48 protein-coding genes and 1 tRNA gene (1 of these 49 cut by a window edge) are annotated in these 43062 nt (G+C 61.4%); 13 read left to right on the top strand and 36 right to left on the bottom strand.

Going from position 1 to position 43062, the window contains the following annotated elements; all coding sequences use genetic code 11:
* Window positions 1–108: 108 nt before the first annotated feature.
* The 5 genes from QYH69_RS15835 to QYH69_RS15815 form a co-directional block, all read right to left on the bottom strand.
* Window positions 109–627: a phage protein NinX family protein gene (locus QYH69_RS15835; RefSeq protein ID WP_308832806.1), complete on the bottom strand. Its 519-nt coding sequence runs from the start codon at window positions 625–627 to the stop codon at window positions 109–111.
* A gap of 81 nt (window positions 628–708) precedes the next feature.
* On the bottom strand, window positions 709–3096 hold the full coding sequence (locus QYH69_RS15830) for a bifunctional (p)ppGpp synthetase/guanosine-3',5'-bis(diphosphate) 3'-pyrophosphohydrolase (RefSeq protein WP_308832805.1): 2388 nt from the start codon (window positions 3094–3096) through the stop codon (window positions 709–711).
* Window positions 3097–3214: 118 nt separating this feature from the next.
* Window positions 3215–3418 (bottom strand): DNA-directed RNA polymerase subunit omega, encoded by a 204-nt coding sequence (rpoZ, locus tag QYH69_RS15825; protein ID WP_006025620.1) that lies wholly within the window; start codon window positions 3416–3418, stop codon window positions 3215–3217.
* A gap of 61 nt (window positions 3419–3479) precedes the next feature.
* Window positions 3480–4163: a guanylate kinase gene (gene gmk / locus QYH69_RS15820; protein ID WP_308832804.1), complete on the bottom strand. Its 684-nt coding sequence runs from the start codon at window positions 4161–4163 to the stop codon at window positions 3480–3482.
* Window positions 4164–4254: 91 nt separating this feature from the next.
* Window positions 4255–5178 carry a YicC/YloC family endoribonuclease gene (locus QYH69_RS15815; RefSeq protein ID WP_308832803.1) on the bottom strand — a complete coding sequence of 308 codons (924 nt, stop codon included), beginning with the start codon at window positions 5176–5178 and terminating at the stop codon, window positions 4255–4257.
* A gap of 261 nt (window positions 5179–5439) precedes the next feature.
* On the opposite strand from QYH69_RS15815, the gene rph reads away from it, so the two are divergent.
* The 5 genes from rph (at window position 5440) to QYH69_RS15790 (ending at window position 8640) form a co-directional block, all read left to right on the top strand.
* Window positions 5440–6180 (top strand): ribonuclease PH, encoded by a 741-nt coding sequence (gene rph / locus QYH69_RS15810; protein WP_075157866.1) that lies wholly within the window; start codon window positions 5440–5442, stop codon window positions 6178–6180.
* Window positions 6173–6823 (top strand): RdgB/HAM1 family non-canonical purine NTP pyrophosphatase, encoded by a 651-nt coding sequence (gene rdgB / locus QYH69_RS15805; RefSeq protein WP_308832802.1) that lies wholly within the window; start codon window positions 6173–6175, stop codon window positions 6821–6823. Before rph ends, rdgB begins: the two co-directional genes overlap by 8 nt.
* Entirely contained in the window at window positions 6820–8040 is a 1221-nt protein-coding gene (gene hemW / locus QYH69_RS15800) for a radical SAM family heme chaperone HemW (protein WP_308832801.1), read from the top strand. The genes rdgB and hemW overlap by 4 nt, the downstream gene beginning before the upstream one ends.
* A 52-nt stretch (window positions 8041–8092) precedes the next feature.
* Window positions 8093–8182 (top strand) — tRNA-Ser (locus tag QYH69_RS15795).
* A 101-nt stretch (window positions 8183–8283) separates the two neighbouring features.
* Window positions 8284–8640, top strand: coding sequence for a hypothetical protein (locus QYH69_RS15790; RefSeq protein ID WP_308832800.1), 357 nt, complete (start codon window positions 8284–8286; stop codon window positions 8638–8640).
* A gap of 1676 nt (window positions 8641–10316) precedes the next feature.
* On the opposite strand, the gene QYH69_RS15785 is transcribed toward QYH69_RS15790, so the two are convergent.
* From QYH69_RS15785 to QYH69_RS15765, 5 genes are all read right to left on the bottom strand, one after another.
* Window positions 10317–10784: a hypothetical protein gene (locus QYH69_RS15785; protein WP_308832799.1), complete on the bottom strand. Its 468-nt coding sequence runs from the start codon at window positions 10782–10784 to the stop codon at window positions 10317–10319.
* Window positions 10785–10863: 79 nt separating this feature from the next.
* Window positions 10864–11316 (bottom strand): hypothetical protein, encoded by a 453-nt coding sequence (locus QYH69_RS15780; protein WP_308832798.1) that lies wholly within the window; start codon window positions 11314–11316, stop codon window positions 10864–10866.
* Entirely contained in the window at window positions 11309–11569 is a 261-nt protein-coding gene (locus QYH69_RS15775; RefSeq protein ID WP_308832797.1) for a hypothetical protein, read from the bottom strand. Before QYH69_RS15775 ends, QYH69_RS15780 begins: the two co-directional genes overlap by 8 nt.
* 2 nt (window positions 11570–11571) lie before the next feature.
* Window positions 11572–11970, bottom strand: a complete 399-nt coding sequence (locus QYH69_RS15770; protein ID WP_308832796.1) for a hypothetical protein — start codon at window positions 11968–11970, stop codon at window positions 11572–11574.
* Window positions 11971–12022: 52 nt separating this feature from the next.
* Window positions 12023–12424, bottom strand: coding sequence for a hypothetical protein (locus QYH69_RS15765; protein ID WP_308832795.1), 402 nt, complete (start codon window positions 12422–12424; stop codon window positions 12023–12025).
* Between QYH69_RS15765 and QYH69_RS15760 the strand changes: the two genes are divergently transcribed.
* Together QYH69_RS15760 and QYH69_RS15755 are read left to right on the top strand one after the other, a co-directional pair.
* Entirely contained in the window at window positions 12417–12725 is a 309-nt protein-coding gene (locus QYH69_RS15760; RefSeq protein ID WP_308832794.1) for an Arc family DNA-binding protein, read from the top strand. The genes QYH69_RS15765 and QYH69_RS15760 overlap by 8 nt on opposite strands.
* 28 nt (window positions 12726–12753) lie before the next feature.
* Entirely contained in the window at window positions 12754–13185 is a 432-nt protein-coding gene (locus tag QYH69_RS15755) for a hypothetical protein (RefSeq protein WP_308832793.1), read from the top strand.
* 80 nt (window positions 13186–13265) lie between these two features.
* Here QYH69_RS15755 and QYH69_RS15750 read toward each other — a convergent pair whose 3' ends face one another.
* Window positions 13266–14054: a hypothetical protein gene (locus tag QYH69_RS15750; RefSeq protein ID WP_308832792.1), complete on the bottom strand. Its 789-nt coding sequence runs from the start codon at window positions 14052–14054 to the stop codon at window positions 13266–13268.
* A gap of 155 nt (window positions 14055–14209) precedes the next feature.
* Here QYH69_RS15750 and QYH69_RS15745 point away from each other — a divergent pair, with 155 nt between their 5' ends.
* Window positions 14210–14512 (top strand): DUF3892 domain-containing protein, encoded by a 303-nt coding sequence (locus QYH69_RS15745; protein ID WP_308832791.1) that lies wholly within the window; start codon window positions 14210–14212, stop codon window positions 14510–14512.
* A gap of 543 nt (window positions 14513–15055) precedes the next feature.
* Here QYH69_RS15745 and QYH69_RS15740 read toward each other — a convergent pair.
* Genes QYH69_RS15740 through QYH69_RS15730 form a run of 3 tightly spaced genes read right to left on the bottom strand, consistent with a single transcriptional unit; the run spans window position 15056 to window position 17131 of the window.
* Entirely contained in the window at window positions 15056–16264 is a 1209-nt protein-coding gene (locus QYH69_RS15740) for a hypothetical protein (RefSeq protein WP_308832790.1), read from the bottom strand.
* The gene (locus QYH69_RS15735) at window positions 16174–16845 is read right to left on the bottom strand and encodes a hypothetical protein (RefSeq protein WP_308832789.1); all 672 of its coding nucleotides are present in this window, start codon (window positions 16843–16845) and stop codon (window positions 16174–16176) included. Before QYH69_RS15735 ends, QYH69_RS15740 begins: the two co-directional genes overlap by 91 nt.
* Window positions 16838–17131 carry a transcriptional regulator gene (locus QYH69_RS15730; protein ID WP_308832788.1) on the bottom strand — a complete coding sequence of 98 codons (294 nt, stop codon included), beginning with the start codon at window positions 17129–17131 and terminating at the stop codon, window positions 16838–16840. Before QYH69_RS15730 ends, QYH69_RS15735 begins: the two co-directional genes overlap by 8 nt.
* 447 nt (window positions 17132–17578) lie before the next feature.
* Between QYH69_RS15730 and QYH69_RS15725 the strand changes: the two genes are divergently transcribed.
* Window positions 17579–18376 (top strand): hypothetical protein, encoded by a 798-nt coding sequence (locus tag QYH69_RS15725; RefSeq protein ID WP_308832787.1) that lies wholly within the window; start codon window positions 17579–17581, stop codon window positions 18374–18376.
* Window positions 18377–18670: 294 nt separating this feature from the next.
* On the opposite strand, the gene QYH69_RS15720 is transcribed toward QYH69_RS15725, so the two are convergent.
* The 10 genes from QYH69_RS15720 to QYH69_RS15675 form a co-directional block, all read right to left on the bottom strand.
* A complete protein-coding gene (locus tag QYH69_RS15720) occupies window positions 18671–19372 on the bottom strand; it encodes a hypothetical protein (protein ID WP_308832786.1) in 702 nt (233 codons plus the stop codon).
* A 9-nt stretch (window positions 19373–19381) separates the two neighbouring features.
* Window positions 19382–20392, bottom strand: a complete 1011-nt coding sequence (locus QYH69_RS15715) for a hypothetical protein (protein ID WP_308832785.1) — start codon at window positions 20390–20392, stop codon at window positions 19382–19384.
* 289 nt (window positions 20393–20681) lie between these two features.
* A complete protein-coding gene (locus tag QYH69_RS15710) occupies window positions 20682–21512 on the bottom strand; it encodes a hypothetical protein (protein ID WP_308832784.1) in 831 nt (276 codons plus the stop codon).
* Between the two features lie 136 nt (window positions 21513–21648).
* Complete coding sequence (locus QYH69_RS15705) at window positions 21649–22023, bottom strand: hypothetical protein (RefSeq protein WP_308832783.1); 375 nt, start codon at window positions 22021–22023, stop codon at window positions 21649–21651.
* 232 nt (window positions 22024–22255) lie between these two features.
* Window positions 22256–22720, bottom strand: coding sequence for a hypothetical protein (locus QYH69_RS15700; RefSeq protein ID WP_308832782.1), 465 nt, complete (start codon window positions 22718–22720; stop codon window positions 22256–22258).
* A gap of 3 nt (window positions 22721–22723) precedes the next feature.
* Entirely contained in the window at window positions 22724–23053 is a 330-nt protein-coding gene (locus QYH69_RS15695) for a helix-turn-helix domain-containing protein (RefSeq protein WP_308832781.1), read from the bottom strand.
* A 12-nt stretch (window positions 23054–23065) separates the two neighbouring features.
* Window positions 23066–23272, bottom strand: a complete 207-nt coding sequence (locus QYH69_RS15690) for an AlpA family phage regulatory protein (RefSeq protein ID WP_308832780.1) — start codon at window positions 23270–23272, stop codon at window positions 23066–23068.
* Window positions 23273–23368: 96 nt separating this feature from the next.
* The gene (locus QYH69_RS15685) at window positions 23369–23836 is read right to left on the bottom strand and encodes a hypothetical protein (RefSeq protein WP_308832779.1); all 468 of its coding nucleotides are present in this window, start codon (window positions 23834–23836) and stop codon (window positions 23369–23371) included.
* Between the two features lie 92 nt (window positions 23837–23928).
* Window positions 23929–24099 carry a hypothetical protein gene (locus QYH69_RS15680; protein ID WP_308832778.1) on the bottom strand — a complete coding sequence of 57 codons (171 nt, stop codon included), beginning with the start codon at window positions 24097–24099 and terminating at the stop codon, window positions 23929–23931.
* Window positions 24100–24104: 5 nt separating this feature from the next.
* On the bottom strand, window positions 24105–25349 hold the full coding sequence (locus tag QYH69_RS15675) for an integrase arm-type DNA-binding domain-containing protein (RefSeq protein WP_308832777.1): 1245 nt from the start codon (window positions 25347–25349) through the stop codon (window positions 24105–24107).
* Between the two features lie 525 nt (window positions 25350–25874).
* Between QYH69_RS15675 and QYH69_RS15670 the strand changes: the two genes are divergently transcribed.
* The 3 genes from QYH69_RS15670 to QYH69_RS15660 all read left to right on the top strand — a co-directional run bounded on the left by QYH69_RS15670 (window position 25875) and on the right by QYH69_RS15660 (window position 28674).
* The gene (locus QYH69_RS15670) at window positions 25875–26264 is read left to right on the top strand and encodes a hypothetical protein (RefSeq protein WP_308832776.1); all 390 of its coding nucleotides are present in this window, start codon (window positions 25875–25877) and stop codon (window positions 26262–26264) included.
* A 149-nt stretch (window positions 26265–26413) separates the two neighbouring features.
* Window positions 26414–26944 carry an energy transducer TonB gene (locus tag QYH69_RS15665; protein ID WP_308832775.1) on the top strand — a complete coding sequence of 177 codons (531 nt, stop codon included), beginning with the start codon at window positions 26414–26416 and terminating at the stop codon, window positions 26942–26944.
* A 422-nt stretch (window positions 26945–27366) separates the two neighbouring features.
* Window positions 27367–28674 carry an MFS transporter gene (locus QYH69_RS15660; protein ID WP_308832774.1) on the top strand — a complete coding sequence of 436 codons (1308 nt, stop codon included), beginning with the start codon at window positions 27367–27369 and terminating at the stop codon, window positions 28672–28674.
* Window positions 28675–29494: 820 nt separating this feature from the next.
* Here QYH69_RS15660 and waaC read toward each other — a convergent pair.
* Window positions 29495–30514, bottom strand: a complete 1020-nt coding sequence (waaC, locus tag QYH69_RS15655) for a lipopolysaccharide heptosyltransferase I (protein WP_308832773.1) — start codon at window positions 30512–30514, stop codon at window positions 29495–29497.
* Window positions 30515–30867: 353 nt separating this feature from the next.
* Here waaC and QYH69_RS15650 point away from each other — a divergent pair, with 353 nt between their 5' ends.
* Window positions 30868–32364 (top strand): chloride channel protein, encoded by a 1497-nt coding sequence (locus QYH69_RS15650; RefSeq protein WP_308832772.1) that lies wholly within the window; start codon window positions 30868–30870, stop codon window positions 32362–32364.
* Window positions 32365–32467: 103 nt separating this feature from the next.
* Here the strand turns inward: QYH69_RS15650 and QYH69_RS15645 are convergent, their stop codons facing one another.
* From QYH69_RS15645 to QYH69_RS15595, 11 genes are all read right to left on the bottom strand, one after another.
* On the bottom strand, window positions 32468–32764 hold the full coding sequence (locus QYH69_RS15645; RefSeq protein ID WP_308832881.1) for a YXWGXW repeat-containing protein: 297 nt from the start codon (window positions 32762–32764) through the stop codon (window positions 32468–32470).
* A 304-nt stretch (window positions 32765–33068) separates the two neighbouring features.
* Complete coding sequence (gene minE, locus QYH69_RS15640; RefSeq protein ID WP_075157892.1) at window positions 33069–33323, bottom strand: cell division topological specificity factor MinE; 255 nt, start codon at window positions 33321–33323, stop codon at window positions 33069–33071.
* A 13-nt stretch (window positions 33324–33336) separates the two neighbouring features.
* Window positions 33337–34152 (bottom strand): septum site-determining protein MinD, encoded by an 816-nt coding sequence (gene minD / locus QYH69_RS15635; protein WP_075157893.1) that lies wholly within the window; start codon window positions 34150–34152, stop codon window positions 33337–33339.
* Between the two features lie 91 nt (window positions 34153–34243).
* The gene (gene minC, locus QYH69_RS15630; RefSeq protein ID WP_308832771.1) at window positions 34244–35065 is read right to left on the bottom strand and encodes a septum site-determining protein MinC; all 822 of its coding nucleotides are present in this window, start codon (window positions 35063–35065) and stop codon (window positions 34244–34246) included.
* 287 nt (window positions 35066–35352) lie between these two features.
* Window positions 35353–35886 carry a GNAT family N-acetyltransferase gene (locus tag QYH69_RS15625; protein WP_308832770.1) on the bottom strand — a complete coding sequence of 178 codons (534 nt, stop codon included), beginning with the start codon at window positions 35884–35886 and terminating at the stop codon, window positions 35353–35355.
* Window positions 35887–36175: 289 nt separating this feature from the next.
* Complete coding sequence (gene map, locus QYH69_RS15620) at window positions 36176–36961, bottom strand: type I methionyl aminopeptidase (RefSeq protein ID WP_308832769.1); 786 nt, start codon at window positions 36959–36961, stop codon at window positions 36176–36178.
* 196 nt (window positions 36962–37157) lie between these two features.
* Entirely contained in the window at window positions 37158–38378 is a 1221-nt protein-coding gene (locus QYH69_RS15615; protein WP_308832768.1) for a monovalent cation:proton antiporter-2 (CPA2) family protein, read from the bottom strand.
* A 164-nt stretch (window positions 38379–38542) separates the two neighbouring features.
* A complete protein-coding gene (locus QYH69_RS15610) occupies window positions 38543–39184 on the bottom strand; it encodes a membrane integrity-associated transporter subunit PqiC (RefSeq protein WP_374992427.1) in 642 nt (213 codons plus the stop codon).
* Window positions 39184–40803, bottom strand: coding sequence for an MlaD family protein (locus tag QYH69_RS15605; RefSeq protein ID WP_308832766.1), 1620 nt, complete (start codon window positions 40801–40803; stop codon window positions 39184–39186). The genes QYH69_RS15610 and QYH69_RS15605 overlap by 1 nt, the downstream gene beginning before the upstream one ends.
* On the bottom strand, window positions 40787–42211 hold the full coding sequence (locus QYH69_RS15600; RefSeq protein WP_308832765.1) for a PqiA/YebS family transporter subunit: 1425 nt from the start codon (window positions 42209–42211) through the stop codon (window positions 40787–40789). The genes QYH69_RS15605 and QYH69_RS15600 overlap by 17 nt, the downstream gene beginning before the upstream one ends.
* Window positions 42208–43062 carry the 3' portion of an efflux transporter outer membrane subunit gene (locus tag QYH69_RS15595; protein ID WP_308832764.1) on the bottom strand. 627 nt of this gene lie beyond the right edge of the window, so 855 of the gene's 1482 nt are visible here — the last part of the coding sequence; its start codon lies off the right edge, out of view — the gene reads right to left on this strand; the stop codon is at window positions 42208–42210. Before QYH69_RS15595 ends, QYH69_RS15600 begins: the two co-directional genes overlap by 4 nt.

The following is a 43062-nucleotide window of genomic DNA, read 5'->3' as shown; positions in this document are numbered from 1 at the left end:
GCGCCATCTTTGAAGGGCCTTCCGTTTGTTCTGTCCGGAAGGCCCTTTGTTTTGGGGGCATCGTATCGCCACACGTGACACATGTGTCATCGTCACATGTCACATGTATCACATGCGCGGCACCGATTTGATATCGCCGATCCGTCCATCAGGCACCGGCGGATCCTCGACTGCGCTCATCGCCGTCTGCTCGCCGACCGGCTCCGCTCGCCCGCCGACCAGCGCCTGCGACTGCCGCAGCACATCGTCGACGGTGTCGCCGAAGCGATTCGCGACAAACGTCCGCAGCAACGCAATGCGCAGTGACTCGCCGCTTCCCTCGGCAGCGCGCTCGCCGCTGCCGCCGCCGACGCCATCGCGCGCTTCATCGAATTCGGCCACACAATGCACGGCGCCGTTGCGCAGGCGTTCCCTCACATCTATGCGCCGTGCGCGCTCGAGCACCACTGACGCAGCATCCCACGACGTCGATGGCGTGAAGCGGCCGTCCCACGGCCGCCCGCGATCGTTACCTCGAATCGAAACGGTGCGGCCACTGTCGGTGAAATGAATTTCGCGCACGAAGTCATGCAGACTGCGCGCGACCCAGTAGTCGAGCGCCACGCCGGTCAGGTCCGCTACCTTCATTGGGTTCCCTCCCGATAACACACATGCCCATCGAGACGCAGCAAGGCGCGCGCCCGGGCGCCGCATGCCTTTGTGTCCGGCTCAGTAATCGCCGCGCTCGCGATCGATCCGCATGCCGCCATCGTGGCGATGGTGGCCGCCGTCTTCGCTCGGCCGCTCGCGTGCGATGCGCATCACGTCGAGGTTGGTCCGCACGCGCCGCATCACATTCGCGAGATGCACGCGGTCGCTGACCTGAATGACGAAGCGCAGCACCGTCGATTCCTGCGACTGATCTTCGTCCATCGCGATATGGACGATGTTCGCATCGGCCGACGTAATGTCCGCCGCGACACGCGCGAACACGCCCTTGGTGTTCTTCACGAGCACTTTGACGGCGACGTCGAACAGGCGCCCCGGCTGCGGCGCCCACGCGACATCGATCCAGCGGCCCGGATCGCGCCGGTGGATGCGCTGGGCGACGCGGCAATCGGTAGTGTGAATCGCCATGCCGAGGCCGATGCCGATATAGCCCATGATGTTGTCGCCCGGAATCGGCCGGCAGCATGCGGAGAGCTGCACCGACATTCCTTCGGTACCCGTAATGACGACGGGCGGCGCATTCGGCGCCGTACCGTGCTCGCCACGCGAATGACCGTCTTCGTCGCCGTCGTGACCGCTCATCAGCACTTCGATGCGCTTGGCCATGACCGCGGCCACGCGCCGGCCCAACCCGATATCGGCGAAGATTTCCTGACGATTCTTGTTGCCGGTCCACTGCACGAGCTTTTCCCACGCATCGGGCGTAACGTCGGCAAGCGACAGCCCGTAGCCCTTCAGCGACTGATCGACGAGCCGCTCGCCCAGTTGCACGGACTCGTTCAACCGCATCGTCTTCAGATAGTGACGAATCGCGGTGCGCGCCTTGCCGGTACGCACGAAACCGAGCCATGCGGGATTCGGCTTCGAATACGGCGCCGTAATCACCTCGACGATGTCGCCGCTCTTCAATTCCGTGCGCAGCGGCAGCAGTTCGTTGTTGATCTTCACGGCGACGCACTGATTGCCGAGGTCGCTATGGATCGAATACGCAAAGTCGAGCGCGGTCGCACCACGCGGAAGCGCCATGATCTTCGACTTCGGCGTGAACACATAGACCGCATCCGGGAACAGATCGATCTTCACGTGCTCGAGGAATTCGCTCGAATCGCCGACTTCGCTCTGAATATCGAGCAGCGACTTCAACCACTGATGCGCGCGCTTCTGCACATCGTTGAGGTCCGCGCCGCCGTTCTTGTACAGCCAGTGCGCGGCGACGCCCGCCTCGGCGATCTCGTGCATCTTGCGCGTGCGCACCTGGAATTCGATCGGCGCACCGAACGGCCCGACGAGCGTGGTATGCAGCGACTGGTAGCCGTTGACCTTCGGAATCGCGATGTAGTCCTTGAACTTGCCCGGCACCGGCTTGTACAGGGCATGCAGCGCGCCGATGCACGTATAGCATTCGAGCGGGCTCTCGACGACCACGCGAAAACCGTATACGTCGAGCACCTGCGAGAACGACAGCTGCTTGTCGCGCATCTTCTTGTAGATGCTGAAGATGGTTTTCTCGCGGCCCGTCACTTCCGCGTCGAGCTTCGCATCGCAGAGCGCGCGCTGCACCGACTCGAGAATCTTGCCGACCACTTCGCGCCGGTTGCCGCGCGCGGCCTTCACCGCTTTTTCGAGCGTCGCGTAACGATGCGGATTGAAGTTCGCAAAGCTCAGGTCCTGCAGCTCGCGATACGTATTGTTCAAACCGAGCCGGTGCGCAATCGGCGCGTAGATATCGAGCGTTTCGCGTGCGACGCGCCGGCGTTTCTCGGGCGGCACCGCGCCGAGCGTGCGCATGTTGTGCAGCCGGTCCGCGAGCTTGACGAGGATCACGCGCACGTCGCGCGCCATCGCGAGCAGCATTTTGCGGAAGTTCTCCGCCTGCGCTTCCTCGCGATTGCGAAACTCCATCTTGTCCAGCTTCGACAACCCGTCGACGAGTTCCGCGACCTTCGCGCCGAAGCGTTCGGCGAGCTCGGCCTTGGTCACGCCCTGGTCTTCCATCACGTCATGCAGCAGCGCGGCCATGATGGACTGCGCGTCGAGCTTCCAGCCGGCGCAGATTTCCGCGACCGCAACCGGATGTGTGATGTAGGGTTCGCCGCTCTGACGGTATTGCCCGAGGTGAGCCTCGTCGCTGAAGTGGAACGCGGCCTTGACCGCCTTGATGTCTTCCGGCGACAGATACGCCGAAAGCGCGGCGGTCAGCTTGGCGATCGAGACGACGTCGTGCCGGCGCGGCTGCTCCGGCGTTGCGGTCGGCCCGAACAGATGGCGAAACGATTGTTCGAGGACCGCATCGATGTACTTGCGTGCGGACGAAGGCGTTTCGGTTTCTTGTCCATCATCCGCGTGGGATGCGACGTCCGACATGGAGGACGTGGGGTTCGTGCTCATGTCCGCCTCCTGACCGGGTTAATGGACGCCAACTGGACGCCAATCGAAATGGCGACGCGCCAATCCGCACGCGTGGGTTCAAGTTACATGACGTTCGACAGTGAATGAAGGTGCGCGCTTAAACCGGCACCTTCTTCAGCATTTCGACGCCGACCTGGCCAGCCGCGATTTCACGCAGCGCGACGACGGTGGGCTTGTCGCGGCTTTCGATCTTCGGCGTGTGGCCTTGCGCGAGCTGACGCGCGCGGTAGGTTGCGGCAAGCGCCAGCTCGAAACGATTCGGGATCTGTTTCAGACAGTCTTCGACGGTAATGCGGGCCATGGTGAAAATTCCTTCTCTGGTTGTTGCTTATTCTACCTTATGTGTTCGAACCGACGTCCGGTCAGCCCGAGTGCGGCAAGTGGATGCCGAGCTGCACGAAAAGGTCCGTATGCCGTGCGTACTGCGATGCGAACCGCAGCCGCGTTGCGGCGACGAGGCACTGCAGTTCGGCCAGCGCGCGATCGAAATTCTCGTTGATCACGACATATTCCGCTTCGGCCGCATGCGCCATCTCGCCGCCCGCCGCGAGCAGCCGCCGCGTGATGACGTTCGGCTCGTCCTGGCCGCGTTTCCTGAGACGCTCTTCGAGCGCTTCGAGCGACGGCGGCAGAATGAAAATCTCGACGGCGTTGTGAAACTGACGTTTCACCTGCTGCGCACCTTGCCAGTCGATTTCGAGCAGCACGTCGTGGCCGATCGTCATCTGCTCTTCGATCCAGAGCCGCGAGGTCGCGTAGTAGTTGCCGTGCACTTCGGCGCTCTCGAGAAACTCGCCCGCGGCATGGCGCGCGAGGAAATCCTCGACGCTCGTGAAATGGTAGTGCTCGCCGTCCTGCTCTTTCGGACGCGGCGCGCGCGTCGTGTACGAAATCGACAGACGGATCGCCGGATCGCGCGCGAGCAGCGCATTGACGAGCGTCGATTTGCCCGCGCCGGACGGTGCGACAACCATGAACAGGTTGCCCGGATACGCTCGCGCATAGGGACTGCGCGGTGCGCTGCTTTCGCGTGTGTGGTCGGTCATGCCCGTAGCTCCTGCTGCGTTAAGCCCACTTCTTTACCCGCTCTTCAAGCGCTTGTTCGATGTGTTTTCCGATCGGTGCGAGACCGACTGCCTATTCGAGATTCTGCACCTGCTCGCGCATCTGCTCGATCAGGAGCTTCAACGTCATCGACGAATCGGCGAGTTCCTTCGCCGCCGCCTTGGAACCGAGCGTATTCGCTTCGCGGTTCAGCTCCTGCATCATGAAGTCGAGCCGCTTGCCGACCTTGCCGCCTTTCTGGATCACATGCCGCGTCTCGTTCAGATGCGCAGTCAGGCGCGACAGCTCCTCGGCGATATCGATACGAATGCCGTACATCGTCACTTCCTGGCGAATCCGCTCGGCGATCTCCTCGCGTGACACGATCGTCGCCGCGGTATCGGGCGCCGCGACGCCGAGCGCTTCCTGCAGGCGCTCGACAATCTTCTGCTGATGCCTCGCGATCAGTTCCGGCACGAGCGGCGTGATCTTCGCCACGATCGCCTCCATTTCGGTGACGTTCGCGAGCAGCATCGTCGCAAGCTGCGCGCCTTCGCGTCCACGCACGTCGATGAGCTCGGTAATCGCCTGCCTGCCGCATTCGAGCACCGCGTCGCGCAGCACCTCGGGCGACACGCCGCTTTCGGCAAGCACGCCGGGCCAGCGCAGAATTTCACCGGTGCGCAGGCGGCCGGCTTGAGGAAATGCTTCGAGCACCGCGCGCTCCAGACTGGCCAGTTGATCGAGCGCATCGCGATTGAGTGCGCCCGCGTTTGCCGTCTGCTCGCTGCGCTGCAGATTGACGCGAATATCGACCTTGCCGCGCGAGAGCTTCGTCATCAGCATTTCGCGTAACGTCGGTTCGCAGACACGCACGTCTTCGGGCATCCGGAAGTTCAGATCGAGAAAGCGCGAATTCACCGTGCGCAACTCGACGGACACGCTGAGGCCGCCGTTTCCTGAAACCGCGGCGAGTTCGCGCGTGGCGCTCGCATAGCCAGTCATGCTGTAGATCATTGTTCGTCTCGCGAAGGGGGCGTGCCGCCGTGTGCACTGCCCGGGATGCCGGTCGCCCGGCGTGTACGAGACGCGGGGCGGGGAACGCGCATTATCCCATTTTTGGCGAAAGAGCCCGCTGGACGTGCCTCTGCGGCGAACCAGACGATCGGCGCTAGAATCGAAGCTTGCCGGGCGCCCTCCTTTCCCGGACACGCCCAGGCGCGCCCGAACAGGCCCGATCGCCCCCAACCCTTCCCGACCACGACCAACGCCACCACGATGAACGACACCACGACCCGCCCGAGCGGCCGCCGCGCCGATGAGCTACGCAAGGTGCGCATCACGCGCCACTACACGAAGCATGCCGAAGGCTCCGTCCTGATCGAATTCGGCGACACCAAGGTGATCTGCACCGCGAGCATCGCCGAGCAGGTGCCGGCGTTTCTGCGCGACCGCGGTCAGGGATGGCTGACCGCGGAATACGGCATGCTGCCTCGCGCGACGCATACGCGCAGCGACCGCGAAGCGGCGCGCGGCAAGCAAACGGGCCGCACGCAGGAAATCCAGCGCCTGATCGGCCGCGCGCTGCGCTCGGTATTCGATCTCGAACGGCTTGGCCCGCGCACGCTGCATATCGACTGCGACGTGATCCAGGCCGATGGCGGCACGCGCACGGCGAGCATCACGGGTGCGTTCGTCGCGGCCCACGATGCGGTGGCGAAGCTGCTCGCGACTGGCCGCATCGAGCAGTCGCCGATTACCGACTACGTCGCGGCGATCTCGGTCGGCGTGTTCGATGGCCTGCCCGTGCTCGATCTCGACTACGACGAAGACTCGCAGTGCGATACCGACATGAACGTCGTGATGACGGGCGACGGCGGCTTCGTCGAAATCCAGGGTACGGCGGAAGGCGAGCCGTTTTCGCGCGACGAGATGAACGCGCTGCTCGATCTCGCGCAAAGCGGTATCGAAGCGCTGATCGCGAAGCAGAAGGAAGTATTGGAGATTACCGGTGAATGATCGTCGGAAAGCCGAGGGCAGCGGCCATGTGGTAAAGCCGTCGCTCGGCAGGGTCGTGCTCGCATCGAACAATGCGGGCAAGCTGCGTGAATTCGCGGCGCTGCTCGATGCGGCCGGCATCGAACTGATCGCGCAGGGCACGCTCGGTGTGCCCGAAGCGGAAGAACCGCATCAGACGTTCGTCGAAAATGCACTCGCGAAGGCGCGCCATGCGGCGAAGTTGACCGGCCTGCCAGCGCTCGCCGACGACTCGGGCTTGTGCGTGCGTGCATTGCGTGGCGCGCCCGGCGTTTATTCGGCGCGCTATGCACAGCTCGCCGGCGGCGAAAAGAGCGACGCGGCGAACAATGCGCGCCTCGTCGCGCAGCTCGCCAATGTGGCGGACCGCCGCGCGTATTACTTCTGCGTGCTCGTGCTCGTGCGCGATGCCGACGATCCCGAGCCGCTGATCGCCGAAGGCCGCTGGCAAGGGCAAATCATCGACGCACCGCGCGGCGCGCACGGCTTCGGCTACGATCCGCACTTCTTCATTCCGGCGCTGAATGCGACGGCTGCCGAACTTCAACCGTCGGTGAAAAACGCGACGAGCCATCGCGCGGTTGCGTTGCAGCAGTTGCTTGCGCGGCTCGAGGAGGACGCGTGAGCGCGAGTGCAATATCGGCCGGCGGCCGCGTGATCCAGGCCTTCAACGCGCCGGGCAGCATCCGCCTGACGTCGCTGCCGCCGCTCGCGCTTTATGTGCACTTCCCGTGGTGCGTGCGCAAGTGTCCGTATTGCGACTTCAACTCGCACGAATGGAAAGGCGAGCGCTTTCCCGAGAGCGATTATCTCGACGCGCTGCGCGCCGACCTCGAACACGCGCTGCCGCTCGTCTGGGGCCGCCAGGTGCATACGGTGTTTATCGGCGGCGGCACGCCGAGCCTGCTGTCTGCGCCGGGGCTCGACCGGCTGCTGTCCGACGTGCGCGCGCTGCTGCCGCTCGACGCCGATGCGGAAATCACGCTCGAAGCAAACCCCGGCACGTTCGAAGCGGCGAAGTTCGCGCAGTTTCGCGCGAGCGGCGTGAATCGCCTGTCGGTCGGCATCCAGAGCTTCAACGAAACGCATCTGAAGGCGCTCGGCCGCATTCACGATGCGGCGCAGGCACGTCATGCCGTCGAGGTCGCCGCGCACACGTTCGACAATTTCAATCTCGACCTGATGTTCGCGCTGCCGCAGCAAACGCTCGCCGAATGCGAGACCGACATCGAAACGGCCTTGTCGTATGCGCCGCCGCATCTGTCGCTGTATCACCTGACGCTCGAACCGAACACGCTATTCGCGAAGTTTCCGCCACCGTTGCCCGACGACGATGCGTCCGCGGACATGCAGGACTGGATCCACGAACGCACGGCCGCCGCGGGCTACGAGCGCTACGAAGTATCGGCATATGCGAAGCCGCACCGGCAGAGCAAGCACAACCTGAACTACTGGCGTTTCGGCGACTATCTCGGCATCGGCGCGGGCGCGCATACGAAGCTGTCGTTCCCGAACCGGATCCTGCGGCAGATGCGCTACAAGCACCCGGCGACGTTCATCGAAGAAGCGAAAGCCGGCCACGCGGTACAAGAAGAACACGAAGTCGGGGCGCGCGACCTGCCGTTCGAATTCATGCTCAACGCGCTGCGGCTCGTCGAAGGCTTTCCGGTGCATCGCTTTATCGAGCGCACCGGCTTGCCGATGACGTCGATCGAACCCGCGCTGCAGGAAGCGGAGCGTCGCAAACTGATCACGCGCGACTATGAAAAGATCGCACCGACTCCGCTCGGTCAGGCGTTTCTGAATGATTTGCAAGCGTTGTTTCTCAAGGAATCGCAGTAGGCGAGCAATGTTCTGAGGCGGGCACGCCGTTTCAGGTTACAATTTCGGGCTCGGAGGGCTGGCAGAGCGGTTGAATGCACCGGTCTTGAAAACCGGCAAGGCTTTACGGCCTTCGTGGGTTCGAATCCCACGCCCTCCGCCAGGAAGACTTATCTTACAAGGCTTTCCGGCGATCTACGTAGACCTACCCTCCAAACGCCCCACCGAAAACCAAAGTCGTATTTCTGCCACGGGAGGCAGGCAATGCCGACATACACGACGACCGTCCGAGTCGTGCTGCACAAAGACGAAAATCGCAAACAACCTCATTCCCCCGATTCGGAAGAGTACGAGACGTTGCACGCTGAAATGTGGAAGCGCGGCTTTCGTCGCTACTACGAGACAGTAAAGGATGAGTTGCTGAAATTGCCGCCCGGCGAGTATGTGATTGACCAGAAGGGTGAAGATCGTGATGACGCCCGTGCCACGGCATATCGCAATTCCAAGCAGGCTGCCACCATCGCGACCTCTGCGAGCAGATTCAGTCTTTTGGTCAATTGCAGCGGCTCGCTGACCAGCCATCAACTCGAGAAGATCAGTGAAGATCCTGACGCAGATTGATGTCCATACAACTTTCGAAGTCATGCCCATCGCCGCGCTGCTCAGTAGGGCATCATTGCGCCAATACCGGAAAATCCTGTAATTAAAATCCCTGTCCCGCGGGACAAATACGGGACATCCGCAGGACAGTCACGACCTGTCACGCGGACAAGTTCGACTTGTCCGCATCGTGCGGACAGGTTCGGGACAGTCACCGCAAACCCATGGGCTTTCCACCGCTAACCCATGGGTAACCCGATGGGTTTCGAAGCCTCGCGAGGCTTCGCGAACGCTCGCGTCACGGTGCGTCACAACGCGCGTTGCATTGCGTTGCAAGCCGTTGCACACATCGGCTAGCGCGAACGATCCCAAATTCGGAACAGTTCCGCTTTCGGTACTGTTGCTAGTCCCAATTCCGGACAGGTGCCCCGATTTAGGACTGCTTCCGGTAACGCCCGCACTGCTATTTAACTGTGAGTTCACCGTTACTGAAGCGTTACCAAACCGTTCCTTAACCGTTACCGTACTGATATCAGCGTGATTTGCGAGCCTCTCAAAGAGGTTCGCACTGGTATCAGCGTGATATCGAGCCGGTATCAAAGGGTTGCGAAAAGGTTCAGCAAAGGGGGTATCGGTGCAGCACCCTACCGCGCACCATGCCGATGGGTTGGTGCAGCACCCAAGGGTGATCAGAGGGGGGTTTGACGCGGTCCGCGCCGGTGACCGCGTTGCCGAATCAGCAATTGCTGAAAGAGCAACCGTTGCTGATTCGGCAACCGTCATGCATCGGCACTTTTCCAAAGCCCGCATACGCGCAGCATGACCTTTGCATGGACTTGGGCGATCGGTTTTTGCGCGATTTTTGGGCCAAATTTTGCGAAATTTTTGGCGTTTTTGCGCCCGCGCCCTCTAAACCGCTTAAATCGAGAGGATTTTCAGGCTTCGCCAGTGGGTATTTTCAGCCGATGTTGCCCCCTACCCCTAGCAGCAGCTTAGAGGTTTGGAGCGGAGATTTCAGCACCCGATGGGTCGCGGATTTTTACATGGGGCCGTCCAACGACGCCGCAGCGCCTTTCTGTCCCTCCCACATGCCCTGTAGGCCAATCCGACTGCCAGCCTACCTAGACGCGGATTTGCACCGGCGCAGACATCGGCAACGCCTAGGGTTGAGCGGTATTCTCGACAGCAGCCCCACCTGAGGCTCATTGCTAACGCGGCCGGCACGGTCCGGTTAGCCAGAAAGCAGAAACCCCGAAAGTGCTTGGCAGGGGCTAGGGCTTGGCGGGCCAGGCAACTTGATTGGGTGATGGGAACAGAAGCCCAACAATCAAACTGCCAAACAAGCCCCTGCGAAACGCTCTCGGGGATATCTGGTGCGCCTGTTTTTTCACCTTGTCTAGTTGCCACACCAGACCGGCGCAGTATATCGGAGCAGGGAGAAAACAACAATATGGAGCAATAGAAAATCGACTGTGACACAACATGTTGTGGCGCATCATTGACGATAAATCTACCCACCTACGCTAGCAGCGCACCCAATGCGAACGCGAGAATTAGGAATCCGGTGGCCATCCAATGCGCAGTTGCTCCAGCGCGAATCCCGATGCCCCTCGAGGAAATAGCTGTGAGCCGCGCCGAACGATATTCCGATCGCCCCACCGGCAACAATGTGCAAAATGTTCACGGGTTCCTGCAGCTCAATAGGCATCATCGTTCGCTGCAACCTGTGACGCGAACTTTCGAAGTTGCCAGTCACGTATCTGCACCAGCGCGCTCGCCCATTCATTCGGCGAGAGATTGCGCCACGCTGCCTCCGGCTTCGGCCACACGCGCTTCACCCGAAACTGGTCGATGTCATGCCAAGCAGGGCTCGCCGGATTTGGCTGCACTGCTGGCGTGTAGAGCGCGACAAAAGCCGGCAGGTTTGCCATCTTTGCGAGCTGCCGGATGACGCCGGTCGGCTTCTCCTGGCCGATGTCCTGCGCAACTTCGACAAGCGCGAGAGGAAGCTTATTGTCGTAGCCATACTCGACAAACATCACGCTATCCAGATCGGCCATCGTCAGCGACTTCGCCCGACGATGGCCCAGGAAGCGTTCAATCGATCGCGGCCGGTGCCAGACACCATAGGCCCGGTCACGGATGAGGAATTGTTCTTCTTGCATAGGTGGATCGCCTTGCGGCTAGAACTCCCATGGCCTAATGAGAGGATTAATCGGCTGGCGTTGGCGTCGGAAGAAGTCGTCAGCCACACGCACCTCCAACGACCGACCGCATAAATTCCTTGAACCTTGTGTCGCGCTTTGCGGCCTGCTCCTTAAGATACGCGCGCGTTACCATGTCCAGGCCTCCAGGCGTTCCAAGGAAATCGAAGTTATCACGCCAACGCTTTTTCTCGATGGCGGCTCGTTGTTCATACGACAGGTACTTGTAGTGCCACCGCAAGCACCATCTGTCGCATTCCTCGAAGTCGCGACGTGGCCCCTTGACGCCCTTTGGGCGCCGACGAATCAGATAGAAGGAGAAGCGGCCAAACGTCCAGGTAGCTTTACGAAATCCGATAGGCCATTTCACGTCACTCTGAATGATTCCTTCGGATTCGATCTCCGCTCGAGTGCCGACGTATTCGCAGTAGCCGACCTGAAAATTCATGGTGATGCTAAGCTCGCCTGCGACTTTGGTTTCGACATTAGACATGCTTTATCTCCCCCGCTGCAGCGCGTTCCATCCGGCGCTGAATTTTCTGCAGTTCCTGTGCCGCTCGCACGGTTTGCAGAAGATGAAGCGCAAGTTGGTCGTTTGCTTGCTTGACTTCCTCGGGCGTCGGCCCGATTGCCTTACGAAAGTCAACGCCATCGATGATAAGTGCCATCGGGGCACCCTTGATCGGGCGCTCCCGACGCCGACCCTTCTGGCGCGGCTGCAGCGGCATGTCGAGGATTTCGGCCATGGTTAAGCACCTTTCCCCTGTTTCAGCTGCAACGTCGAATACGCTTCTCCGGAGATTTCAAGGGTTTCAGCGCAGATCGAAATGCTGTTGCTGATGGTGAACAGCAGACGGCCGATATCACCTTGAGTCTGGAAGTGGCCGCTATCGTCGTCGTTCATGACGAGGCACCCGATGCCCTCTACCATGTCCGCAAGTTGAGACATATCTTGCGACACGGGTCCCGACAACTCGCTGAGCCACTCGAGTTCGTGCGTCTCGAGCGCACGCAAGTCGACCTTATCGCTCAAGAAGCGCACAAGGCTGCTAACCCCGGCCTTGTAGCCGACCGTCTTAACTTCCTTGACAGGATGCGATTTCAGCCTATTGGTGGCGGCCTTATTAGCAGCTTTATCAATGGACATGTACATATAAGCCTCACACGAAATGTTGACGCGCCGACGTCCGGCGCAACGCCTACAGTACGCTTCGAGCAATTACCATTGTCACCGAACGGCGCGACGCTACGGGCTTCCGCAGCGCGCGGCGGCGAATGTGCCGCGGCGGCGCCTGCAAGCTGCGTCGGGCCTTGTCGTGCACATCCGACGAGCGTCCCGCGATCTCCTTCGCAATTCGAGACGCAAAACCATCGCAGAACTCGCGTGAGCGCTCTGCCGCGAGTTCGGGCTGGTCACATGCCTTGAGCAATCTGGCGAGTGCCTGATCGCGGTATTCGGCCATGCTCGCGTTCGGGCAGAGCAACCATCGGCGTGCGGCTTCGGCACCAGCGGCCACGCAGAATGAAACGACGTTTGTGGATGATTGCTCCATGGCAATACCTCTCGCGTTGAGTTGAACGGAAAACGGTTGGATGAACACATCATGGACCACCGTGGTCCCATTGTCAACACCACCGTGGTCCATCATAATTGCGCATATGACACGAGAAGATCCACAGATCAAGCTACGCTTGCCGGCAGAGCTGAAAGACGTCCTGACCGATGCGGCTCAGGAAAACGGCCGCTCGCTGAATGCGGAAGTCGTTAAGCGCCTTGAAGAAAGCGTCGAGGCCGGGCCGCACGGCCGCCCAGTCCAGGTCGATCCATACACGCTGGACCTGTTCGCCGAGAAGGTAGGTCAGGTCCTGGACGCACGCGACAAGCGCAGGAAAAAGCCCTAGAATTTGCGTGCCCCCGGCGAGAGCCGGCTTGAGTCTGTCGCGTTGGATGCGGCAGCCGCCCCAGCTCGGGGCGTTCGAAATAGCCCGCCTAGAGCGGGCTTTCGCACGTCTGGGGCTACGAAAGGGAGGTGAAAATGATCGAAAAGAAACGTCGTCTGTTCGACGAATTGAAGATGGTCTCGAGGAACTGGTTGCGGACCGCGAAGGAAAGGTAACTCTGCACAAGGAGATGCGAATCATCTTCTCGCCCGCCGAGTGCGACGACCTGACGTCGCACTTCCGCGCGCTTACCGATAAGATCCCGCTGCGGCCCATCCAGACTGAAGCGGACTATGATCACGCCGTGCGCACGCTGAACGCTTTGCTCGATGCCGGCGCCGCCGACGAATCGCATGAGCTGGCGGGCCTAGCTGCTGTGTTGGGTAGTTTGATCAGCGAATACGAAAATACCGCTAGATGATGGGCTAATGGCGGGACGTCGGGACCAACGCCGCGAAGACGCACGCAGCGCTTGATGAAACGGCGGAAGAATGCTCCGCCTCAATCATGCTCGCTCGACGACAAACCAGTGGACTTAACTAGGGCTTGCAATCTGCGCACATGCGTAAGGGCATTGGCTTTAATACCAATGACGGGTTCAGATGCAGCAAACGCCAACGAGAACAGTCTCAATACAAACATACCGGTTTCTATCGCGCACTTCGTTGCTGACATAGACGCAGGGCCCCACGGGTGGAGAAACTTCATTTCAATAATCGTTCCTCCATCAGGCGTCTCCTTGCTCGACATATTGGTGTAAAGCGCCTCGAAATTTGGGTGTGCGCCCATATCAATCGCCGACTGATGCAGATACGTTGCCCACTTCGCCTCGCTGGGGGAATCGACTGACAGCGCCTTGCAGAGCGACGAGAATTTGAACTCGCTATTCCATGTCCGCATCCTCTCCCTGTCCTGGCTGGGCTTGCTGTTCCATCGTGAAGCTTTGTTGGTATCAGAGCCAATGTACCAGCCGTACAAGGCAGACTCGACAGATGCGCGCGAAACTGGATATACCGCTAAACATTGCCCAGCTGCCACCATGCGAACCGCCGCTAAGAAATGGTTGTGGGCAGTCGCAAACAGCAGCAAACCCGTCGGATCGTCGACTTTTGTCATATTTTCAATAGCGTAGTTCGTACACCTATTCAAATCGATATTCACCGCCGTAAGTGCATGCTGCCAGTCTGGCTGATGCGCGAAGGTCGCATATTCGTTAAGAATCGCGGTCGCTTGAAAATGAGTGAGCGGATCGTCGCCCCATCCCACTGGTGGATGTAGATAACTAGCCATTGAACGCCTCTAGAATTAAGTCGGCTGTCAGGTAGTCAATCAGCATAATTCAGGTTACTTCTACTTGGCCTTGGCAAAACGGAAAGGTTTACCTATGATGATTGCGCCGCTCGACATTGATGAGTTGCATAAAGCATAAATTCACAGGGGACAAAATGAACGAGTACGAGGTTAATTGCGTCAACAAGCCCAACCGCAATAGCCCGCATGAGCACATCACTCATATCGGTCACACGGCGAACAACTGGCGCCTCACACGAGAAGAAGCCATAAAGAGAATCGACAATAAAGAGGCGGTCTTCTACACGATCGATAAGACGACGGGGAAACACGTATATATCGGCGTGTATCGTGAGCAAGGGCGTGCACCTTTTCTACGCACTCACGCCGACGGCAAGTGGAATGATAACCTGCTTGCCCAAGTGGAATGTGGTGCGAACTGCAAAGTGATAGCCTAGATCAAAAAATAACGAGAGAAAGCATGATCCCAGACATTGGCGTAATGATTGGCATGTATATCATCACCAAAATGGTCGTCCTTATCTTCGATAAGACGAAGAGCCTTGCACCTCGCATATTATCCGGCGTCACGATTATCGCTGCCCTGATCAGCATAGCGGATCTCTTTTCGAAGAGCGCTAGCATTCCAGTGCATTAGTCAAAAAGCCGCCCGGAGGCGGCCCAAACATATCATTACTGGTTTGATCAAAAGTCAGGGATGACCTGTGCGCAATGCCCTGGTGTCCATGTTGTACAAGCAACGCACCAGACCGGCCTCCCCCTTCCTTGAAACCAGAAATTCCTATTCACTTGGAGTCACATAAAATCTAGCAAAGCCAGGCATCAAGTCAGCGTAGAAGGTAGCATAACGTGCATCATCAGATTGAACGGTGCCCTGGTTCTCCCATACGGTTGGGTCTTGGGGCTCCGACCATGCATTGATTATCGTTTCATCGCTCGCGTCGGAAAACTGAACATAAATGGTTGTGGTCATAATTGCCTCAGATGGTATATCCCGTAACTGCAACCGCAACTGTTAGGACGCCGGACGCCACGGTAGCCGTGTAAAAGGCGGTTTGAGGGGTAGCGAGAAGCATCCCGTATGGCGCAATCTGAAGATTGCCGGTAGTCGCAGACCCCGCTACCTCTCTTCCACCAACTGTGCCTGTGGAATCCGCACTGATTGTCAGCTGAAGGGCCGACCCCGAATTGGAACCCTGCGCATTCAGCGTCCCCTCTATTTCTACTGCATCGGGCGGGAGATACCCAGACATGCTGAATGTGGTAGGCGTCGAAGTGGCTGTTGTCGTTCCGAAATTGCCGCCGCTATATGCTCTCTTTCTGCCGCGCTGGTACCCGGAGTTAAACACCTTGCTGGCGCCCATAGTCCATGCCGCAATTTTTCCAGATGCCGTATACCCAGACACAGGAGCGCTGCCGCTATAGGTCGTGGTGCCTGCCACAGTCGTCACGTTCGTTCCGAGCAGCGCCGCCGTGTTCGTCGTTGGGTTGTAGATGAGGTACAGCGCCCCAAATCCACCAGAGGTCGGGCCGGCCGCCAAGTCCCATCCGTTCGCTCCGGTCGCCGTGCTAACGATGGTCAGGTTGACGTTTTTTACCTGGTACGAAATCCCTGTGGTTGGGTCCGTGACGATGATTACATCGGCCGTGACCGTTAAGCTCGTGCTTGCCGTCGGCTGGCTGATCTTCAGGTTGACCGATTGGCCCGTGAGGCCGGGAATCTGACCTAGTGAGGCCGCCTGATTGCTTGCCGTAGCGGGGGCGATTTGCTGGGCGCCGCCGAGCGATTCGATGATGATCCACGCACCGTTTCCGCTGTTGACGCTGGACTGGACGAGGTACATCAATACGGCAACGCCGACAGGCAGTTCTCCGCCCTGCAGGGGTTGGAGGCCGAGACCGTAGATCGGCTTTGCGGTCAGGCCGTCAGGGGCGTATGTCGACGCGCCAGTGTTCGCGTGCGCGATGTTGACGCGCTGGACATAGCCGGTCGACGGGAGGGCGGAGAGAGGCGGGGTGTTGACCGCGGTGTAGGCATTTGCCACGCCAGTATCGGCTAGGATGACGGTCGCCTTCGTGGCGTTTCTGATTGCCGCGATCAGATTGGCTTCGAGCGTTGCAGTCGTGCCGTCATCAACCGAGTTCTGGCCGGATTGGTCAGCGATAAACTGCGCCAGCACCGCGGCCATTGCTGGGCGCCGCCGAGCGATTCGATGATGATCCACGCACCGTTTCCGCTGTTGACGCTGGACTGGACGAGGTACATCAATACGGCAACGCCGACAGGCAGTTCTCCGCCCTGCAGGGGTTGGAGGCCGAGACCGTAGATCGGCTTTGCGGTCAGGCCGTCAGGGGCGTATGTCGACGCGCCAGTGTTCGCGTGCGCGATGTTGACGCGCTGGACATAGCCGGTCGACGGGAGGGCGGAGAGAGGCGGGGTGTTGACCGCGGTGTAGGCATTTGCCACGCCAGTATCGGCTAGGATGACGGTCGCCTTCGTGGCGTTTCTGATTGCCGCGATCAGATTGGCTTCGAGCGTTGCAGTCGTGCCGTCATCAACCGAGTTCTGGCCGGATTGGTCAGCGATAAACTGCGCCAGCACCGCGGCCATAATCGAAGATTGGCGCCACACCTTGTTGAGTTTCGCGGACTGAGCGATGCCGGCGACGAAACCGCCTTGAAGCGTGCCCGTATCGGCCGCGTAATCAGCCTGGCTTTCGACGTTTGCAGACCCACCGACAGCGAAAGGAAGGAAGTCGTTATTAGCCATTCACGCCTCCAACCGGACGGTCGAAGCCGCCGTTCGGGTCATCAAACGCGATAATGTCGAATGCTTTGAGGATTGTGTTGCGAACGACGCCGACCTGGTAACGCTGCATGCCCAGCACGTCCTGCGGCGCTGGCAGCGATCCTTCGGCAATGCGTCGTCGGATCGTGGCGACAGAAACGCTGAGCAGGCCCGCCACGACGTGAAGATCGACGTGCGCCGAATCGGGCATCTCGTCGAAGTGTTTGAGCGCGGGATCGATACCAGCGCTCGATATTGCGGTTGTCATTGAAGCTCCACGCAACAGCGGGGCGCGGGCTGAGTGAGTCTGTGAGCGTGTGCTGTTGCTAGTGGTCTAAAGTCTCAGCTTGATACGCATATTTATGCTTTGTCTCTGGCAAACCTAAATGGTCTGCCAAGTAAATGTGGCGGGATTGTTGGCGGGTTGATAGACACCACTAAGTGCATCACCGCATGCAATAAGGAACTCTGGCGCTTGATTATCCGCCGAAGTTCGATGACGGCCGATTACGCAACAAGTGTCACAGACTACGAAAGCTATCTTAGGAAATTCCTAAGATGCGCCCGTAGGACTCCTCACCGCCGCAGGGGCATGGAGCACCATGCTAAATCCATAGTTACGTTGGGTACCAGACTGACGCCGAGAATAATGTGTTCAAATGTACATTGAGGGTCGAAAAATACTAAGCGTCTGCTAAACAGAGGGAGAACCGAAATGCGTATGGTCGACGCCTTTGCCTGGACAGTGCCCGCTTTTTTTCAGAACAATGTTGTAGATCACACGTGGGTCACTACCTACGACAATCAGCAGGATAGCTTTTCGAAAATTGATGACGTTGTCCACGCCGGAGAGCATTATTGGTACTGCTGGGGTGACTTCCACGTCACCGGGGGCACGCAAAAGCATCCACATGGGCTGCTTTTGCGGGTATCGATAGACCTATCGTTGGCGAAGTGCCTCGTGGCGCCGGATCTCGAGACAAAACCCAATCGCCCAGCGCAAGGCACGATCTTCGCATACGGCATTGACGGTGTGTGCCATCAGTTGGCCAATCAGGTCTTGTACTCATCGGAAACGAACGGTAGACCTCCGGCGATTGTCAAAACTGCGCGAGGTTTTCGATTTAGCCAATTTTTGTTCGGAAATTACGGTTTGCAGGCTGTTGCGTGGAAGCAACGCGCGGCGAAATGCGGTAGCGACGTTGGAGGAAGCAAAATGAGTGACGATGACGATGACTTCGCGGCACACCTTCGGGATGCCGTAACGGGTCCAGACCGGGCAGAAAAGATTGCGAAACTATTGGCCGCTCGGGAGCGCTTCCATTCGGTTACGCTCACGAAGAAGTTTGAACATCCTACTGCAGACGAATTGAATCGTATGTACAGCTCGTTCCTCCACGAAGCAGCCGACATACTAGGCAACGCTGATTTCGAGAAAGTCTTCGGCGAACCTGTGTCGGACGAAATGGCGATTGTCGACCCCGCAATATATGAACAGAGTTTGGGCCATTGAAGCGTTACCGACGATCGAGCCTGTAGCGGAGTTGTCTTCCGCCATAGTGCTAGCACAGTAGCGTGAGATCGACGGTCACCATTGTGTCGCCCATCATCCACCCGCCATATTTAGACTGCGGTCGGAAGTAACGACCGCAGTCTAAGACCGTGGAAACCGACTGGAAACTACCGGAAACTTTTCAGCATCGCCCGTGCGTCCCTAAGCAGATCCGCAAGTTGGCGATGCCTCTCGACCCACTGAGCACCGCGCATACCGTGCTTCACGGCGTTCTGCGACGCTGCAGCCTTGCCTTCATCGCTCGTCGGGCCTGTCGACCGCTCCCACGGCTTCCACCGTTTGATTTTCTCGGCCTGCGCCGTTCGTTGTTCCGGCGTCCATTGTCTGCGTGCCATTGTCGTTAGCTAATAGTTCGTTTGCTTTGATAGGAGTTTCTTCCTCGTGCGCGCGCGCGGGCGCAGCGCCCTGCGTCTCCGGTCCGTTATTGACCTGCTGTGGACCGCCGCCCGAGTTGTTCTGCTGCTTGATGAAGGAGACGGCTTTCGGGTTCTTCAGCTCGCCCAGCACGCGCAAAGTCTGCGTGCACTGTGCCTGTGCCTTCAATGCCATCCTCAGCAGCGTCTCGGCGCGCGTTAGATGTTCGGCGATGCACACTCCTGCAAGTTGCGCGCACTCGTTGTAGATTGAGTTCAGCGACATAGCCTGGGCAGTGAGCAGCGCCTCTGGCGTCGTCATATCCCCCTCGCAAACGTCCTTTACGCGCTTGTGAAACTCCTCGTACATCGGAACGATGTTCGGCTCTCCGTAAGCCTGCATCGACTTGGGTACAAAGCTCATTGCCGTGTGCGCTGACATGAACGAGGGGCGCGTCATCAAATCCGCTGTGACGGCACCGCGTTTCTTTGCCTTTTCGAGCGCCTTCGTCATTGTCGACGAATCAGCGCCTTCCTCGCTGGCGACTGTCTCATCGACCTGTTCGGTATGCTTCTCTTCCATTGCCGCCCCTTAGAGGTGAAGGCCAAAGCCGGTTGCGCTCACCGACTTCATCTGATCGGGAGCAGTCTGATCTACGGCCAGTGCAATGATGTCCGTGTACCACGGGCGCCCCCTGGTATCACCTTCATGCTCCGCGACAAGCACACGGTATAGGCCTTGCCAGGTCGTCGCTGCGGAAATCTGGACGTCTTTGAATTTGAGGCCCGTCTGATTGGTCGTCAGGGTGTTGATGTCGTCATGCGCGACCTGGATCAATCCGCCGATGACGATATTCGGGTTGAGCAGGCATCGCACCGATACGCCCCCCTGGTCTGCCCTTGGCGTTCCGATAAGGCCGGTTGTCGAACTGAGCACAACGGCCTCACCGGGCCTGTAGCCTGTGACGGGGACCAGTGTTAGATTGCCGTGCTGTGTCGACCAGCGAAACCCGTTCTTTGTCGACCACTCAGCCATGTGCGTGCGCGCCATACCCATCAACACCTTGCCCCGTGAAAGTGCCACCGGGGGAATGGTTCCAACGAAGTGGTCGAAGTCCGCAGACTTGCCAACGCCATTTTGTGCGAACTGGCCAGTCAGATAGTCCATCACGTCTTTCGCCGTCGACCCGGCCGCTAGCGCGTGATTACAGGTGGTGAAGTTGTACGCCTGATCGCCGTCAGCCGCCCAGATCCGCAAATACTTGTCAGTGTTCTTCTCTTTACCGCGCTCGATCCACTTGATGTTCCCTGTGAAAATCTGCCCATAGCTAGCACCTTCATAACCGGCTTGAAGAAGCACGTTCGTGAATTCTCCGCCGATCCGGTTCATCGTATCGTCGCTAAGGTTGTAGATCGTCACGACCATCGTGTTCGGCGTCTCGTGGTCCAATTGATGCACCTTGAACGTCACGCGGAACTGGGACAGATCCAGGCCAGCACCGTTGTTATCCAGCACGCGGAAAGAGCATTTCCGACCGAACAGTTTTCCACCCATCTGCACGGGGCCGCCCAGGTTGGCAGGCACCTCAAATTGATTCGCCATTCAAAATTCTCCAAAGTTTTGGTTGCCGGCCGCGGCGCTTCCTCGGCCCGCCGGCTGTCGGGGTTTTTCGGAGGAGCGGCACTCGCCGACTAATCCGCCTGGACATTCGCTATCCCTTTCCTGTGGCAAGTCGTTCGCGCACGATGCGAAGGATCTTGCTCACGTCAATGTGTATCGCCGGCTTGCTGTCCACGGTGCGTGCCTGGCTGGGCGCGCATTTCTTACACTTCGGCGCGCCCGGCCGCCTCGAGCATCCGCATGGCCGCGTGTCTGTCGTGTAGGCCATTTCTCAGGCCTCCCCGAACGCGGCTTCGTGGTCTTCGGCCAGCGCTGCGCCGAAGTCTCGCCATCGCTTAATGTCTGCATCAGTCGGGACCATTCCAGAGAACTCGATTTGCATTGCCTGCTCTGCTCGAAGCGTCGCCGGCACATCAGAGAACCGGCCTGCGTCGAGCTGGGCGGATAAACTCATGAACTCCGCTTTGGTGGCCTCGAGGCGCTCCACCAGCGTTTCGGCGTGCGCGCGCTTCACGGCCATCACGGAAAGCCTCTGTTGAGTCTCTGCGGCCTTGTCTGCGGCCTCGGCTGCTTCCTGCTCCGCGTCTAGCTGGGCAAGCGCTGCTTCAGCCGTGGCAAGTCGGGTCTCACTGTCCGTCAGCGCTGCCCGGTCAATCAGGCGATTCGCGGCCACGGTTCCGCCCGCTTTGAATGCCTCAGCCAGGTTCGCACCGGATTCCCGAATCTCTGCCTCGTGTGCAACGGTCAGCGCTGCATGCTCGGCCTTGCGTGCGCCGTGGAATGCTTTGGCACGCTCGACGGCATAGCGGACGTTTGCGAGCCGTTTGGTGGCATCCTGGCGGGCTTCGTTAGCATCTCGCAATGCATCGCGCTCTTTCCCGGGTTCGATGTCGGGAAGGGGCGTCGAGATCGCCACAATGTGTGGCACTGCAACTGGCACAGCGACAGGAAGCACAGTGTCCATGCGCTCGCTTCGAAGGCCCGGCAATTTGCCGTCCGCGAGCATGATCGACATGAAGGCATCGCACGCCGCGCTCGTGAGGCCTGTGTGATAGACCTTGCCAGTCCCGTCCACGATTTGGAAAGTAGTCGGTTCCTGCATGGTTAGACCGCCATTAAAGAGAGTTGCAGGTTCGGCAGTTTCCAGGTCGTCTCCAATAGCTGGACCAGATCCCAGGCGATTGCGTGCGAAACGTTCTGAACTACTACCGTGCCATTGCTGGTGATTTGCCAAAGGTTCATTTGCTGCTCCAAAAGAGTCGTTTAATAAGGCGCTTGAAAAGTGAGTGCCTGATGCGTTCGGCGCCTTCCAGACGCACGGCACTGTCTACGTCGATTACGATTTGCGGAAGCTCGCCGACGATTGGATTGGGTGACATAGCCATCGACCCGATAACGCGCACGCGGTCACCGTGGCGAAGCGTGAGTACGTCCGCATAGGCGGGGCTGCGGACACGTGTGAGCAGCCGTACGCTGATTTCGCTACCCCTGGAGTCCTGCGCGATCAACTTCGCCCGCAGCGTTCGTTGCAGGGGGCTTCGTTGGTGCGGGTCATTCCGCATCACGCCCTCGATCGCTGCCCACATGCTGGCGTTGGTCTGTGTGTCGCTCATTCCTGCACCCCTTCGCATCGCCCTTTAATCCCGCTATGGGTTGGTAGTATTAAAGGTGTACAGAAAATGGACGCGAGGCGGTAATCAGCCGAATTAGGGCTTCGGCCTTTACTGGAAAGACTTTGAGAAGATTTATCGAGTACAGAATCTGTACGCGAGAAAGGGTATCGAGTCCATTTTCTGGACAGGTCGAGTCCAGAATCTGTACATGTCGAGTCCAGATTCTGTCGGGTCATTTTGTTTTTCTGGCCTTCGACGTTGCCTCGCTGGCCGCCCATTCCTTCAGGGCTCGCTCCGCATCTGCCACTGATTGAAAGGCCAGGAAATCGCATGTCGCCTTGCATGCACTTACGCCCAGCTTCGCGTGCTCGTAAGTCGGCACATCCGTGAATCGGAACAAGCTGCATGAGCCGTGTGTAGGGCCGCCCATGCCCTGTCGCGTCTTCGCGATGAAGCCCAGCGCCACCAGCTCGCCGGCAGCCTTCAGAATCGTTGTGCGCGAACTCCAGCCCCTGTGCGTTAAGGTGCCAAGTGCAGCGTTGATATCGCCGTTGTTCGTCGATCGAAGACTGGCTCGCATGTCCATGTACAGCGCGCGCGCCGTGAAGCTCAGAGCGCGCCATGCTGGCGAATTCAGTACGTCGAGCCGCACTCGAACATGCGCTACTCCGGTCCAGTTTTTGTCTTCTCTTGCCATACATCACGCGGCCTCCATCATGTCGATGAGGTCGTATTCGCGATCGACCAAGGTATAGCGCGCGACGTTGGCATGAGAGAAGCCGTCAGAATCGACCGCCGTTACTCGATGCGAGACGATCAGATAACCGAGCCTCAGAAGCTCCTGGATGCGCTGTGCGGGATGACTGATGCCTTTGGCGCGCAGACTGTAGGTTGTCTGGCCGTCAGCTTTGAGATATTCGAGCACGCGCTTGCATTGCGCGGCGGCCGACATGTCTCTATCATTGACCTTGGTGGTCTTGGGGGTCGCGCTCTTGCCGGAGTCGCGGCCCTTGTTGTTTCGGGTGGTCATACGCTCCGCTCCTTATACCTTGCGAGCGGCGGCGCACGTCGCGATATACGCGTCGAGTTCGTGTTCGAGAAAGATCGTGGTGCTCGGACCAATCTTTACAGGCTTCGGAAAGTCGGCTTGGTTCTTGGTTTTCAGCCACAGAGTGGACAGGCCGATGCCGAGTTTCTCGGCGGCCTTTGCGGGACGCAGCCCGCGGAGGGATGCTTGAACTGCTGACATTTAAACCTCGTCTAATCAGGTTTCGCCGCGTTTGTTACGGCTTGTCAGCAGGTTAGGTTTTCAGCGTTGGCAAACCTAAAGGGCTTGCCAGAAACTTCAGTCGATAACTTTGCGGATAGTGCTCACCGCTTCAGGCGGCAAGCCAAGTCGACGCGCAATGACCTTCGCCTTATGGCTCTTCGATTTGCCCGATAGGTCTTGTCCGTCAGCAATCTCTTGCCACTTGGCCTTGTCTTCGGAGTGGTATTTGGTCGCGACCGCCGTAGCTTTCTTTTGGTTTTCCCGTTGCTGATCGAGAGTCCTCTTACCTTTGTCGCCGAGCTTCGCGCGCTCCTCGAGGGCAAGCCTGTCCTTGCGACGAGCATGCTCAGAAAGCAAGTCAGCTTCGAGTGAATTGAGGCCTCCAACACCGCGCCAGCGTGCCGCAGTCTGCGTTTGCGCATCAACTACATCCGCTATCAGTTTCGAGTCTTTCACCAGCGGCGCGACTTGGTCTTTGACTCGATCCCAGAACTCTTTATTTCGTGCGTTGATGTCGTCCGGGATTGGTTTTCTCTTGGTCATTGCGCCCTCACGCAACAGCCCTCATTCTGGAACCGCGCCAGCCGGCGAGGGAGCCGGTTTTCGGGGATCAGCCTAGGCGCGGTTTGATCGATTCAGTCCGTATCGCAGTCGTCCAGCGGACCAAGACGCTTTATAGCCTCCTGTACCGCCGCATGCGCTTCCTGGACATCGGCGTCAAAGGCATATCGGGATTGTGCCCGATAGAGAAATATCAAGGCCGCGCCGAGGTGCAAGCGCAAGCGTTCGATTTGTAGTTGGTTCATTGCAATTAGGCCTGCCTCTGAAGTGGCAAGACATTGTCAGTTTTGTATGGCCGTGAGATGAACTGCGCCCAATCTTCCATAATCTGCCGGCGGCGCTCGAGCACATCGCTACGCCAATACGCCATTTCGCTCGCATCGCCGGGTACATGCGACAACGCTACCTCGATCAATTCGCGCGGATGATTTGTTATGTCGCTTGCCCAGTCGCGAAAAGTCGAGCGCATCCCGTGCGGCGTCGCGGCGGCGCCGAGCCGGCGGACGACCATCAGAAGCGTCATGTCGCTTAACACCTTGCCGCGCGGGCTCGGGAAGACGAGGCAGTCCTCCGAGCTTTCCCAGTCTATGTGCGGCAATGCGAGCAACAGATCAATGGCGGCCTTGGGAAGCGGTACGCGATGCTCCTTTTTCAATTTCATGCGCCCAGGCGGAACGATCCAAACGCCAGTCCTGATGTCGAATTCCGACTTACGCGCGCCGCGGGATTCACCTGAACGTGCCACTGACAGGATGGTGAATTCCAGACACTTCGCGCCAGTAGCATCGATCGCGCGCAGCTCGGTCATGAAATCGCCCATTTCCTGATAAGGGAGGGCAGGATGGTGCCGCACCTGTTTGATCTTCGACGGTTTGGCGAGCAGATGATCGAGATTGCCTCGCCAAAGGGCAGGATTCTCTCCGGATCGATACCCCATCACGCGCGCCCAATCGAGCACGTTCTCGATGCGTCCGCGCAACCTAGATGCAGTCTCAGTTTTCGACGTCCAAATAGGTTTGAGTACCTGGAGTACGTGATCTCGAGTGATATGCCGGACAAACATCTTCCCGATCACAGGCTCGGCGTACTGAGCCAGCGTGTTTTTCCACTGATCGCCGTGCTTCGCGTTTTTCCAGCCTTCGGAGTGATCGTCGATGAACCGCTTGGCGGCATCAGCGAAAGTGATTTCTGAAGCCTGCGCGACGCGTAGAGCGCTCTCTGCGGCCCGCCGCTCAATCACTGGATCAACACCTCTGCGCACCTTATCGCGCTCGGCCTGCGCCTTTGCGTGAGCATCCTTGAGAGGGACAGCCGGATATGAGCCGAGGCCAATCTCGCGTCGATGCGTTCCCACCGTCACGCGCAAGATCCACGATCTCGATCCTTTATCGGAAACCTGCAGATATAACCCAGGTATCTTGCCGACTGCGTGCATGCCGGGCTCTTTCAGCCTCGACACCGCCAACGCGCCCAGCTCCTTTGCAATCTTCGGCATTTGAACCCACCAATTTACCCGCCAAAAGCGGTTCGATTGGAGGGTACCTGGCTAGGTAGAGTTAGACAAGATATTTCTTCAATCCCTTGTTGGTAAAGGTACACAGCTTATCTATCCGAATCCACACAAATCTAATTATGGCGGACACGCCCTCCGCCACTGCGCATGCAAGAGCCCGTACAGTCATCGACTTACGGGCTTTGTCTTTTCCGGCCCGTCATCGGGCGCATAAAACGCAGGGGGACGTCCCAGTCATTCGGATTGCAGAACGAATCCCCAAGCCGGTTGTTCCCACCGAGAATTTCTGCGCACTACAGCGTCTCGATACGACCTCTTGAGATAGCCGCGGTTACGCACGGCAAGACAGGCGATACGTAGCGCCCGCCGCGCGAATTCATGACGCGGCGCTCGGCCCGCACACGCGAGCGGCGCTGCGTGCGCCCAAGCAGCATCGGCGAAGCGCCGATACAATTGAGACAACCCTTCCTTGCATCGCCTTTCCCAATCCGGAGGAAGGAGGCTGTAATGCTCAAAACTGCTCTCGTTGCCGGAGCGGCGGCTGCGCTTCTCGCAGGCTGCGTCGCCGCTCCCGGCTATTACTACGGCTATCCGTACGGCCCGTACGACGCGTATGCCCCCGGTTACGCCTATGGTTACCCATATGCCTATCCCTACGCGTATGGCCCCGGTTACTACCCTTACGCGTACCCCTATTTCGGTAGCTTCAGTATCGGTTTCTGGGGCGGAGGGTGTTGCTACTACGGACACGGCTACTATCGCCACGGCGGCTACTGGCACGGACACGGCGGCGGCTGGCACGGCGGGGGCGGCGGATGGCATGGCGGTGGCGGCTGGCACGGCGGCGGGGGCAGTGGCTGGCACGGCGGGGGCGGGGGCGGGGGCGGACGTCATTAGCGCATCGCCTCGCAACAGCCTCGCAGCGCCCGCGCACGCGAGCAAGCAACCGTTCGTTGCCCCTCTCATCCGGACGAACATCTATTGAATTGCGGTGCGCCTGCGCTACGATCGCTGTGAGCGGCTTCACGCCGCAGCAGGAATCGAAGATGCCCGATCTCCATCTCCACCGCCGCGCCATTTTTACCGGTTACAGCTCTTCCATTCCACGCGCGCTTTCGGCCGCGCGCGCATCCGCATTGCTGCTTTCGCTTTTCGCCTACGCGTGTACGCTCACCCCTCCGGAACGCCCGGTTGCAACGGTACCGCTCGCGGCAATCAACAGCGCCACACTCGACCAGTATCGCGGTGCCGTCGCAAGACGCATCATGGAGCGCAATCCATCGTACGTTCTGCAAGGAGTGCCGCAGGCCATGCTGCGCTCGCTCGTCGTCGTGACGTTCGTCGTCGACAGTCGCGGGCAGATCGTCGCGTCGTCCGTCTATCGCACGAACGGCGACGACGAAGCGGAAAGCACCGCGCTCGCGACGCTGCGCCGCGCCGCACCGCTGCCGCAGCCACCCGCAAAACTGCTCGACCGCGCAGGCCACCTCGAGTTGTTCGAAGACTGGCTCTTCAACGATAACGGCAAGTTCCAGTTACGCACCTTTGCCGCACCGCAAGCGCAAACCCTCGATTGACGCAAAGGCACAACAGACGATCCGCAAACGAGGAAAGCCAGACGAAACCCGCTGTTTAATGTCGCAGCGCCTCGCTGTCGATATAATTTGGCCACTCCCTGCCGGAGCCCTCCGGTATCGCTTTCGCCGCACGGTGATCCGCCTGCGCCGGATAGCAAGGTGGTCGCGTGCCGCGTTATCCGCGCGTTCGCCCGCCCGTTTTTTTGCATCGTCTGGCACGCTGCCCAAACCGGCAGTAGTCCGACAGGTAGGCCGCACCGCAATCGCGGCCGCCTGTGGCAGACCACACATCGCAATCCGCCTGAACGCGGTATGTCAATCCAGCAACGGTGCGCCGACACTACGGCCGGCAGCGCGTATCGTGCGATCCATACGTCGAACACGCCTGCACGCGGTCGCACCATCGATACGGAGTTTTACGCATGTCCTCACCGCCGATTTCAAGCACCGGCCCGAACCTCGGGCAGCAACAAGGCACGGCGCGCATCATCTTCGCGAGCTTCATCGGCACCGCGATCGAGTTCTACGATTTCTATGTGTACGCGACCGCCGCGGCGCTCGTGATCGGCCCGGTGTTCTTCCCGCATGGGTCGGCCACGGCGCAGGCGCTGTCGGCATTCGTCACGTTCGGCATCGCCTTCATTGCGCGGCCGATCGGCTCGTTCCTGTTCGGTCACTTCGGCGACCGCGTCGGCCGCAAGTCGACGCTCGTCGCGTCGCTGCTCGTCATGGGGCTGTCGACCACACTGATCGGCTTCGTGCCCGGCTACGACACGATCGGCAGCCTCGCGCCGATCCTGCTGTGCGTGCTGCGCTTCGGCCAGGGCATCGGTCTCGGCGGCGAATGGGGCGGCGCGGCCCTGCTTGCCACGGAAAACGCGCCGGCCGGCAAGCGCGGCTGGTTCGGCATGTTCCCGCAACTGGGTCCGTCGGTTGGCTTTCTCGCATCCAACGGACTGTTCTTCGGCCTCGCACTGTCGCTCTCGGACGAGCAGTTCCGCAGCTGGGGCTGGCGCGTACCGTTTATCGTCAGCGCCGTGCTCGTCGCGCTGGGTCTCTATGTCCGGCTGAAGATCGCGGAAACGCCCGCGTTTCGCGCGGCAATCGAACGGCACGAGCGCGTGCGCGTGCCGGTCGCGACGCTGATCTCGCGCTACTGGTGGCCGACGCTGCTGGGCTCGCTCGCGATGGTCGTCTGCTACACGCTGTTCTACATCTCGGCCGTGTTCTCGCTGTCGTATGGCGTGTCGGCGCTGCACTTCACGCGTCAGGGCTTTCTCGGCATGCTGTGCGTCGCGGTCGTGTTCATGGCGCTCGCGACGCCGCTGTCCGCCTGGGCGATCGATCGCCTCGGCCGCAAGCCCGTGCTGATCGTCGGCATTCTCGCTGCGGTCGCATCGGGTTTCGCGATGGAGCCGCTGCTCGGCAGCGGCTCGATGCCGCTCGTGCAGTTGTTCCTCATCATCGAACTGTTCCTGATGGGCGTCACCTTCGCGCCGATGGGCGCGCTGCTGCCCGAACTGTTTCCCACCAACGTCCGCTACACGGGCGCAGGTGTGGCATATAACCTCGGCGGGATACTCGGTGCGTCGGTTGCCCCGTATATCGCGCAACTGCTTGCCGCGCACGGCGGACTCTCGTGGGTCGGCGGCTATGTGTCGGTGGCCGCGCTCGTCAGCCTGTTCGGCGTGATCTGCATGCGAGAAACGCGCGATGCGCGACTGATGTAAAGCGAAGAAAAAACCCGGGCGCACTGTCTTGCGCCCGGGACCAGCCATCGCGACAGCGGCCGGCATCATGCCGCCTCCCTGTCGGTCATCACGCCGGCCACGCGATGGACTGCATCACCGGTAGTAATACCCGTGATGGTGATATCCGCCGCCGTCGTACGGCACGACGACGCACCCCCCCAATGCAGTGGCCAGCAACGCACCTGCAATCAACATCGCAACCAGGCGTTTCACTTCTCGTTTCACAGCGTTCTCCCATCGAGTCGGTATCGTTATTCGAGTGCATCTCGAATGTTTCCGATTGAACACGAACGTCAGAATGGGGACCGTTGCAATTTGTAAGCAGCCTTGGAGTATCTGTTACACGGACGATGCCGCGCGCCGCGCGTGATGCGGCAAGAATGGGCATCGAAGCCCGCCGTTGATGCATCAGCGCGCCTCGCGAGCGAGCCATGAGGCTCGTGAGCTTGCTAAAGCGTTGCTTCCGGATCAAACAAAAGCGACAGTTTTAACAAGCGTGTAATGCGCTTTGACGCATCGATCGCGCATCGATCCCTGCGTCGATCGCGCATCGAGGGGCTTGCTCAAGTCAGATGGAACTCCGTGCACGCAGCACAGTCTCTATCAGTGCAGTGCCTGATTGTTTGTTCATTGCAGTGTTTCCTCTCCGCCCGCGTGACAGCGCGAGCGTTCTCGAGGCGTAGCGATTCAGTCGCCCATCGAATCGGACGACCGCGCGCTACGCCTCTTTTTCTTTTCGCTGCGTGTCTCTTCGTTGCGTGCCGTTTCGAGCGTGCGCGATTCGCGAAGGCAGGAAAGGTCAGGGCGCGGCAACGGAGCGCGTCGGCATCTTGCGCGGCTCGCCTTGCGCAGGCGGACTGCCGTGCACGTAGTCGATCGCCTCGATCGCGCGTTCGATGGGCGGCACGGAATGGCCATCGCCGATCGACGTCGACCGATACGGCGCTTCGTTACCGAAGTGCGTCGGCGACGTTGCAATGAAAATCATCACCGTGCGCTTGCCAAGCGCGTGAGCAAGATGCACGAAGCCGGTATCGACACCGATCACGAAAGCCGATACATCGACGAGCTGCGCGATACCGGTTACGCTCAGCTGCGGCAGCACCCGCGCCTGCGGCACCTCGGCCACGATCTGCTCCGCTTCCTTGCGCTCGCCTTCGGAACCCCACGGCAACACGACACAAAAGCCGCGCCGCACGAGATCGGCGGCCACGGCAACCCATGACGCGATCGGCCATTTCTTGTCGTCTTTCGATGTTGCGTGAAACAGCACCGCGATCGGCCTGCCGCCCGCGTCGACGACCGGCTGCGCGGCGGGCGGAATACGCAGGTTGTAGACAGCCGGGCCATCGGCCCGATAACCGAGCGCGTCCGCAACCGTATCGCGCATGCCCTGCCATGCATTCGCATCGCGCCGCGGCACGAAGCGGCGCGAGTAAGCGAACGCGGCGCCCTGCTCGCCGAGATTCTTCGCGTGATAGCCAAAACGCACTTTGGAGCGCGCGAGAAACGCGATGATCGCGCTCTTGTAGACGCCATGGATATCGACCACCACGTCATAGCGATACGCGCGCAGTTCGGCAATCGATGCGGCAATCGCCTTGAAGTCGGCCCAGTGCCGCGCCTTCTTGAAGCGGCGCAGCGGCGCGCACAACACGCGGTCGACGCTCTGGTTCCAGCGCGCGACTTCCGCGTGCGCCTCGTCGCAGGCCCAGTCGACCGCTACGCCCGGAAACGCGCGTTTGAGGTCGGCCACGACCGCCTGCGCCTGGATGACGTCGCCCAGTGACGTGACTTTGACGACTAGAATTCGCTTCATTGATGACCCTCTTTCTCGCGGCGTTGCCGGCCTGCCGGCCGTCGGAGCAACGCGCATGCGCGGCGCGTGGCTTCCCGATCGCGAGCGTGTTCGCGCGGAACGCGTGCCCGATCAGGCTCGCGCCTAACCCGGGATTTTAGCCGACCCGTGCACGCGGGGCCGCCGCGTGCGAACAGCCGAGCGGAAAAGCCACGGGCGCCGCGCCGATCAGCGCAAACATTGGTGCGTCGCACACGCGCGCGGGCAGCGCTCAACGCAGTTCAACGGGCTTTCAGGAATACGGCGCGCATCATGCGCCGCTATAATTCACGCTTCGCCACCGCCCGCGTTGCTTGCGCATATTTGCCTACGCCATGCTGAGGACATCCATCCCGCTGTCGTCGAACATCGTCCGGCGTACGAAGCGACTCTGGCGCCAGTACGGCATCTTCTGGCTCGGCGCCATCGCCGTCGGCCTCGCAGCCGTTTACTACGCACGGCTCATCGACTGGGGCTACAACACGTTTCTCGAGCAGCAGCATGAGCGCCCGTGGCTGCCGCTCTTCGTCACGCCCGCCGTTGCCGCGGCCGCCGCATGGCTAACGCGGCGCTTCTTCCGCGGCGCCGAAGGCAGCGGCATCCCGCAGGTAATCGCGACACTGCATACGCGGCCAGCCGAAACGGGCGCGCGGCTCCTCACGCTGCGTATTCTGTTCGGCAAGGTGCTCGTGTCGTTCCTCGGCATTCTCGGCGGCTTCACGATCGGCCGCGAGGGCCCGACCGTGCAGGTCGGCGCCGCGCTGATGTTCAACCTGCGGCGCTTTTACCCGCGCTCCACCGCGATGATCGAACGCCAGCTCGTGCTCGCAGGCGCGGCCGCGGGCCTGTCGGCCGCATTCAACACGCCGCTCGCCGGCATCGTGTTCGCGATCGAGGAGCTCACGCGCAGCTTCGAAGCGCGCGCAAGCGGCGTGCTGATTACCGCGATCATCATCGCCGGCGTGATCGCGCTCGGGCTCAATGGCAACTACACGTACTTCGGCACGATCGAAGTCGGCGCGCATTTTCCCGATACGCTCGCGCTGGCCGTACTGCTCACCGCAGTGGTAACCGGTATCGCGGGCGGCATCTTCGGCTGGCTGCTGCTCAATACGTCGCGCTGGCTGCCCACGCCGCTCGTCAGGCTCAATGCCGAGCGTCCGGTAGCGTTCGCGGCGCTGTGCGGCCTCGTGATCGCCGTGGTGGGCATCATCTCGGGCGGCACGACGTTCGGCAGCGGCTACGCGGAAGCGCGCGGCCTGCTCGATGGCCGCGAGCAACTGTCGATGTTCTATCCGCTGCTGAAGATGGTTTCGATGGTCGGCTCGTACCTGCCCGGCATTCCGGGCGGCATCTTCGCGCCGTCGCTGTCGATCGGCGCAGGCTTCGGCAACGTGCTGCATACGGTGTTTCACGGCATGCAGCTGCAGATGCTGATCGCGCTCGCGATGGTCGGCTATATGGCCGCCGTCACGCAATCGCCGATCACGTCGTTCGTGATCGTCGTCGAAATGATCAACGGGCACGCGCTCGTCATCTCGCTGATGGCGACCGCGCTGATCTCGAGCCGCGTGTCGGCTTTCTTCACGCCGCCGCTCTACGAGACGCTCGCGCGGCGCTATATGACGCCGCCGTCGCCGTCCGCTGCTGCCGGGGGCGCGGCGGCCTCGCACGATGTGCCGGAGCCGCTCGCGCATGCGGCGCCTTCGGATCCGAACGATGACGAAACAACGGCGAACGGCAACGCAACGGCCGATGCGCGCGACGGCAGCAACGACGCTGGTCGCGCCGCGACGCAACAGGACGAGGACGCGGATACGCCGCGACGCTGAGCGGCCGACGGCAAAGCCCGGGAGCACGCTATGACCCAGGCCCGGCCGGGACGGGTCGCACCCTGCGCGCGTGTGCCCCGCCGTGTCCTTAGCCGCGAGTCGATCAACCCCAATGCCCGGGCACCCATCGCCAGTTCGGACCGTGCGCAACCCAGTGTCCGGGAATCCATCGATACCCGGCTCGCGCAGCCCGCCAGTGTCCGGGCACCCATACGTAGCTTCCGCGATACCAGCGCCAGTGTCCGCGGTCCCAGACATAGCCCGCACGCGGCGGCGGCACCCGTTCATAGCGCACGGGCGGCGGCGCGTTCGGCGCGACCACGATGACAGCCGCGGACGCCGCCGACGGCAACGCGAGGACGGCAGCCGACGCGCCCGCCACGGCGAGCGCAAACTGCATGAGCAATCGAGAAGACTTTTTCACTTTTTCACCTCTCCGATAAGCGCCGAATCGCGGCGTTATTGCTCTAATGCGCGAGGTGACAGGAACGCCGACAACGGGCGTGTTACCGCATGCGCTGAAATGCAACCGATTATTTCGGCTGCCCGCGCATTTGCATGCGAACGAGGATACGAACGGACGGCAATTCGTTGGCAACACCCGGGCAATACCCAGGCAATACCCAAGCAATAGCCAGGCAATACCCAGGCAATAGCGGCGCTTGCGGCGTGTCGCCGCAAGCGGGAAAAACAAAGGAGTTGCGTCAGGCCTGCGGGATCTCGATCTTGACCTCGAGTACTTCGAGATCGTCGTGACGCTCGAGATTGACGCGGATATCGTCGTCGGAGATTTTGACGTACTTCGAAATCACGGCGACGAGTTCACGTTGCAACGCCGGCAGATAATCGGCGGGGGCACGGCCGCCGGCACGTTCGTGCGCGATGATCAACTGCAGGCGTTCCTTCGCTACCGACGCGGATTTTTTCTTCTCGCCCAGCAAAAACGAAAGAATCGACATACGTGCGCCTCCCTTACTTGGTGCCGAAGAGGCGCTGCAGCAGGCCTGGCTTCTGGTAATCGGTAAAGCGAAGCGACTTCTGTTCGCCGAGGAAGCGCGACACGACGTCCTTGTACGATTCGGCGACGTCCGTGCCGTCGAGGTGTACCGCGGGCAGGCCCTGGTTCGACGCGTGCAGGACCGCCTCGGACTCCGGAATCACGCCGATCAGATCGATGCGCAGAATTTCCTGGATGTCCGACAGCGACAGCATCTCGCCTTCGCTGACGCGTTTGGGGTTATAACGCGTGATCAGCAGATGCTCCTTGATCGGCTCCTTGCCTTCGATCGCGCGTTTGGTTTTCGACGACAGGATGCCGAGAATGCGGTCCGAGTCGCGCACCGACGACACTTCCGGGTTCGTCACGATCAGCGCTTCGTCGGCGAAGTGCATCGCGAGCAGCGCGCCCGATTCGATACCGGCCGGCGAGTCGCACACGATGTACTCGAAGTCCATCGCAACGAGGTCGTTGATCACCTTCTCCACGCCTTCCATGGTCAGCGCATCTTTATCGCGCGTCTGCGAGGCCGGCAGGATGTAGAGGTTCTCGAGCTTCTTGTCCTTGATCAGCGCCTGGTTCAGGTTCGCTTCGCCCTGGATCACGTTGATCAGGTCGTACACCACGCGGCGCTCGCAGCCCATGATGAGGTCGAGATTGCGCAGGCCGACGTCGAAGTCGATCACGGCGGTCTTGTGGCCGCGCAACGCGAGGCCAGACGAGAAGCTCGCGCTCGTGGTCGTCTTGCCTACGCCACCCTTGCCCGAAGTCACCACAATGATTTTTGCCATTGGCCTTTACCTTGTATCCGTCGATTTCGTGAATTGATAGTCCGGTATCCGGTTGCGCATGCAATGCATGCGTGCTGCACACCGCGGCGCACTACGTGAGCCGCAGCGGTTCGATCACCAGCTTTTCTTCGTCGAGCCAGATTTGCACCGCCTTGCCCTGCACGTCGGCAGGCAGCGGATTCTCGGTCGTACGGTAAATGCCCGCGATCGAGATCAGTTCCGGCTCGAGACAGGTGCAGAAAATGCGTGCATCGTGGTCGCCATGCACGCCGGCGAGCGCGCGGCCGCGCAGCGGTGCATAGATATGAATGTTGCCTTCCGCGATGATTTCCGCGCCGTGGCTCACGAGACCGAGCACGACGAGGTCGCCCTTCGCATAGATCCGCTGCCCCGAACGCAGCGGCTTGTCGACGACGAGGGTTTGCGACGACGCGCCGGCCGCGCCGGTCAATACCGGCTCGGCGGGCTGGCTTGCCGCGGCGGCCGCAGCCTGGCCTTCCGCCGCGGACGCCGCAGCGACGGCCACGGATGCCGGCGCACCCGTTTCATCGGCCGCCCGCGCTTCGTCTTCGCCGGCCGCCTTCGTAGCCGGCCGACGGTCGCGCGCCTCGAGCAGCGGCAGATTGGCTTCGCTCACCCACGCGTGCTGCGCCGCATCGGCGACGACGCCGATTGGCCGCATGCGCACGCTATCGAGCAGCGCGGCGATCTCGGCGAGCGGCACGCGCTCGTTTTCGGCGAGGCGGCGCACGTCGATCGCGACGACGTCATTGGCGAAGAATTCGGGGGTCGCCTCGAAGCGGCGCGTGAGTTCGGCGCGCATTTCGCCGAGGTCGGTGGTTTTGACCACGAACAGAAGCGTGTCCACCGCACCGCTGCGCAATTCGAAAAAAGGCGATTTCCTGGGCGACATAGCGTTCGGCAAAAAATTTTGCGTATTTTACAGGGGTCCTGGCGCGCGTCGAACTTTTTCGGCCGAACTTTTCGTCGACGGACGGCGCGAACGGCGAAGCGATACGGGCAAAACGCGCGGACATACGCGATTGGCGCGACGCACTGCAAGTGCCGCGAGCGCGCGCAATAACGAAAAAACGCTATGGATACGATGAATAAGCGAAGCGCGCGGTCAGCCGGCACCACCGCCCGTGTCGCCGGGCGCCTGCGCCTCGCGGCGCCGCGCGTCTTGCCGGCTGCGCCCGCTCACTGCGCCGGCGGCACCGGCACAGGCGTCACATGGCGCACGAGCTGCGACTCCCACTGGTCTTGTGCGCGCGCGGTCGGCCGATGGTCGCCGGTGGGACCGAAGCCGAGGCGCTCATAGAAGCGCATCGCGTTGCGATTGCTATCGGCGATCCACGCATAGACTTCGGTCGCGCCGCCGCGCGCGAGCCATTCGCTCGCGGTATTGACGAGCAGTTCGCCGCCGCGCAGATGGCGCACGGCCGGCGCCACCCACAGTTCGCTCACGAACGCGCGGCGCGCGGGTGTATTGTCGAAGCACGCATCGATCACGCCGGCCGGATGGCCTTCGGTGTAAAGAATGAAAGTCGTGGACGTGATGGAGGCCGCATTGAGCGCGGCCTTGGCGTCGAACGTGGCGGCATCCGCGGACAGCGCTTCCTCGAGCGTGTCGCCGAATGCGTAAGGCGCCTCCCGCAACGATGCAGTACGGAGCTCGCGGAACACATCGCCCTGATCGGCGGTAATGCGCGCAACGGTGAGTGACGGACTCATTGGAGAGGTAGACCCCGGATCTGATAGCGTAAAACCGGGCGTAGCACGCCTGAACCCGGCCTGAACCCCGGTCCGAATCGAGGCGCGCGAAACATACGCAGCCTTGAACCAGTATAAAACCCAAACTCCGCCGCATCCGCACACGGAGCCGGCAGCGCAGGCCGGCGCATGCGGATCGGCACGAAGCGATGAACCGGCTTCGACCTGACCCTTTCCGCTCAACGGTATAGCCTAACCGAACCGCCAGGCGAGTCAAATCCTTATTTTAATCATCGCAGACGCGCCGTCTTCACGGCGACTCATAGCGTCCGGTGCCGTCGGGCCACGGCGTCAGCAGTTCGAAGCCGTCCTCCGTGACCGAGATCATGTGTTCCCATTGCGCGGACAACGATCTGTCCTTCGTGACCACCGTCCAGCCGTCGCGCATCACGACCGTGCCGGCGCGGCCCGCGTTGACCATCGGCTCGATCGTAAACACCATGCCCGGCTTCAGACGCAGCCCCTGCCCCGGCTGGCCATAATGCAGCACTTGCGGGTCTTCGTGATAGACCTTGCCGATGCCGTGTCCGCAGTAGTCGCGCACGATCGAAAAGCCGTCGCGTTGCGCAACTTTCTGGATGGCGCTGCCGACATCGCCCAGCGTCGCGCCGGGCTTCACCTCGCGAATGCCCGCGAGCATCGCCTCATACGTGGTATCGATCAGCTGCTGCGCGAGGCGGCTCGGCTCGCCGACCGTGTACATGCGGCTCGTATCGCCGAAGTAGCCGTCCTTGATCACGGCAACGTCGATATTGATGATGTCGCCGTCCTTCAGAACCTCATTGCGGTTCGGAATACCATGACAGACGACCGAGTTGACCGACGTGCAGATGGTTTTCGGAAAACCCATGTAGCCGATATTCGCGGCGATCGCCTGCTGGGTGTTGACGATGAATTCGCGGCACAGCGCGTCGAGCTCGTCGGTCGACACGCCGGGCTTCACGTGTTCGCCGATCATCGCGAGCACGTCGGCGGCCAGCCGGCCGGCGATACGCAGCTTCGCGATGTCATCAGGAGTCTTGTAGGTAATGGCCATGGGCGCAAAAACGGTGCGGTGTGCGGCACGCGTCGCGCGGCGCATCACCAGGTTAACGACCAGTCATTGTACCGACACTCCTGACGACGCATTTTTGAGCCCGGCGCGTCGTCGTTGCGGGCGGTCGATACAGGCACGTTTCGCGGTGCCGTTTCGCTTGCCGTGTCGCTTGCCGTGTCGCGCGCCATTTGAGGCATCATTTCGCCTCCTGCGTCGCGTCCCGTCCGCGTGCCTGTTTGCCCTCCGCCGGAACTGCCGCAGACGCGCGCGCCGCCGCCCTCAGCCGTAACGGCAGCAACAGCAGCGGCGTCGTGATCATCGACAGCACGACCGCGAGCGTCACGATCGCCGATGCGCGCGGCTCGACAACGCGCACGGCCAGCGCCGACGACATCACGACGAACGCGAACTCGCCGCCCTGCGAGAGCAGCAACGCGAAGTACGCGCGCTGTTCGCGCGGCACGTTAAAGCGCGGCGCGAGCAGCCAGAGCGCGGCGGCCTTGATGCCGAGCACGGCCGCGACGACGACGAGCACGCGCCGCGCGTCATGCATGAGCACACCGAAGTCGATCGACATGCCGATCGCGATGAAGAACAGCCCGAGCAGCAGCCCCTTGAACGGCGCGATGTCGCGTTCGACCTGCTGCTGATAGCCCGAATCGGCGAGCAGCACGCCCGCGAGAAACGCGCCGAGCGAGGCCGACAGTTGCACGCTGCGAAACAGCAGCGCGACGCCGATGACCCACAGCAGCGCGAACGCGGTGAAGATTTCCGGCGCGCCGGTACGCGACACGATGTGCAGGCCGCGGCGCAACGCAACGCGGCCGACCAGCACGACCGCGACGAGCATCGCGAGCGCCTTGCCGACCGCGATCCAGTTCTCCGTCGCGCTAGCGCCCGTATCGATCGGGCTCAGGAGCGGCAGCAACGCGACGAGCGGAATCGCGGCGAGGTCCTGGAACAGCAGAATGCCGAATGCGGCCTCGCCGGTAGGCGAGTTCAACTGGCCGCGCTGCTCGAGTTCGGACACCGCCATGGCGGTCGACGACAGCGCGAGCGCGAGACCGGCCGTCAATGCGATCTGCCAGTGCGAGCCGAACACGAGAAAAATCGCGGTCAGCAGCCCCGCGCACAGCGCCATCTGCATGCCGCCATAGCCGAAGATCGTGCGGCGCAATGCCCAAAGCCGGCCGACATGCATCTCGAGGCCGATCACGAACATCATCAGCACGATGCCCAGTTCCGAAAAATGCAGGATCGCGTCCACGTTGGTCACGAGCTTCATCACGGACGGCCCGATCAGCACGCCGGCGAGCAGATAGCCAAGCACCGAGCCGAAGCCGAGCCGGATCGACATCGGCACGACGACGAGCGCCGCGCCGAGAAACACGACGACATGGAAAAGCAGGCTTTTCATGGGGACGATAGTGGAACGACATGGAGATTGCGTCTGCAAGCGCGTCGCATCGCGCTCGAGGACTGCTCGTGAACAACGTCGGGACGGCGTGGAAACCGCTTCGTGAACCGCTGGCGACGACGGCGGGCGCGCGAACGCATGAGCCGCAGGCGCCCTCCCGCACATCAGGATGGCGATGCGCTGCGAATCGCCGCCGCGATGTCGCGGCTGACCGCCCCGAGCGCGCGGCTATATGCGGCGACGGCCGCGTCGTTGCTGGCTGTCGGGACGGGCTCGCGCGCCACCGTGCGCCCTGTGATGGGCAGCGGCTTTCCCGGCACGCGCACGACCCATTGCGCGTCGACCGTGACCGCGTCGCCGGGCACCGAGTCGAAGCGTACGATGTCGACGCGCACACGCGACGCTTCGCGCGCGAACGACGCCTGCGCGGCCACCGATACCTGGCCGGTGCCGAGCAACCGTTCGAGGTCGGCCGCGATCGTGCGCGCGATGCCGCTTTTCAACGGCTCGCCCCAGCGCGCGAATTCGTCGAGCGCGACTTCGTTGTCGGACACGCGCGTGACGATCTGCGGCCGGTCGATCAGCTCCGGAACCGTCACCGGCCCCACGACGACGGTGGTCTGCATGGGCGCGCCCGCTGTCTTGAGCGTGGCATCGGGACTCAGCGTATAGAAAGACGAATTCGGCGATTTGCAGCCGGCGAGCGCGAACAGCACGACAGGCACGGCGAACGCCGCGCGCCAGAGCGGCGCCGCACAGGTGCGGGCCGCCGTTGCGGCATCACTACGCATGCGCATCGAAGGCATCACTTTTTGTCCTCCGTTTTGCCCCGGAGCAATGCCTCCGGATGCCGTTCGAGATACTCGGCAAGCGAGCGCAGCGACGCAGCCGTGCGCGACAGCTCGCGAATCGCATCGGCCGTGTCCTGCTGCAGCGCGGACTCGGGCTGCAGCGCGGAATTGGCCGAGTCGAGCGTCGTGCGCGCTGCGGTCAGCGTGTCGCGCGCCTGCGGCACCAGTTCGCTATCGAAGCTGCGCAGCAGCGCATCGGCACGCGCAAGCGTCTGCTTCGCGTTATTGCCGATCGCTTCGAACGGGATCTTGTTCATGCGCGCAATCAGATCGGTGATCGATTCCTGCAGCGACTGCAGCCCGCTCGACACGGTCGGCAGCTCGGGCGGGGTGTGCTCCCAGTCGACCTGCGCCTTCGGTGCATTCGGGAAGAAATCGAGCGCGACATACAGCTGGCCGGTGATCAGGCTGCCCGTCTTCAGTTGACCGCGCAGGCCCCGCGACACGAGGAGCTCGGCCATCTCGCGCGGCGAGCGCGACAGCCTGCCGCCGCGCGGTTCATTCGCGAAACGCGACGTGAAGCGCTCCGGATAGAGCCGGATGGTCACCGGAATGCTGAACTGCTTAGTGACCGGATCGTAACGCGTGTTGATCGCCGCCACCTCGCCGATCGGAATGCCGCGGAATTCGACCGGCGCACCGACCACGAGCCCGCGCACCGACTCCTTGAAATTGAACACGTAGGTCTCGACGATGCGATCGTGCTGCTTCATCGCTTCGGCACGATCGGTGAAGAGTTCGAAGGTCGTCCTGGCGGGCGCCTGCGGCTCGTCGTCGGGCGTGCCCGGCGGTGTCTGGAAGGCAAGGCCGCCGACCACGATCGACACCAGCGACTGCGTATTGACCTTCACGCCTTCGGTGCTCAGCGATACGTCTACGCCGCTTGCATGCCAGAAGCGCGTGTCCGCGACGACGAACCTGTCGTACGGCGCATTGATGAATACGCGCATCGTGATGCCTTTGCCGTTCGGATCCAGTTCATACGACGTCACCTGCCCGACCTGCAGCCGGCGGAAGAAGATCGGCGTGCCGGTGGCGACCGAGCCGAGGTCTTCGCTCTTCAGCACATACTCGCGGCCCGGCACGTCGCTCGCGATGACGGGCGGCGTTTCGAGGCCGACATAGTCGTGCCGGACGCGCGCGGTGCTGCCGATATCCATGCCGATATACGCACCGGAGAGCAGCGTGCCGATACCCGATACCGTGCCGCCCGAGATGCGCGGGCGCACGACCCAGAAGCGCGTGTCGTCGACCAGCATCTTCGATGCATCGCGCGACAGCTCGGCCGTTGCAATCACGCGCGAATAGTCCTTCGAAAGCGCGACGCTTTTCACGACGCCGATATCGACATCCTTGAACTTGATCTTCGTCTTGCCGGCCTCGAGGCCATCGCCGGTCTTGAAGCTGATCGTGATGGTCGGCCCTTGCTGCAGGATCGCCTGCGCGGCAATCCAGACGCCGACCAGCACCGCGACCACGGGCACGAGCCAGATCCACTGGACGCGCCAGCGCGAACGCGTCACGGGGACCGCGTCGGGCAGATCGGGCGGCGCAGAATCAGGAGGACGTGCCATGAGTAATTTGCCCCGTATCCCAGGTGAGCCGCGGATCGAACGACATCGCGGCAAACATCGTCAATACGACGACCGCGCCAAACGCGATCGCCGCGGGACCCGCGGTAATCGTCGCGAGCGCATTGAACTGCACGAGTGCGGTGAGGATCGCGATCACGTAGATGTCGAGCATCGACCAGCGGCCGACCATTTCGACGGCCCGGTAGATCCGCGCACGCTGCACCGGCTGCCAGCGCGAGCGCAGGTTCGCCGACGCGGCGAGAAATCCGATCGCGAGAATCTTCAGCATCGGCACCGCGATGCTCGCGATGAACACGAGCACCGCGAGCGGCCATGAACCGGACGTCCACAGGTAGACGACGCCGCTCATGATCGTGTCCTTCTGCGCGCCGAACAGCGAGCTGGTGTGCATGACGGGCAACAGGTTCGCCGGCAGATACAGCACGAGCGCGGCGAGCAGCAGCGCCCAGGTGCGCGCGAGGCTGTTCGGCTTGCGCAGATGCAGGCGGCTGCCGCAGCGCGTGCAGCGCAAAGCGTGCCGATGGGCGCCGTCGTCCGCTTCGGTGAGCGGCGCGGACAACAGCCCGCAGTCGTGGCATACGCAGCGCAGGCAACCGGCGGCGGTCGGCGCCGAAAACGACGCGGACGCAGTCGAAGACGCGGGCCAAATCGCGGATGAATGCGCGGCCGCGCGCACGGCCGGCGCAGCCGCAGCTTCGGCGGCGGCACGCCGCGCGACATCGGGCGGCCCTTCGAGCCGCGCCCATAACTCGCGCGGATCGAAGGCGGCGGCCGCCGCGGCAAGCAACAGCATCAGCGCCCCGAACGACCACAACGCAATATCGGGAACCACGCTCGCGATATGCGCAAGCTTCACGAGCGCAACGAGCAGGCCGAGAATCAGCACCTCGGTCATACCCCACGATTGCGCGACATGCAGCAGCCGGAACACGAGATCGGCGCGATACGGACGGCGTCCGAGCCGCAACGGCAGCAGCAGCCAGACGATGCCCAACGCCTGCAGCAGCGGCATCAGCAGCGTCGTGACGAAGATCAGCGCGGCAAGCGGCCACATGCCGTCGCGATACAGCACGCGAACCGAGCCGAACAGCGTGGTCTCGACGAGATCGCCGTTGACGGACAGCCCGACGATCGGGAATGCGTTCGCAAGGGCAAACAGCGCAAGCGCCGCCAGCGCATACGCGAGCGGGCGGTCGAGACCGCCCGTTTGGCGCCGGTAAAGCGCCGCGCGACAGCGGCAACAGCGCAGCACGCCATTGACGGGCACCGGCCGCTCGCGCTGCAGCAGATCGCACTCGTGGCAGGCGATCACGCGCTCGACGCCGCCTGCGTCACCGGCATCGCGGGCGTAGTTCGCACCATGAACGCCCCCGTACGCGGAGCTCATTTGACGTTCTCCACGGGCGTATCGCCGGGAACGGGCTGCGCATCGGTGCGCGACGACTGTTGCGTCGTCATCTTTTCCGCGTCGACGACCCAGCCGCCGCCCATCGCCTTGTACAGCGACACGTACGACGTCAGCACGGACTGCTGCGTCTGCGTCTGGCTCAGTTCCGCGTTGAACAGGCTGCGCTCCGCGTCGAGCACCTCGATGTAGCTCGTGTAGCCGCCTTCGTATCGCAGCCGCGCCATGCGCGAGTATGTGCGCAGCGCGTCGACCTGGCGCCCTTGCGCGACGTACTGCTCACGCAGTTTTTGCGACGCGATCAGCGCATCGTCCACTTCCTGGAACGCGGTCTGGATCGCCTTCTGATACGTGTATAGCGCCTGTTGCTGCTGCGCCTCGGCCTGCTTGACCTGGCCTTTGATGTTGCCGCCGGTGAAGATCGGCTGCGTGACGGTCCCGGCAAACGCCCATATTTTCGACGGCCCGGTGAAAAGGTTCGAGAACTGGCTGCTCTCGGTGCCGAGCAGACCGGTCAGCGAGATCTGCGGGAAGTACAAGGCGCGCGCGGCGCCGATCAACGCGTTCGCGGCGACCAGATCCTGCTCGGCCTGGCGCAGATCCGGACGGCGCTGCAGCAGGTCGGACGGCAGGCCCGCCGGCACTGCCGGCGTGCCGAGCGCCGCGAGATTGCGGCCGCGCAGGATCGGCCCCGGGTTGTGGCCGAGCAGCACCGAAAGCGCGTCCTCCTGCTGGGCGATCTGCGCTTCGAGCTGCGGAATGACCGCAGCCGACGCCTCGTATTCGGACTGGCTCTGCGCAAGCTCCATTTGCGACACCTCGCCGGCATCGAA

This window comes from Paraburkholderia sp. SARCC-3016 (assembly GCF_031119615.1).
In the GTDB taxonomy this organism is placed as follows: domain Bacteria; phylum Pseudomonadota; class Gammaproteobacteria; order Burkholderiales; family Burkholderiaceae; genus Paraburkholderia.
The sequence above is the reverse complement of the archived record's forward strand: the minus strand, read 5'-3'. Positions and strand labels throughout refer to the sequence as shown.

Coding starts and splice junctions, on each gene's coding strand:
- QYH69_RS15715 (WP_308832785.1), bottom strand. CDS start 20,392: ATGGCGAATCAATTTGAGGTGCCTGCCAACCTGGGCGGCCCCGTGCAG.
- QYH69_RS15750 (WP_308832792.1), bottom strand. CDS start 14,054: ATGGCTAGTTATCTACATCCACCAGTGGGATGGGGCGACGATCCGCTC.
- QYH69_RS15815 (WP_308832803.1), bottom strand. CDS start 5,178: ATGATCTACAGCATGACTGGCTATGCGAGCGCCACGCGCGAACTCGCC.
- QYH69_RS15665 (WP_308832775.1), top strand. CDS start 26,414: ATGCCCGATCTCCATCTCCACCGCCGCGCCATTTTTACCGGTTACAGC.
- QYH69_RS15710 (WP_308832784.1), bottom strand. CDS start 21,512: ATGCAGGAACCGACTACTTTCCAAATCGTGGACGGGACTGGCAAGGTC.
- QYH69_RS15775 (WP_308832797.1), bottom strand. CDS start 11,569: ATGGCCGAAATCCTCGACATGCCGCTGCAGCCGCGCCAGAAGGGTCGG.
- QYH69_RS15705 (WP_308832783.1), bottom strand. CDS start 22,023: ATGAGCGACACACAGACCAACGCCAGCATGTGGGCAGCGATCGAGGGC.
- QYH69_RS15780 (WP_308832798.1), bottom strand. CDS start 11,316: ATGTCTAATGTCGAAACCAAAGTCGCAGGCGAGCTTAGCATCACCATG.
- QYH69_RS15735 (WP_308832789.1), bottom strand. CDS start 16,845: ATGGCTAATAACGACTTCCTTCCTTTCGCTGTCGGTGGGTCTGCAAAC.
- QYH69_RS15650 (WP_308832772.1), top strand. CDS start 30,868: ATGCTGAGGACATCCATCCCGCTGTCGTCGAACATCGTCCGGCGTACG.
- waaC (WP_308832773.1), bottom strand. CDS start 30,514: ATGAAGCGAATTCTAGTCGTCAAAGTCACGTCACTGGGCGACGTCATC.
- QYH69_RS15615 (WP_308832768.1), bottom strand. CDS start 38,378: ATGAAAAGCCTGCTTTTCCATGTCGTCGTGTTTCTCGGCGCGGCGCTC.
- QYH69_RS15700 (WP_308832782.1), bottom strand. CDS start 22,720: ATGGCAAGAGAAGACAAAAACTGGACCGGAGTAGCGCATGTTCGAGTG.
- QYH69_RS15725 (WP_308832787.1), top strand. CDS start 17,579: ATGCGTATGGTCGACGCCTTTGCCTGGACAGTGCCCGCTTTTTTTCAG.
- QYH69_RS15770 (WP_308832796.1), bottom strand. CDS start 11,970: ATGTCCATTGATAAAGCTGCTAATAAGGCCGCCACCAATAGGCTGAAA.
- QYH69_RS15760 (WP_308832794.1), top strand. CDS start 12,417: ATGAACACATCATGGACCACCGTGGTCCCATTGTCAACACCACCGTGG.
- QYH69_RS15605 (WP_308832766.1), bottom strand. CDS start 40,803: ATGGCACGTCCTCCTGATTCTGCGCCGCCCGATCTGCCCGACGCGGTC.
- QYH69_RS15695 (WP_308832781.1), bottom strand. CDS start 23,053: ATGACCACCCGAAACAACAAGGGCCGCGACTCCGGCAAGAGCGCGACC.
- QYH69_RS15785 (WP_308832799.1), bottom strand. CDS start 10,784: ATGCAAGAAGAACAATTCCTCATCCGTGACCGGGCCTATGGTGTCTGG.
- QYH69_RS15625 (WP_308832770.1), bottom strand. CDS start 35,886: ATGAGTCCGTCACTCACCGTTGCGCGCATTACCGCCGATCAGGGCGAT.
- QYH69_RS15670 (WP_308832776.1), top strand. CDS start 25,875: ATGCTCAAAACTGCTCTCGTTGCCGGAGCGGCGGCTGCGCTTCTCGCA.
- rpoZ (WP_006025620.1), bottom strand. CDS start 3,418: ATGGCCCGCATTACCGTCGAAGACTGTCTGAAACAGATCCCGAATCGT.
- QYH69_RS15610 (WP_374992427.1), bottom strand. CDS start 39,184: ATGCCTTCGATGCGCATGCGTAGTGATGCCGCAACGGCGGCCCGCACC.
- QYH69_RS15790 (WP_308832800.1), top strand. CDS start 8,284: ATGCCGACATACACGACGACCGTCCGAGTCGTGCTGCACAAAGACGAA.
- minD (WP_075157893.1), bottom strand. CDS start 34,152: ATGGCAAAAATCATTGTGGTGACTTCGGGCAAGGGTGGCGTAGGCAAG.
- QYH69_RS15720 (WP_308832786.1), bottom strand. CDS start 19,372: ATGGAAGAGAAGCATACCGAACAGGTCGATGAGACAGTCGCCAGCGAG.
- map (WP_308832769.1), bottom strand. CDS start 36,961: ATGGCCATTACCTACAAGACTCCTGATGACATCGCGAAGCTGCGTATC.
- QYH69_RS15730 (WP_308832788.1), bottom strand. CDS start 17,131: ATGACAACCGCAATATCGAGCGCTGGTATCGATCCCGCGCTCAAACAC.
- minE (WP_075157892.1), bottom strand. CDS start 33,323: ATGTCGATTCTTTCGTTTTTGCTGGGCGAGAAGAAAAAATCCGCGTCG.
- rph (WP_075157866.1), top strand. CDS start 5,440: ATGAACGACACCACGACCCGCCCGAGCGGCCGCCGCGCCGATGAGCTA.
- QYH69_RS15645 (WP_308832881.1), bottom strand. CDS start 32,764: ATGCAGTTTGCGCTCGCCGTGGCGGGCGCGTCGGCTGCCGTCCTCGCG.
- QYH69_RS15685 (WP_308832779.1), bottom strand. CDS start 23,836: ATGACCAAGAGAAAACCAATCCCGGACGACATCAACGCACGAAATAAA.
- QYH69_RS15675 (WP_308832777.1), bottom strand. CDS start 25,349: ATGCCGAAGATTGCAAAGGAGCTGGGCGCGTTGGCGGTGTCGAGGCTG.
- QYH69_RS15740 (WP_308832790.1), bottom strand. CDS start 16,264: ATGGCCGCGGTGCTGGCGCAGTTTATCGCTGACCAATCCGGCCAGAAC.
- minC (WP_308832771.1), bottom strand. CDS start 35,065: ATGTCGCCCAGGAAATCGCCTTTTTTCGAATTGCGCAGCGGTGCGGTG.
- QYH69_RS15600 (WP_308832765.1), bottom strand. CDS start 42,211: ATGAGCTCCGCGTACGGGGGCGTTCATGGTGCGAACTACGCCCGCGAT.
- QYH69_RS15680 (WP_308832778.1), bottom strand. CDS start 24,099: ATGAACCAACTACAAATCGAACGCTTGCGCTTGCACCTCGGCGCGGCC.
- QYH69_RS15690 (WP_308832780.1), bottom strand. CDS start 23,272: ATGTCAGCAGTTCAAGCATCCCTCCGCGGGCTGCGTCCCGCAAAGGCC.
- QYH69_RS15660 (WP_308832774.1), top strand. CDS start 27,367: ATGTCCTCACCGCCGATTTCAAGCACCGGCCCGAACCTCGGGCAGCAA.
- QYH69_RS15835 (WP_308832806.1), bottom strand. CDS start 627: ATGAAGGTAGCGGACCTGACCGGCGTGGCGCTCGACTACTGGGTCGCG.
- QYH69_RS15830 (WP_308832805.1), bottom strand. CDS start 3,096: ATGAGCACGAACCCCACGTCCTCCATGTCGGACGTCGCATCCCACGCG.
- gmk (WP_308832804.1), bottom strand. CDS start 4,163: ATGACCGACCACACACGCGAAAGCAGCGCACCGCGCAGTCCCTATGCG.
- QYH69_RS15745 (WP_308832791.1), top strand. CDS start 14,210: ATGAACGAGTACGAGGTTAATTGCGTCAACAAGCCCAACCGCAATAGC.